Annotated in this window: 49 protein-coding genes, 2 tRNA genes and 1 pseudogene; 29 read left to right on the forward strand and 23 right to left on the reverse strand. The window is 60.7% G+C overall.

All coding sequences use genetic code 11. The annotated features are described in order from the left end of the window. From CBB63_RS11065 to CBB63_RS11085, 5 genes are all read left to right on the forward strand, one after another. Nucleotides 1-1,552: ABC transporter permease (locus tag CBB63_RS11065; protein WP_286699180.1), on the forward strand; the 1,552-nt coding region annotated here is incomplete at its 5' end. Beyond that, complete coding sequence (locus CBB63_RS11070; RefSeq protein WP_286699181.1) at nt 1,540-2,583, forward strand: ABC transporter ATP-binding protein; 1,044 nt, start codon at nt 1,540-1,542, stop codon at nt 2,581-2,583. The genes CBB63_RS11065 and CBB63_RS11070, both read left to right, overlap by 13 nt. 51 nt (nt 2,584-2,634) lie before the next feature. Next, nucleotides 2,635-3,651 carry an MBL fold metallo-hydrolase gene (locus CBB63_RS11075; RefSeq protein WP_009824630.1) on the forward strand — a complete coding sequence of 339 codons (1,017 nt, stop codon included), beginning with the start codon at nt 2,635-2,637 and terminating at the stop codon, nt 3,649-3,651. Continuing rightward, nucleotides 3,648-4,196 carry a histidine phosphatase family protein gene (locus CBB63_RS11080; protein ID WP_491382394.1) on the forward strand — a complete coding sequence of 183 codons (549 nt, stop codon included), beginning with the start codon at nt 3,648-3,650 and terminating at the stop codon, nt 4,194-4,196. Before CBB63_RS11075 ends, CBB63_RS11080 begins: the two co-directional genes overlap by 4 nt. Beyond that, nucleotides 4,193-4,699, forward strand: coding sequence for a phosphatase domain-containing protein (locus CBB63_RS11085; RefSeq protein ID WP_286699183.1), 507 nt, complete (start codon nt 4,193-4,195; stop codon nt 4,697-4,699). Before CBB63_RS11080 ends, CBB63_RS11085 begins: the two co-directional genes overlap by 4 nt. A gap of 81 nt (nt 4,700-4,780) precedes the next feature. Here CBB63_RS11085 and CBB63_RS11090 read toward each other — a convergent pair. Beyond that, a tRNA-Ser gene (locus CBB63_RS11090) sits at nt 4,781-4,870 on the reverse strand. 147 nt (nt 4,871-5,017) lie between these two features. Here CBB63_RS11090 and CBB63_RS11095 point away from each other — a divergent pair. The 9 genes and pseudogenes from CBB63_RS11095 to CBB63_RS11140 all read left to right on the forward strand — a co-directional run bounded on the left by CBB63_RS11095 (nt 5,018) and on the right by CBB63_RS11140 (nt 13,245). Then, nucleotides 5,018-5,860 carry a DUF2059 domain-containing protein gene (locus CBB63_RS11095; RefSeq protein ID WP_286699184.1) on the forward strand — a complete coding sequence of 281 codons (843 nt, stop codon included), beginning with the start codon at nt 5,018-5,020 and terminating at the stop codon, nt 5,858-5,860. A 1,035-nt stretch (nt 5,861-6,895) separates the two neighbouring features. Continuing rightward, entirely contained in the window at nt 6,896-7,609 is a 714-nt protein-coding gene (locus CBB63_RS11105) for a 50S ribosomal protein L21 (RefSeq protein ID WP_005853569.1), read from the forward strand. A 12-nt stretch (nt 7,610-7,621) separates the two neighbouring features. After that, a complete protein-coding gene (gene rpmA / locus CBB63_RS11110) occupies nt 7,622-7,891 on the forward strand; it encodes a 50S ribosomal protein L27 (protein WP_005853571.1) in 270 nt (89 codons plus the stop codon). A gap of 98 nt (nt 7,892-7,989) precedes the next feature. Continuing rightward, complete coding sequence (locus tag CBB63_RS11115; protein WP_184582059.1) at nt 7,990-8,586, forward strand: GNAT family N-acetyltransferase; 597 nt, start codon at nt 7,990-7,992, stop codon at nt 8,584-8,586. Further along, nucleotides 8,583-9,185 carry a LysE family translocator gene (locus CBB63_RS11120; protein WP_286699186.1) on the forward strand — a complete coding sequence of 201 codons (603 nt, stop codon included), beginning with the start codon at nt 8,583-8,585 and terminating at the stop codon, nt 9,183-9,185. Before CBB63_RS11115 ends, CBB63_RS11120 begins: the two co-directional genes overlap by 4 nt. A 2-nt stretch (nt 9,186-9,187) precedes the next feature. After that, complete coding sequence (locus CBB63_RS11125; RefSeq protein WP_286699187.1) at nt 9,188-9,724, forward strand: GNAT family N-acetyltransferase; 537 nt, start codon at nt 9,188-9,190, stop codon at nt 9,722-9,724. Nucleotides 9,725-9,751: 27 nt separating this feature from the next. Further along, nucleotides 9,752-10,789: a GTPase ObgE gene (gene obgE, locus CBB63_RS11130; RefSeq protein ID WP_286699188.1), complete on the forward strand. Its 1,038-nt coding sequence runs from the start codon at nt 9,752-9,754 to the stop codon at nt 10,787-10,789. Then, nucleotides 10,777-11,888, forward strand: a pseudogene (proB, locus tag CBB63_RS11135) (glutamate 5-kinase). The gene obgE and the pseudogene proB overlap by 13 nt, the downstream one beginning before the upstream one ends. A gap of 79 nt (nt 11,889-11,967) precedes the next feature. Beyond that, nucleotides 11,968-13,245, forward strand: coding sequence for a glutamate-5-semialdehyde dehydrogenase (locus CBB63_RS11140; RefSeq protein ID WP_286699189.1), 1,278 nt, complete (start codon nt 11,968-11,970; stop codon nt 13,243-13,245). Here the strand turns inward: CBB63_RS11140 and CBB63_RS11145 are convergent. After that, nucleotides 13,242-13,844: a histidine phosphotransferase family protein gene (locus CBB63_RS11145; RefSeq protein WP_009824640.1), complete on the reverse strand. Its 603-nt coding sequence runs from the start codon at nt 13,842-13,844 to the stop codon at nt 13,242-13,244. The genes CBB63_RS11140 and CBB63_RS11145 overlap by 4 nt on opposite strands. A 68-nt stretch (nt 13,845-13,912) precedes the next feature. On the opposite strand from CBB63_RS11145, the gene CBB63_RS11150 reads away from it, so the two are divergent. The 5 genes from CBB63_RS11150 to tsf all read left to right on the forward strand — a co-directional run bounded on the left by CBB63_RS11150 (nt 13,913) and on the right by tsf (nt 17,892). Beyond that, complete coding sequence (locus CBB63_RS11150) at nt 13,913-14,116, forward strand: DUF3553 domain-containing protein (RefSeq protein WP_005853586.1); 204 nt, start codon at nt 13,913-13,915, stop codon at nt 14,114-14,116. A 99-nt stretch (nt 14,117-14,215) separates the two neighbouring features. Continuing rightward, nucleotides 14,216-14,980, forward strand: a complete 765-nt coding sequence (gene olsB / locus CBB63_RS11155) for an L-ornithine N(alpha)-acyltransferase (RefSeq protein ID WP_286699190.1) — start codon at nt 14,216-14,218, stop codon at nt 14,978-14,980. Further along, the gene (gene olsA, locus CBB63_RS11160) at nt 14,977-15,822 is read left to right on the forward strand and encodes a lyso-ornithine lipid O-acyltransferase (RefSeq protein ID WP_286699191.1); all 846 of its coding nucleotides are present in this window, start codon (nt 14,977-14,979) and stop codon (nt 15,820-15,822) included. The genes olsB and olsA overlap by 4 nt, the downstream gene beginning before the upstream one ends. A gap of 198 nt (nt 15,823-16,020) precedes the next feature. After that, nucleotides 16,021-16,890 (forward strand): 30S ribosomal protein S2, encoded by an 870-nt coding sequence (gene rpsB, locus CBB63_RS11165; RefSeq protein WP_286699192.1) that lies wholly within the window; start codon nt 16,021-16,023, stop codon nt 16,888-16,890. Nucleotides 16,891-17,016: 126 nt separating this feature from the next. Further along, entirely contained in the window at nt 17,017-17,892 is an 876-nt protein-coding gene (tsf, locus tag CBB63_RS11170; protein ID WP_286699193.1) for a translation elongation factor Ts, read from the forward strand. A gap of 88 nt (nt 17,893-17,980) precedes the next feature. Here the strand turns inward: tsf and aroQ are convergent, their stop codons facing one another. Next, a complete protein-coding gene (gene aroQ / locus CBB63_RS11175; protein WP_286699194.1) occupies nt 17,981-18,418 on the reverse strand; it encodes a type II 3-dehydroquinate dehydratase in 438 nt (145 codons plus the stop codon). 60 nt (nt 18,419-18,478) lie between these two features. Further along, complete coding sequence (locus CBB63_RS11180) at nt 18,479-18,877, reverse strand: rhodanese-like domain-containing protein (protein WP_286699195.1); 399 nt, start codon at nt 18,875-18,877, stop codon at nt 18,479-18,481. 286 nt (nt 18,878-19,163) lie between these two features. On the opposite strand from CBB63_RS11180, the gene CBB63_RS11185 reads away from it, so the two are divergent. Then, complete coding sequence (locus tag CBB63_RS11185) at nt 19,164-20,003, forward strand: fumarylacetoacetate hydrolase family protein (RefSeq protein WP_286699196.1); 840 nt, start codon at nt 19,164-19,166, stop codon at nt 20,001-20,003. 5 nt (nt 20,004-20,008) lie between these two features. Here the strand turns inward: CBB63_RS11185 and phoB are convergent, their stop codons facing one another. The 10 genes from phoB to CBB63_RS11235 form a co-directional block, all read right to left on the reverse strand. After that, the gene (gene phoB / locus CBB63_RS11190; RefSeq protein WP_286699197.1) at nt 20,009-20,698 is read right to left on the reverse strand and encodes a phosphate regulon transcriptional regulator PhoB; all 690 of its coding nucleotides are present in this window, start codon (nt 20,696-20,698) and stop codon (nt 20,009-20,011) included. Nucleotides 20,699-20,702: 4 nt separating this feature from the next. Next, a complete protein-coding gene (gene phoU / locus CBB63_RS11195) occupies nt 20,703-21,410 on the reverse strand; it encodes a phosphate signaling complex protein PhoU (protein WP_009824650.1) in 708 nt (235 codons plus the stop codon). A 5-nt stretch (nt 21,411-21,415) separates the two neighbouring features. Then, a complete protein-coding gene (gene pstB / locus CBB63_RS11200) occupies nt 21,416-22,213 on the reverse strand; it encodes a phosphate ABC transporter ATP-binding protein PstB (protein ID WP_005853603.1) in 798 nt (265 codons plus the stop codon). A 17-nt stretch (nt 22,214-22,230) separates the two neighbouring features. Next, nucleotides 22,231-23,571 (reverse strand): phosphate ABC transporter permease PstA, encoded by a 1,341-nt coding sequence (gene pstA, locus CBB63_RS11205; RefSeq protein WP_286699198.1) that lies wholly within the window; start codon nt 23,569-23,571, stop codon nt 22,231-22,233. Then, complete coding sequence (gene pstC, locus CBB63_RS11210) at nt 23,568-25,067, reverse strand: phosphate ABC transporter permease subunit PstC (protein WP_286699199.1); 1,500 nt, start codon at nt 25,065-25,067, stop codon at nt 23,568-23,570. Before pstC ends, pstA begins: the two co-directional genes overlap by 4 nt. A 108-nt stretch (nt 25,068-25,175) precedes the next feature. Then, the gene (locus tag CBB63_RS11215) at nt 25,176-26,216 is read right to left on the reverse strand and encodes a substrate-binding domain-containing protein (RefSeq protein WP_286699200.1); all 1,041 of its coding nucleotides are present in this window, start codon (nt 26,214-26,216) and stop codon (nt 25,176-25,178) included. A 152-nt stretch (nt 26,217-26,368) separates the two neighbouring features. Beyond that, nucleotides 26,369-27,412 carry a sensor histidine kinase gene (locus CBB63_RS11220; protein WP_286699201.1) on the reverse strand — a complete coding sequence of 348 codons (1,044 nt, stop codon included), beginning with the start codon at nt 27,410-27,412 and terminating at the stop codon, nt 26,369-26,371. 2 nt (nt 27,413-27,414) lie between these two features. After that, on the reverse strand, nt 27,415-27,936 hold the full coding sequence (locus tag CBB63_RS11225; protein WP_009824655.1) for a gamma carbonic anhydrase family protein: 522 nt from the start codon (nt 27,934-27,936) through the stop codon (nt 27,415-27,417). Continuing rightward, nucleotides 27,933-28,574, reverse strand: coding sequence for a guanylate kinase (gmk, locus tag CBB63_RS11230; RefSeq protein WP_005853615.1), 642 nt, complete (start codon nt 28,572-28,574; stop codon nt 27,933-27,935). Before gmk ends, CBB63_RS11225 begins: the two co-directional genes overlap by 4 nt. Nucleotides 28,575-28,577: 3 nt before the next feature. Further along, nucleotides 28,578-29,468 (reverse strand): YicC/YloC family endoribonuclease, encoded by an 891-nt coding sequence (locus CBB63_RS11235; protein ID WP_286699202.1) that lies wholly within the window; start codon nt 29,466-29,468, stop codon nt 28,578-28,580. Between the two features lie 228 nt (nt 29,469-29,696). Between CBB63_RS11235 and CBB63_RS11240 the strand changes: the two genes are divergently transcribed. Beyond that, the gene (locus tag CBB63_RS11240) at nt 29,697-30,356 is read left to right on the forward strand and encodes a PAS domain-containing protein (RefSeq protein WP_286699203.1); all 660 of its coding nucleotides are present in this window, start codon (nt 29,697-29,699) and stop codon (nt 30,354-30,356) included. Between the two features lie 97 nt (nt 30,357-30,453). Here the strand turns inward: CBB63_RS11240 and CBB63_RS11245 are convergent, their stop codons facing one another. Continuing rightward, complete coding sequence (locus CBB63_RS11245; protein WP_286699204.1) at nt 30,454-31,824, reverse strand: class II 3-deoxy-7-phosphoheptulonate synthase; 1,371 nt, start codon at nt 31,822-31,824, stop codon at nt 30,454-30,456. 204 nt (nt 31,825-32,028) lie between these two features. Between CBB63_RS11245 and CBB63_RS11250 the strand changes: the two genes are divergently transcribed. Further along, nucleotides 32,029-33,033 carry a GlxA family transcriptional regulator gene (locus CBB63_RS11250; protein ID WP_286699205.1) on the forward strand — a complete coding sequence of 335 codons (1,005 nt, stop codon included), beginning with the start codon at nt 32,029-32,031 and terminating at the stop codon, nt 33,031-33,033. On the opposite strand, the gene CBB63_RS11255 is transcribed toward CBB63_RS11250, so the two are convergent. Next, entirely contained in the window at nt 33,030-34,139 is a 1,110-nt protein-coding gene (locus CBB63_RS11255; RefSeq protein ID WP_286699206.1) for a PQQ-dependent sugar dehydrogenase, read from the reverse strand. The two genes, CBB63_RS11250 and CBB63_RS11255, sit on opposite strands and share 4 nt — an antisense overlap. A gap of 159 nt (nt 34,140-34,298) precedes the next feature. Between CBB63_RS11255 and CBB63_RS11260 the strand changes: the two genes are divergently transcribed. The 5 genes from CBB63_RS11260 to CBB63_RS11290 all read left to right on the forward strand — a co-directional run bounded on the left by CBB63_RS11260 (nt 34,299) and on the right by CBB63_RS11290 (nt 40,516). Beyond that, nucleotides 34,299-35,489, forward strand: a complete 1,191-nt coding sequence (locus CBB63_RS11260; RefSeq protein WP_286699207.1) for an ABC transporter substrate-binding protein — start codon at nt 34,299-34,301, stop codon at nt 35,487-35,489. 90 nt (nt 35,490-35,579) lie between these two features. Then, nucleotides 35,580-36,359, forward strand: a complete 780-nt coding sequence (locus CBB63_RS11265; protein WP_286699208.1) for an ABC transporter ATP-binding protein — start codon at nt 35,580-35,582, stop codon at nt 36,357-36,359. A gap of 574 nt (nt 36,360-36,933) precedes the next feature. Further along, nucleotides 36,934-37,755, forward strand: a complete 822-nt coding sequence (locus CBB63_RS11275) for an ABC transporter ATP-binding protein (protein ID WP_286699210.1) — start codon at nt 36,934-36,936, stop codon at nt 37,753-37,755. A 449-nt stretch (nt 37,756-38,204) separates the two neighbouring features. Beyond that, a complete protein-coding gene (locus CBB63_RS11285) occupies nt 38,205-39,215 on the forward strand; it encodes a branched-chain amino acid ABC transporter permease (RefSeq protein ID WP_286699212.1) in 1,011 nt (336 codons plus the stop codon). Then, nucleotides 39,212-40,516, forward strand: coding sequence for a branched-chain amino acid ABC transporter permease (locus CBB63_RS11290; RefSeq protein WP_286699213.1), 1,305 nt, complete (start codon nt 39,212-39,214; stop codon nt 40,514-40,516). The genes CBB63_RS11285 and CBB63_RS11290 overlap by 4 nt, the downstream gene beginning before the upstream one ends. 71 nt (nt 40,517-40,587) lie before the next feature. On the opposite strand, the gene CBB63_RS11295 is transcribed toward CBB63_RS11290, so the two are convergent. Then, on the reverse strand, nt 40,588-42,138 hold the full coding sequence (locus tag CBB63_RS11295) for a helicase HerA-like domain-containing protein (protein ID WP_286699214.1): 1,551 nt from the start codon (nt 42,136-42,138) through the stop codon (nt 40,588-40,590). A gap of 748 nt (nt 42,139-42,886) precedes the next feature. On the opposite strand from CBB63_RS11295, the gene CBB63_RS16415 reads away from it, so the two are divergent. Then, entirely contained in the window at nt 42,887-43,300 is a 414-nt protein-coding gene (locus tag CBB63_RS16415) for an invasion associated locus B family protein (RefSeq protein WP_502695906.1), read from the forward strand. 87 nt (nt 43,301-43,387) lie between these two features. On the opposite strand, the gene CBB63_RS11305 is transcribed toward CBB63_RS16415, so the two are convergent. From CBB63_RS11305 to CBB63_RS11320, 4 genes are all read right to left on the reverse strand, one after another. Beyond that, complete coding sequence (locus tag CBB63_RS11305) at nt 43,388-44,596, reverse strand: beta-ketoacyl-[acyl-carrier-protein] synthase family protein (RefSeq protein ID WP_286699216.1); 1,209 nt, start codon at nt 44,594-44,596, stop codon at nt 43,388-43,390. 3 nt (nt 44,597-44,599) lie between these two features. Next, nucleotides 44,600-44,857 carry an acyl carrier protein gene (locus tag CBB63_RS11310; protein WP_286699217.1) on the reverse strand — a complete coding sequence of 86 codons (258 nt, stop codon included), beginning with the start codon at nt 44,855-44,857 and terminating at the stop codon, nt 44,600-44,602. Between the two features lie 35 nt (nt 44,858-44,892). After that, nucleotides 44,893-45,990, reverse strand: a complete 1,098-nt coding sequence (gene lpxD, locus CBB63_RS11315) for a UDP-3-O-(3-hydroxymyristoyl)glucosamine N-acyltransferase (RefSeq protein ID WP_286699218.1) — start codon at nt 45,988-45,990, stop codon at nt 44,893-44,895. Between the two features lie 27 nt (nt 45,991-46,017). Beyond that, entirely contained in the window at nt 46,018-47,646 is a 1,629-nt protein-coding gene (locus CBB63_RS11320; RefSeq protein WP_502695905.1) for a L,D-transpeptidase family protein, read from the reverse strand. Nucleotides 47,647-47,959: 313 nt separating this feature from the next. Between CBB63_RS11320 and mepK the strand changes: the two genes are divergently transcribed. After that, the gene (mepK, locus tag CBB63_RS11325; RefSeq protein WP_037944325.1) at nt 47,960-48,529 is read left to right on the forward strand and encodes a peptidoglycan L,D-endopeptidase MepK; all 570 of its coding nucleotides are present in this window, start codon (nt 47,960-47,962) and stop codon (nt 48,527-48,529) included. A gap of 82 nt (nt 48,530-48,611) precedes the next feature. On the opposite strand, the gene CBB63_RS11330 is transcribed toward mepK, so the two are convergent. Both CBB63_RS11330 and CBB63_RS11335 read right to left on the reverse strand, forming a co-directional pair. Further along, nucleotides 48,612-49,067, reverse strand: coding sequence for a YqaA family protein (locus CBB63_RS11330; protein WP_009824676.1), 456 nt, complete (start codon nt 49,065-49,067; stop codon nt 48,612-48,614). A gap of 65 nt (nt 49,068-49,132) precedes the next feature. Next, nucleotides 49,133-49,222, reverse strand: a tRNA-Ser gene (locus CBB63_RS11335). Between the last annotated feature and the right edge of the window lie 79 nt (nt 49,223-49,301).

Here is a 49,301-nt window from a genome sequence, read left to right on the forward strand (position 1 = left end):
GGGCGAGGTGCTGCACCAGCCATCGACGCTGAGCGCGCTGAAACATTCGCTGGTGACCGCAGGGTTTGGCACCTTGGTCTCGGTGGTTCTTGGGTCTGCCTTTGCGTTTCTGGTAGCGCTGACCGATCTGCGCGCCAAGGCGGCGCTGGTGTTCTGCCTGATGATCCCGATGATGATCCCGCCCCAGATTACCGCGCTGTCCTGGACCCAGATCATGGGGCCGTCGTCTGTGTTGCTCAAGACCTTGGGGCTGGCACCGCCACTGGGGTCGCCGCAGCCGCTTTATTCGGCGCAAGGTATCATTCTGTTGCTGGGCATCCAGCATATGTCGATCATTTTCCTGACCCTGCGTGCAGGTCTGCGCGCCATCCCGCAAGAGGTGGTAGAGGCGGCGCGCATCAGTGGCGCGCGGGGGCTGCGCACGTGGTGGCAGGTGGTCATGCCCCTGACCCTGCCCAGTTTGGCCGCGGGAACGGCGATCACCTTTGTCACCGCCCTTGGCAACTTTGGCATTCCCGCGATGCTGGGTATTCCGGCGGGCTATGCGACCCTGCCGACACTGGTTTACCAAAAGCTGGCGGGCATGGGCACCAGCGTGCTGGCCGAGGTGTCGATCCTCGCCATGCTGATCGGTGCGGTGGCTGTAACGGGCATTCTGACGCAACGGTTCTTCCAATCGCGCCAACGGGTCTATCTGGTGGGGGCCACCTCGCGCCCCTTGGCGATCCCGCTTGGGGCGGCGCGTCTCCCGGTCGAGGTGTTGCTATGGGCCGTGGTCTGCACGATCCTTGTGTTGCCCATGTTCGGCCTGCTGGCGACCTCACTGGTGCCTGCCTATGGCGTGCCATTGCGGCTTGATACTGTAACCCTTCAGGCGTGGACCGAGGTGCTGCTGCGCCAGCCGGTCACGACGCGGGCCTTTGCGAATTCCTTTGGTCTGGCGATCGGCGCGGCGGTTGTGCTCATCCTGCTCTGCCTGCCGCTGGCGTGGTTGATGGAGCGGAACCCGACGCGGCTGTCGCGGCTGTTCGACAGCCTGCTGGATCTGCCCTATGCCCTGCCCGGAGTGGTGCTGTCGATCGCGATGATCCTGCTGCTGATCAAGCTGCCGTTCACTGATGCGACGCTGTACGGCACGATCTGGATCATCTTCTTGGCCTATCTGGCGCGGTTCTTTGCGGTGATGTTCCGCCCCGTGCAAGCGAGCCTCAAGCAGTTGGACCCTGCCATGGGCGAAGCCGCGCAATCGGTGGGGGCATCGCTGTTCCAGCGGCTGCGCGATGTGATCGTGCCGCTCTCGGCACCGGCGGCGGCGGCAGGGGCGATCCTTGTGTTTCTCACCGCGTTTAACGAGCTCACGGTTTCCGCGCTGCTCTGGTCCTCGGGGACCGAGACTTTGGGCGTGGTCATTTTCAATCTGGACGACAGTGGCGAGACCGCAATGGCCAGCGCGCTGGCGATGACCATCGTGCTGGTGGTTATGGCGCTGATGGTGCTGGTGCAGCTGATGTCCCGACGTTTCCCCAAAGGAGTAGTCCCATGGCAGACATAAGCCTGTCCGCGCTTGGCAAATCATTCGCCGGCGCCCCCGCGCTGCATGACATCACCACCACCTTCAAGGATGGCGAATTCGTCGCCCTGCTGGGGCCGTCGGGCTGCGGCAAGACCACGCTGCTGCGCCTGCTTGCGGGGTTCGAGATGCCGACGACGGGGCAGATTTCCATCGGCCCGCGCGAGGTCGCGCATGTGGGCGGCAACCGCATGGTCCCGCCCGAGGATCGCAACATCGGTTTCGTGTTCCAGTCCTATGCGCTTTGGCCCCATATGAACGTGCGGCGCAATGTGTCCTATCCGCTGGAGATCCGGCGTTTTTCCAAGGCCGAGATCGCCGCGCAGACCGATCAGGCGTTACAGGCGACGGGGCTGACGGACTATGCCGACCGGATGCCCTCCGAACTGTCGGGCGGGCAGCGTCAGCGGGTCGCTTTGGCACGCTGTCTGGTGTCGCACCCCGATGCGGTGCTGCTGGACGAACCGCTGGCCAACCTTGATGTGGCGCTGCGGGCGTCGATGCAAACAGTGTTCACCGATTTCCACAAGCGCACCGGCGCGACGATGGTCTATGTCACCCACGACCAGTCAGAGGCGATGGCCATGGCCGACCGGATCGCCGTGATGGACAAGGGCCGCATCCAGCAGTTCGACACGCCCCAAACGCTGTATGAACGCCCCAGAAACCGCTTTGTCGCCGAATTCGTCGGGCGCGGCACGGTGGTGCCCATGCGCGGGGTCGAAAAGAGCGATAGCGCGCTGCACGGCCATGTTCTGGGCACGCGGATCGCGGTGCAAAGCGGGGATGACCTGCCAAGCCATGTCTGCCTGCGCCCCGAAAACCTGACCATCAGCGAAACCGGCGACCTGCGCGCCAAAGTGGCGCGGGTGACCTATCTGGGCGGCAAATACCTTCTGGAAACCGTTGCGGACTGCGGCACGCGTCTGCTTGCTGAAACACGGGCACGGTTTGATGTCGGCATGCAGCTTGGCCTGACGATCACCACCCCATGGGCATTCTCCGAGGAATAAATGCAAAGCGTAAGAGTACTTTCCGGCATCGGGGACAAGGGCCCCGCATGCATGCAATTGAACACGGGCAATCGGCGCTGGCTGCTGGACTGCGGCTTTGGCCCCGAGGCCCACGCCCATTTTGATCCGCGCTGGCTGAAGGGCGCGGATGCGGTCTTTATCACCCACGACCATATCGACCACATCGGCGGGGCGATCTATGCGGTAGAGGCGGGGCTCCCGATCTATGCCACCGCGCAAACCGCCAAGGCGCTGCCCCCAGCCGCCAAGGTCAACCTGCTGCCCGAACAGGGGGTATCCGTGATCGATGGCGTGCAGCTGACCACGGGGCGCAACGGGCACGCCATGGGCGGTGTCTGGATGCATTTCGCCTTGGGCGAGGGGTTGTTCTACTCGGGCGATTGGTCCGAGGAATCCGACTGGTTCCCGCTGGACCTTCCGCCCCCCGCGGCGACGGCGATCCTGGACTGTTCCTACCAGCTTGACGATGTGCCCCAGACCGAAAGATTTGCAGCACTTGACGCCTTGCTGGACAGGCTTGAGGGGCAGGTGCTTTTGCCAGTGCCGCCATCGGGCAGGGCGGGCGAAATGGCCTTGCACCTGATCCGGCGCTATGGTCACGCCAGCGTCATGCTGGACCCTGAATGTCAGGCGGTGCTGGCGACGGGTCTGCGCAGCGGCACGCTTGGCGTGGATGCGGCCAAGATCGCCCCGCTGCTGGCGCGCGGCCCGCTGGACGAGGCGCGGTTTCTGGTCTGCGACACCCCCAATGCCGATGGCGGTGCCGCCTGGGGCTATGTGCGCGCCTGGCATGAAAGCGGCCGTTTGGGGCGCGACGCACATGTGGTCTTTACCGGCCATATGACCGCCCATGCCCGCGGGATCTGCAGCGTGCCGGGGGGATATTTCCAACGCTGGAACGTACACCCGCCGCTGCGTGATCAGGTGCGTATGCTGGAACGGCTTGGCGCGAAACGCTTTGCGCCAGCCTTCTGCACCCAGCCCGAGGATTACCTGATCGAGGATCTGGGCGTCGAGGTTTTCATGCATGATCCGGTGCGCCTGTGAGGGTGGCCGCGCTTCCGCCCTCGGACTTTTGCCTGATCCGCCACGGGGAGACGACCGCCAATGCGCAAAGCATCATCGCAGGGGTGACCGATGTCGCGCTGACCGCCCGTGGCCGCGATCAGGCGCGCGCGCTGGCCCGTCGTCGCTGGCCGCAGCCGGTCACGCTTTTCGCCAGCCCCGCCGCACGGGCGCGAGACACCTGCAAGCTCGCCTTTCCGCAGCGCGGTTTTACCGTGATTTCCGCGTTGCGCGAACGCGACTGGGGGGCGTTCGAGGGGCAGCCGCTGTCGCAGCAACCCATACGCGAAGACACCCCCGACGGCGGCGAAAGCTGGCCCGCCATGCTTGATCGTGTCGCAGGCGCGATCCACGCGGCCTGTGCCGCCACACCCGCTGGCCACCTTCCGGTGCTGGTCTGCCATTCCGGTATCATCCGCGCCGCGCGCGTGCTGTGGACACCCCATGACGCGGGCACACGCCCGCCAAACGCCATCCCGATCCTGTTTCAGCGGTCGGGCACATTTTTTGAGGAGAAAGAGCTATGACATCCACCCCCCTGACACCTTGCGTTGTATTTGACGTCGACGGCACTCTGGCCGAGTTCGACGCGGCAAAGCTTGGTCATCTGGTGCATGGCGTCGAGAAACAATGGGATGCGTTCCACATGGCGATGGCCGACGCCCCGCTGATTGCCCCCATCGCCAAACTGATGCGCCGCCTGAAGCAAAGCGGCGAGACGATCGTCATCTGCTCGGGCCGCCCTGACGGTTGGGCAGAACACACGATCGCCTGGCTGCACAAACACGATCTGCCCTTCGACGGCGTCTACCTGCGNGCCAAGGATCAGGACGCCGNGAGCGATCCGGAGGTCAAACGCCAAGCGCTGGCGCAAATGCAAGCGGACGGGCTGGCCCCNTGGCTGGTCATCGATGATCGCAGTTCGGTCGTTGACGCATGGCGGGCCGAGGGGCTTGCCTGCCTGCAATGCGCGCCGGGGGATTTTTNACGCGGACGGGTGCAGCATCACGACCCTGATCGCGGATTTTGACAGTGCACCGCCNCACAGGGGCNNGCGACCAAGNCGANGGCTTGTCCCGCAAGGGGTGGACCTAAACTGTCAGGGGGATAATGGCGGAGAGACAGGGATTCGAACCCTGGGAACCCGTGAAGGCTCAACGGTTTTCGAGACCGCCCCGTTCGACCACTCCGGCACCTCTCCGCATCGGTGTGGTGCGTCCGTTTAGGATGGATTTTNCGGGGTGGCAAGGGGGGCTAGGCCAGTTTTCGCGGACACGGGGAATTTCATTGCTGACAGATGGATTTCGCCTAAGCTCTTGGGGTGGATCAACTTGAAAGGAATGCCCTGATGCGCCGACTGTCCCGTTTGCCGTTAACTTTATGTTTTGGATTGGCGGTCATGGTATCGCTGATTGCACCGATGGCGCGGGCCGCCGACAGGGAAAGGGTCGATGCATTTCTGGAAGTCACAGGGTTTGATGTCGCCCTTGAAAGCATCCGGCTGTCTGCTGATTCCGCGCCGCAAATGCTGGGGATTGATGCGGATGCCTTCGGCTCTGAATGGTCGCGTCTGGTGCGCGAGGTNTTCGAGACGGATTTGATGCTGGACATGGGNGCCGGTATTNTGGCGCAGGCGCTCAGCGATGATGCGCTGGAACATGCGTCGGATTTCTATGCCAGCGATCTGGGCCAACGCCTGGTGGCCGCCGAAAACGCGTCGCATATGGAGGAAGACGATGCCGCGAANGCAGAGGCGGGCGATGCNATNCTGAGCGGGCTGCGCGGGATCGATTCTCCGCGCGTGGATCTGTTGGCGCGCCTGAACGGGGCAAGCGATGTCGAGGAGAGCTCGATCAAGGCGCTGCAAGAGGTGCAGATCCGGTTCCTGATGGCAGCGGCNGGCGCGGGTGTGATCGAATTACAGATGGAAGAGCCCGACCTGCGCGAAGCGATGCGCGCGCAANANCCCGAGATGCGCGCCTCTATCAAAGAGAATGCGCTGGCGGGNGCGGCCTATACCTATCAGGCGTTNTCNGATGAAGANGTNCTGGTCTATGCCAAGGCGCTGGAAGATCCGCAGATGCAGGAGGTCTACGCACTGATGAACGCCGTGCAGTTCGAGATCATGGCGAACCGGTTTGAAGAGGTCGCACAGCGGCTTGGCACCATGCAACCCAGTCAGGACCTGTAACNATGCGCGCCTTTGTTCTTGCTGCTGGCCTGTGGATNCTGGCCCTGCCGCTTTGGGCCGACGCGCGGTCNACCGTGCTGGTGGATGTCCTGCGTCTTGGCGAGCTGGCCGAGATTTTGCAGCGCGAAGGATTAGAGAACGCGGAAACGCTTGATCGCGATATGCTNGGCGGGCAGGGCGGCGCGGGGTGGGCGCTGCAGGTGCGNGCCATCTACAACCCCGAACGGATCGTCGAAACCCTGCGCGGNGCATTGGATGCGGGNTTGCAAGGGCAGNCCCGCGAGGATGTCATTGCCTTTTTCGCGCAAGACACGGGCGCNAGGATCATCACGCTCGAGAACGAGGCNCGCGCCGCCATCACCGACCCCGAGGTNGAAGACGCCGCCCGTGCAGGNTTCCATGACCTNGAGGGCAGCGACGACCCACGTCTGGGNCAGATCACNACATTGATNGACAGTGGCGANATGATCGACCGCAATGTNACCGCCGCGATGAATTCNAACTTTCAATTCATGCGCGGGATGGCAGATGGCAANGCGCTGCAGATGACAGAGGCNGAGATGCTGGCCGACGTGGCGCAGCAGCAAGAAGAGATCGCGCAAGACACGCGCGGCTGGCTTTATGGCTATCTGCTGCTGGCGTATTCTCCGCTGGAGGATGCAGAGCTNGACCGCTATATCGCCTTTGCGCAAAGCGATGCGGGGCGCAGCCTGAACACAGCGCTGTTCGAGGGCTTTGGCACGGCGTACGAAGACGTGTCCTATGCCCTTGGTCGCGCAGTTGCGTTGAACATGGTGGCCGAGGANTTATAGCCAGCCGCACCGNCTTTGCGATAAGTCCCGCGAGGCCCGTGCTGGCCCTTGACATCAGGGGGGCGGTGCATCATACGGCAAGCCTCAACCTAAGGGTGCCCGTTTCGGGTGCCTTTGTTATTTCATGAACATCCCGAAACGGGATGCGCTGTCCGAGGTGGGCCAAGGCCCGACAAACTCCCGAACGGGGACCACAGGATGCGGAAACAGTAAAGGAAGACGCATGTTTGCGGTCATCAAGACAGGCGGCAAGCAGTACAAAGTTCAATCCGGCGATATGCTGCGGGTAGAACGTTTGGCTGCTGACGCGGGCGAAACAGTCCAATTCAACGAAGTTCTCATGCTGGGCGGCGATTCCCCCAAGCTGGGTGCTCCTTTGGTCGCGGGGGCCGGCGTTCAAGCCGAGGTCGTCGATCAGATCAAGGGCGAGAAAGTCATTCACTTCGTCAAGCGCCGCCGGAAGCACTCTTCCAAGCGTACCAAAGGCCACCGTCAAAAGCTGACNCTGGTCAAGATCGGCGAGATCCTGTCGTCCGGCGCGGATAAATCCGACGTCAAAGCGGCCATCGGCACCGGTTCCGTCAGCGCTGCTGCCGTGACAGCCATGGAAGAGCGTTATGCGCTGAACAAAACCGATCAGGCTGAAATGGCCAAGCGCGTGAAGAACAACCAGGCCGAAGAGAAATCGGCCAAGCCTGCCAAGGCGAAGAAGGCCAAAGCTGCACCCGCAGCCGAAGGCGCCGACGATCTGAGCAAGATCTCCGGTGTTGGCCCCGTCATCGTTGGCAAGCTGAACGGTGAAGGCATCACAACCTTCGCACAGATCGCTGCTTGGACAGACGCTGACGTCGAAGCTATCGAAGAGAAACTGTCGTTCAAAGGTCGCGTCGGTCGTGAAGACTGGATCGCACAGGCCAAAGAACTCGCAAAAGGCTAAGGAGAGACACCAATGGCACATAAAAAAGCAGGCGGCTCATCCCGTAACGGCCGCGACTCAGCAGGTCGTCGTCTTGGCGTGAAAAAATATGGCGGCGAAGCTGTCATTCCCGGCAACATTCTGGTGCGTCAGCGCGGTACAAAGTACTGGCCCGCTGAAGGCGTTGGCATGGGCAAGGATCACACGATCTTCGCAACCGTTGACGGTAAGGTCCAGTTCCACAAGGGGCTGAAGAACCGTACGTTTATCTCGGTCCTGCCAGCGGCAGAAGCCGCAGAATAAGCCGCACCCGAGAGGTTTGAAAATTTAGGGATCGGCGGAAACGCCGGTCCCTTTTCCATTTTATCGCCCAGTGTTCACCCAGGAAGGGAGGGGCCGTTATGTCACGATCAAACCGCCCCGAGCTGAGCGATGGCACCATCCGTCTGCGCGCGCCCGAACACCGTGACATCGACGCCCGGTTCAAGCTTGGAAACACGCCCGAGATCCACCACATGTTCGGGGCAGAGTTGAACGCCGTGCCGGTGATGACCAAGGCGCTGGCCGAACGTTGGTATGAAACGCAGCTGGTTGAACCGCTGGCCTGGGTCATCGAACATCGCGGCAAGATGATCGGTGCGCTGCGCCTGCATAGTCTGCGTCCGTGGGACGCCAGCGCCGATGTCGCGATCGGCATTCTGGCCCCCAAGAAACTGGGCAAGGGGTTGGGTACACGCGCGCTGCATCTGCTTGCGGCCCACGCCTTTGGCCCGCTGGCGCTGCACCGCCTCTCTGCCCGCGTGCTCGACATCAACGAACGCGCTGCGGCCTGTTTCACCAAAGTCGGCTTTGCCCCCGAAGGGCGCGCCCGGCAGTCGTCTTTTCTAGGGGGCGAATGGCACGACAACCTGTTGTTCGGGCTGATCAAACCCGATTACGTTCCGCCCGTCTATGACGCCAAGCCGCGGCAAAAGCGCAAGAAGAAGAGCCAGTCATGAGCGTCGCCCTGACATCCTTTATCGTCTTTGCGGCAAGCCAGATCGGCACACCCGGACCGGCGAATATGGCGTTGATGGCCACGGGCGCGCGCTTCGGCTTTCGCGCGGCAGTACCTTTTGTCGCGGGCGTGGCCCTTGGCAAACAGCTGGTGATCTGGCCAGTGGGTTTCGGGTTGATGCAACTGGCCGACCGCGCGCCGGGGGTTTTCGTCGCGCTGAAATTCGCCTCTGCCGCCTATATCATCTGGCTGGCGTGGAAGGTTGCGAACCTGCGGTTGGGGCAGGGCGCACGAACCGAGGCCGCGCCGGGCTTTCTGGCCGGGCTGATCGTCCACCCGCTGAACCCCAAGGCCTGGGCGATGATCGTGGGCAGCTTCACGGCCTTCATCGCGCCTGGCACGCCTGCGCTGGCGGCGACGGCCACGGTGGCCACCGTACTGCTGGGATGCCAGATCGTGCTGCACCCCTTGTGGACGCTGGCCGGTGCGGGGATCGCAAAGACGGTCGCAGGCACCGTTTGGGAGAAATATTTGATGTGGACCTTGGCCGCTTTGACGATGGCCTCTGTCTTGTTCGTGCTGTTCGGAGGAGGAACATAACGATGGAAGATTTAACAGTGTCGCAACAGCAAGTGATTGAAACAGAACGGTTTGACCTGCGCCCTGTGCGCATGTCGGATCGTGGGATGATCGAACATTATGCCAGCGATCCACGGGTTGCGATGCGCACCGCATCCATTCCGCACCCGCTGCCGCCCGGCGTGATCGAAAGCTTTATCACCCGCGCCAACAGCACCCCCCGGACGGAAGATGTCTGGGTCATGGACGGGCTGAAAACCGGCGGCTCCGAGGTGATGGGCGTGATTTCTCTGATCCGGATGGACCGCGATCAATCCGAAGTCGGCTATTGGGTCGCCCCTGCGTTCTGGAACACGCATCTGGCGTCCGAGGCCGTACAGGCGCTGGTGCAGGCCAATCCGCTGCGCAACAAAAATATGTTCGCCTCGGTGTTTCGCGACAACCCTGCCTCTGCCAAAGTGTTGACAAATGCGGGCTTCCGCTATCTTGGCAATGCGGAAACCTATTGTCTGGCGCGCGAGACCTGCGTACCAACCTGGACGTATAGCCATAAACTATGACCACACGTGCCCCGAAAGGCCCTTTTGATGAAGTTTCTTGACCTGTGCAAAGTCTATATCCGCTCTGGCGCAGGCGGGGGCGGTTGCGTGTCTTTCCGGCGCGAAAAATACATTGAATACGGTGGTCCCGATGGCGGAGACGGCGGGTCGGGCGGATCGGTCTGGGCCGAAGCCGTCGACGGGCTGAACACGCTGATCGACTTCCGCTACCAGCAGCACTTCTTTGCCAAGAACGGCCAGCCCGGCATGGGCAAGCAGCGCACCGGCAAGGATGGCGATGACATCATCCTGCGCGTCCCTGTGGGTACCGAGATCCTTGATGAGGATCAGGAAACCGTGCTGGCGGATATGACAGAGCTTGGCCAGCGGGTCGAACTGGCGCGTGGGGGCAACGGCGGCTGGGGGAACCTGCATTTTAAATCCGCGACGAACCAGGCACCGCGCCGTGCCAATCCCGGACAGGAAGGCGTGGACCGCACGCTGTGGCTGCGTCTCAAGCTGATCGCGGATGTGGGGCTGCTCGGCCTGCCGAACGCGGGTAAATCGACCTTCCTCGCCGCGACATCGAACGCGCGGCCGAAGATTGCCGATTATCCGTTTACCACACTGCACCCCAATCTGGGCGTTGTGGGGGTGGATAATACCGAATTCGTCGTCGCCGATATCCCCGGCCTGATCGAAGGCGCGTCCGAAGGGCGCGGTCTGGGCGATCTGTTTTTGGGCCATGTCGAACGCTGCGCCGTGCTGCTCCATCTGATTGATGGCACGTCGAACACCATTGCCGAAGATTACCAGACCATCATCAACGAACTCGAAGCCTATGGCGGCGAGCTGGCGGACAAACCGCGGATCACCGTGCTGAACAAAATTGATGCGCTGGATGAAGAGGATCGCATAACTGCCCGCGAAGAATTGGAAAAAGCCTGCGGCGCAGAGGTCATGCTGATGTCTGGCGTCGCCCGCGAAGGCGTCACCGAGGTGCTGCGGGCATTGCGCGGCCAGATTGACGACGACCGGCTGCGTTTCCGGTCCGAAGATGAAGAAGAGGCACCTTGGCAACCCTAAGCGACGGCACCCGTATCGTTGTAAAAATCGGCTCGGCGCTGCTCGTCGATCGGGCCACCGGCCAGCTGCGCCGCGATTGGCTGCAAAGTCTCGCGCAGGATGTGGCGTGGCTCAAGGAGCAGGGCAAGGATGTGGTGCTGGTGTCTTCGGGCTCCATCGCATTGGGNCGTGGNGTGCTTGGNCTNCCGCCAACCACGCTTGCGCTGGAACAATCNCAAGCCGCGGCNGCGGTGGGNCANATCCGTCTCGCCCGCGCCTATGAAGANGCGCTGGAACCCTANGGGATCACCGCCGCGCAGGTGCTTGTCACCCTNGAAGACAGCGCGGATCGTCGGCGGTATCTCAACAGCCGCGCCACGATGGAACAGCTGTTGTCCATGGGCGCGGTACCCATCGTCAACGAGAATGACACCGTCGCCACGGACGAGATTCGCTTTGGCGACAATGACCGGCTCGCGGCGCAGATCGCCGTGACCGTGGCAGCNGACCGGTTGATCCTGCTGTCGGATGTGGATGGTTTCTATTCTGCCAACCCCAATGACGACCCCGATGCCATCCGCTATGANGTNATCGACACGATCACCCNAGAGATNGAGGCGCAGGCGGGCGANGCGGGCTCTGGCCTGTCCAAGGGCGGCATGAAGACAAAGCTGATGGCCGCGAAAACCGCGACCGCCGCGGGCTGCGCCATGGCCATCTCCGAAGGATCACCNTTGCGGCCTTTGCTNACCCTCGAAAACGGNGCCAANGCCACNTGGTTCACCGCGCAATCCGACCCCCAAACCGCGCGCAAACAATGGATTACGGCANTCAAACCNCGCGGNAGCGTCACATTGGATGCCGGTGCGGTGNCTGCCATGTCCAAGGGCAAGTCGCTTTTGCCCGCCGGTGTCACCNCTGTTTNCGGCCCCTTCGGGCGCGGCGACTCTCGTCGCGCTGCTTGACCCCTGACGGGCGCCCCATCGGGCACGGGCTNACACGCTATACCTCGNCAGAGGCAGAGCTGATCAAAGGTCGNCAATCCTCGGAGATCGAGGCCATTTTGGGCGCGCCGGGGCGTGCTGCTTTGATCCATCGGGACGATCTTGCGCTTTCCTGACGTCCAAATGGTTTAAAATCCTCGCCGAAGGCTTTAGGTAGAGGGCAACCCGAAATGACAAAAAAGCAGTAATTAGGTTATGACCTTGGATATGACACAGACAGACGACATTCCCGCGTTGATGGCGGATATTGGCGCGCGCGCCAAAGCCGCCGCCGCGACATTGGGCTTTGCCAGTGCCGACCAAAAGCAGACCGCGCTTGAAAAAGCCGCCGACGCGCTGATGGCCAGCAGCGCCGATATTCTGGACGCGAACGCCAAAGATCTGGNGTTTGGCCGCGACAAGGGTCTCTCTGACGCGATGATGGACCGGCTNTTGCTGGATGATGCGCGCATCAGCGCCATCGCCGACAGCCTNCGCAGCATCGCCGCACAGGATGATCCCGTGGGGCAGGTGCTGACCGAATGGGATCAGCCGACGGGCCTGAACATCCAGCGCGTGCGCACGCCTTTGGGTGTCATCGGCGTGATCTATGAATCGCGCCCGAATGTGACCGCGGATGCCGGTGCGCTTTGCCTCAAGGCGGGTAATGCCGTGATCCTGCGGGGCGGCTCCGAAAGCTTCCATTCCTCGCGCGCGATCCATGCCGCCTTGCAACAGGGGCTCGAAGCCGCTGATCTGCCTGCGGATTCAATCCAGCTGGTCCCCACGCGCGACCGCGCCGCGGTGAGCGAGATGCTGACCATGACCGACACGATTGATGTGATCGTCCCGCGCGGCGGCAAGGGGCTGGTCGGGNTGGTGCAACGCGAAGCGCGGGTGCCGGTCTTTGCCCACCTCGAAGGCATCGTGCACATCTATATCGATGAAAACGCCGACCCCGAGAAGGTTTTGAANGTCGTNCTGAACGCCAAGACNCGCCGCACCGGCATNTGCGGNTCGGCTGAATGTCTGCTGATCCACGAGAAAGTGGCGCGGACGATTGGCAAGGGNGTGATCAAGGCNCTGCTGGACGCNGGCGTCGAAGTGCGCGCCGATGGCGCGCTGANCGAGATCGAAGGCACCGTGCCGGCCACGGCGGATGATTGGGGTCACGAATACCTTGATATGATCATCGCGGCNAAAACCGTGGGCAGCATCGACGATGCGATCACCCATATCCGCACCTACGGCTCGAACCACACCGATTGCATCATNACCGAAGACGATGCGGCGGCGACCAAATTCATGACGCGGCTGGATTCTGCNATNCTGATGCACAATGCTTCCACCCAATTCGCCGATGGTGGAGAGTTTGGNATGGGTGCCGAAATCGGGATCGCCACCGGCAAAATGCACGCGCGCGGGCCCGTCGGTGCCGAGCAGCTGACCAGCTTCAAGTATCTGGTGCGNGGCGATGGGGCCGTNCGCAGCTAAGCNGTGATCCCAAGGGTGATGGTCGTTTCTGTCACGATGGATGTTAACTGTTGCCCGCTGTCTTTCACGATGGCGGGCAACAGTCCGAACTGGACCTGCGAAGCTGTTAGACGCTCTGCCCGNGACTGCCCTGCCAGCACGCCCCAAAGCGCGGCGTGGATGCTCAGCCGGTCGGCCGTGCCGGTGATGTCCCATCCCGCATCGCGGTGATCTATGGTGATCTGCCCACCATAGGGCATCCCCGTTTCCAGACACAGNAGGCTCAGGAANACCATCCGCAGCGCGTTGCGCGGCGCGGCAACGCCGTCGGGCCANGATACCTGCCATTTGGACTGAGCATATAGATCACGCAGGATACCGCTGGTTTCTTGGGCAGGGACAGGCTGCGCGTCGCCCGCGCCGAAAGCCACGCGAAAGAACCGCAGCCGCGCACTGGCATTGCGCACGCTTTCATCGATCAGCGCGACTTCGGGGCTCATATTCATGCCCGACATCAAAAGCAGTTCAAGCCCATTGTTGATCGCGCCCACCGGCGATATCAAGTCATGACAGATGCGGCTGCCGATCAAGGCGGCAAGATCAGTGTCGGTTTCTACCATGGGACACCCCCTAATTAGCTGGCCCTAAATAGCTGCCCCCCACACCGCGCCGCAGAAAGGACGCACGCTTGGAAGACCTGAATGCGATACTGACACCCGGAATGCTTGTACGCCACCCCGCACATCCCGATTGGGGCGTGGGGCAGGTGCAAAGCAATATCAGCGGCAAGGTCACGGTAAACTTCCGCAGCGAGGGCAAGATCGTGGTCGATAGTCATCGGGTGATGCTCACCCCCGTCTTTGATGAAGGCTCTTCGTTAGCAAATCGTTAATTTTTCGCCGAAAACCACCGCGACGCGGGGCAAGCATTGCGCAACGGGCGGCAACTGCCTATTTATCCGCGTGATTGCGACCGGAGACGAAACCAGCCCATGATCATTGCAAAAGCGGCAGAGTTCGAAGTCCGTCTGGCGCGCACCCAAGCGGATCTTCATGCGGCGCAGCGGCTGCGGTATGACGTTTTTGTCACCGAGCTGGGGGCGGGCGGGCCTTTGGTGGATCACGAAAACCGGCGAGAGGTCGATCAATACGACGATTTCGTGGACCATCTGCTGCTTATTGATCGCAAGACCCAGCAAACCGTTGGCGTGTACCGGCTGATCCGCCGCGCTATGGCGGATCGGGCAGGCGGGTTCTATTCGGAAAACGAATATGATCTGACCGCGCTCAAATCCTCTGGCCGCGAGATACTCGAGCTGGGGCGGTCCTGTTTGCATCCGTCCTATCGCGGGGGCATCGCGATGCACCAGCTTTGGGCGGGGCTTGCCTCTTATGTGGCGGAACACGGGATAGAGATCCTTTTTGGCGTCGCGAGCTTTCATGGCACCCAGGCCGAGGCATTGGCGCAGCCCTTGTCGCTGCTGCATCACACCTACCTCGCGCCGCCCGATCTGCGCGTCACCGCCTTGCCAAAGGCGCGCCAGGAGATGAACCTGATCCCCGCCGACATCCTGAACCGGCGTCAGGCGATGGTGCAGATGCCCAGCCTGATCAAAGCCTATCTGCGGCTTGGCGGATGTGTGGGCGAGGGGGCCTTTATCGACCATGACTTCAACACGACAGATGTGCTTTTGATGCTCGACACCGCCCGGCTTAGCGAGCGGCAGGCCAAGATCTACAGCGGACAGCAAGGATGAGCGCGGCCTGGGACAGCGCCGACCACCCGACACCGGTATCCGTCGGGCCCCTTGGCTGGTTGCTGATGCTGCTGCGTGGGATGACGCTGGCGACGGTGGTTCTTGTGGGGCTGGTGATCCTGCTCGCGATCCGCTTGATAGAGCGCCCGCTGTATGGGCAGAGCCGCCCCGTGACCCCGTATATCACCCAGATCGTCTGCAAAACCGCATTCTGGATCATGGGGTTACGCCGCGCGGTTATCGGCACCCCGATGCGCCACAGGGGCGCTGTCGTCGCCAATCACACCAGCTGGCTTGATATCTTCAGCTTGAACGCGGCGCAGCGGATATACTTTGTGTCCAAGTCCGAAGTCGCCAGCTGGCCCGGCATTGGCTGGCTCGCCAAGGCGACGGGCACGTTGTTCATCGAACGCAATCCGAAACACGCGCGCAAACAGACCGAGGTGTTCCAACGTCGCTTGCTCGACAACCACCGGCTGTTGTTCTTCCCCGAAGGCACTAGCACCGATGGCCTGCAGGTCTTGCCGTTCAAAACCACGCTCTTCCAGTCCTTCTTCGTGCCCGAACTGCGCGACGTGATCTGGGTGCAGCCTGTGACTGTGCTCTATACCGCGCCCAATGGGACCGACCCACGGTTCTATGGCTGGTGGGGCGATATGAGCTTTGGCGGGCATCTGCTGCGCACCCTAGCGTCCCTGCGGCAGGGGCAGGTGACAACGATCTATCACACGCCNCTGGCCGTCGCNGATTTCGAGAACCGCAAAGCCNTGGCCCAAGCCTGNGAAGCGCAGGTGCGCGCGGCCCATCCCTCGNGCNGGGCTTGCANCNCCAAACCCCGCTGAATTGCGCTGATATAAGGCCCCAATGGCTAAAACATGCGCCTTGGACCTTGCGAAGCGTGAAAATCCGGACTATACGCGCGTCACTTAAACCCGCAGTCGGGGTTGGGCCTTTGAGGGAGAAATCCTTGAACGTCCGCCGGTTGGTCCCATTCCGGGATCGAGACCCCCGACGAGGCAAAACCGGAAAGGTATAAAGACATGGCTCTTCCTGAGTTCTCCATGCGCCAACTGCTTGAAGCAGGCGTACACTTTGGTCACCAAACACAGCGCTGGAACCCNCGNATGGGTCCGTTCATCTANGGCGCGCGTAACGGCATCCACATCATGGACCTGACACAGACTGTTCCAATGCTGGACCAGGCNCTGCAAGTCATCCGTGACACCGTCGCCAAAGGCGGCAGCATTCTTTTCGTTGGCACCAAGCGTCAGGCNGCACAGCCGATCGCNGAAGCCGCAGAGAAATGCGCACAGTANTACATGAACCACCGTTGGTTGGGCGGCACGCTGACAAACTGGCAGACCGTTTCCAAATCCATCCAGCGCCTGAAGTCCATCGACGAACAGTCCGAGCGTGGCTTCTCCGGTCTGACCAAGAAAGAGCGTCTTGGCATGGAACGTGACCAAGCGAAGCTGGAAGCATCGCTGGGTGGNATCCGTGAAATGGGCGGTCGCCCNGACCTGATCTTCGTCATCGACGTGAAAAAAGAAGCANTGGCCGTGGCCGAAGCGAACAAACTGGGCATCCCGGTNATCGCTGTTGTCGACACCAACTGCTCCCCCGACGGGATCGACTACATCATCCCNGGCAACGACGACGCCGCCCGCGCGATCCACATGTATTGCGATCTGGCCGCACGTGCCGCACTTGANGGTATGTCCGCGCAGCTGGGTGCCGCAGGTGTTGATATCGGTGCGATGGAAGAAGCGCCCGAAGAAGAAGCCCTGATCGACGGTGGTGTCGAAGTTGGCAACGCTTCGGAAGAAACCGTTTCGAACGACGCAATGGCAAAAGACGCACCTCTGGATATCGAATCCAAGAAGGAAACGCTGGCCGACGCCAAGTCGTAAGCGACGCGAAAGAGACGGGCAGGGGGCATGTTTCCCTCNGCCTGTCACAAAACCATTACATGATTGAGACAGTGGTGCAGNACGCTCNGCCCCTCAATTTATCCCAATTCAAGGAGAACCAAAGCGATGGCAATCACAGCATCCATGGTCAAAGAACTGCGCGACACAACCGGTGCCGGCATGATGGACGCGAAAAAAGCGTTGACTGAAACAGATGGCGACATGGAAGCAGCCGTTGACTGGCTGCGCACCAAGGGTCTGGCGAAAGCAGCCAAGAAATCCGGCCGCACCGCAGCCGANGGCCTTGTTGCCGTTAAAGTCGAAGGCGGCCACGGTGTTGCTGTCGAAGTGAACTCCGAAACCGACTTCGTTGGCAAAAACGCNGACTTCCAGAAAATGGTTTCCGGCATCGCTGACGTTGCAACCGGTGTGTCCGACGTTGACGCGCTGAACGCGGCAGACATGGGCGGCAAGCCCGTTTCCACCGTCATCACCGATGCCATTGCGAAAATCGGCGAGAACATGTCGGTGCGCCGCATGCAGTCCATCGATGGNGANCAGGTCGTNTCCTATGTGCACAACGCTGTAGCACCCGGCATGGGCAAAATCGGTGTTCTGGTCGCAATGACCGGTGGCAACGAAGAGCTGGGCAAACAGATCGCGATGCACATNGCCGCTGTGAACCCTGCGTCCTTGTCCGAAGCGGATCTGGACCCGGCTGTTGTTGAAAAAGAAAAGCAGGTTCAAATGGACATCGCACGCGAGTCCGGNAAGCCGGAAGCNGTGATCGAGAAAATGATCACNGGCCGNATGCAGAAATACATGTCCGAAGTGACACTGCTGAACCAGGCATTCGTTGTGAACCCTGACCTGACCGTCGGCAAAGCCGCGGAAGAAGCTGGNGCGACCATCACCGGTTTNGTCCGTCTTGAAGTTGGCGAAGGCATCGAAGTCGTCAAAGAAGACTTCGCAGCAGAAGTTGCAAAAGCCGCCAAAGGCTAAGCTGTCACACAGCAGATGAGAAAAAGGGCGAGGGCGCATCNGCACCTTCGCCCTTTTTTATTATAAATCAGTTACTAAGCGATGAAACCTAATGCTTTAGGTGAGCNTTCANNGCGTCCANGGCCATCAGATAACCCTGCGCGCCAAACCCGCAGATCTGACCCAGAGCCACAGGCGCGATGTAAGACCGGTGCCGGAATTCCTCGCGCGCGTGGATGTTGCTCAGGTGTACTTCGACAACCGGCAGCTCGACTGAAGCGATCGCATCCATCAGCGCAATCGACGTATGGGTATAGGCACCGGCATTCAGCACGATCCCGGCATGTTTGCCTTTGGCCGNGTGGATCAGATCGATCAGCNCNCCTTCGTGGTTTGACTGCTCAAACGCCACATCAAACCCNAGCGTCTTCGCTTTCTCGCGGCACAGCGCCTCGACATCGGCCAAAGTCGTCTTGCCATAGACCTCGGGNTGGCGNGTGCCCAGCAGGTTCAGGTTCGGACCGTTCAGGATCAGAATGGATGTCATAGCGATGGCCTTGTTGTTACGATGTGGTGGCGCAGACGTAGCATAGGCGCCNCGGCGTCGTTAGTCTTTCTTTTCAGGGTATTCGACTGGACCACCGTGCTTTTCCCATGTCGAAAAACCTTCGCGCAGATGCGCCGCGTCAAAGCCCATGTCTTGTAGCGTCGCCGTGGTGATCGCCGAGCGCCAGCCAGAGGCACAGTGAAAGACAAAGGTTTTGTCCTGACCGAAGATCTCTTTGAAGTACGGGCTGTCAGGGTCGACCCAGAATTCGATCATGCCGCGCGGTGCGTGAAAGCTGCCGGGGATATAGCCGCTGCGCTGGCGTTCACGGATATCGCGCAGGTCAACGACAACAACATCCGGATCCTTCAGCATGGCCATCAGATCAGGCGTTTCGATCTCGCGGATACGTGCACGGGCAGCGGCAACCATATCCGCCGAAGACATCTTGAACGTCATATTATTCCTTTCGTTCAGCAGCCGCCAAAGCGCCGATCGCTTACAGTTGCATCGGCTTGGCGCATGTGGATTATGGCACGCATAACAACGGGGTAAAGCAAGAAGCCACGCGGATGGGAGAATGAAGAAACTGGATGAAGAAGCGTCTTTTTACACGAATTTTCAATGCTTCATGGCGCACTTTAACAGCAAAACATCACCCAAAGCACCCCAATTATTTACATAATACTGATTATGAGATTCAGATCAGGCGTATGTTCACCCCTCACAAACATAGGATTAGCTAATGAAACTCTGCCGTATCGAAACCCCTGACGGGATAAAACCTGCGATGATTGACGCAGATGGTGCCGCGCGCGATCTGACGCAGCATCTGACGGATATCGAGCTTGCCACAATGGCACCCGCAGCGCTGGACCAGTTGCGCGATGTGGACGTTACGGCCTTGCCTGTCATCACCGGCCGGTTTGCGCCTGTGATCAATGACATACGTCGTATTCTGTGTATCGGGCTGAATTACTCAGACCACGCGGCAGAAGCTGGCATGGACGTGCCCGATCACCCGATCCTGTTTAGCAAACTCTGCGCGGCCACCGGTGCCAACGACCCGATCATCATCCCCAAGGGATCCGAGAAAACCGATTGGGAAGTTGAACTTGCGGTCGTTATCGGCACCAAGGCGCAGCATGTGTCCGAGGCCGACGCGCTGTCCCATGTGGCGGGTTATGCGAGCTTCAACGACGTGTCAGAGCGCGCTTTTCAGATCGAATTCGGCGGTCAGTGGGTCAAGGGCAAGTCCTGCGACAGCTTTGCCCCCATCGGCCCGTATCTGGTGACCGCAGACGAGGTGCCGGACCCGCAGAACCTTGATCTATGGCTTGATGTGAACGGCACCCGTCGCCAGACGGGCAATACCCGCACGATGGTCTTCTCGGTGGCCGAGATTATATCTTTTCTCAGCCGATTCATGACCTTACTGCCCGGAGACGTGATCGCCACCGGCACGCCGCCCGGCGTAGGCATGGGCTTTAAGCCGCCGGTGTACCTGCAACCGGGCGATGTCGTTGAACTGGGCATCGAAGGCTTGGGGGATCAACGCCAAGAAGTCATAAAATTCAACGGGTAAGCGCCCTACCCTAATGCATAACCTGCACCGCGCACCGTGCGGATCGGGTCATCGCCACCGTGAGATGTCAGCGCCTTGCGCAGCCGCGCGATATGCACATCCACGGTGCGCGTGTCGACATAGATATCGCGGCCCCAGACGTGATCCAGCAGCTGATCGCGGCTGAACACACGGCCCGGACGCTCTAACAGGGTGACCAGCAGCCGGTATTCTGTCGGGCCCAGTTTCAGTTCGTTCGCGGCGCGGTTCACGCGGTGGCGTTCGGTGTCCAGCGTGATATCGGCATAGCTGAGTGACGCGCCCGAGGATGCCGGGCGCACACGGCGCAATTGGGTGCGCACACGGGCCATGAGCTCGCGCATGGAATAGGGTTTAACGATGTAATCATCCGCCCCCGTCTCTAGCCCGCGCACGGTGTCCACCTCTTCTGACCGTGCCGAGAGCATGATCACGGGGATATTACGCGTATCTTCGCGGGTCTTAAGCTGCCGGCACACCTCGATCCCGCTGAGCAGCGGCATCATCCAATCCAGAATAATCAGATCCGGCAGCGCCTCTGCCACCAGCAGGATCGCTTCTTCGCCATTCTCGGCCCGCCTTACGTCAAACCCTTCGGATTCGAGGTTATACGCCAGAATTTCGCGCTGTGCGGGTTCGTCTTCCACCAACAGGATCTGGGGCTGCGCCGCCGACATGGTTCTACCCCTTCAGCTTGGTGGAGGTGTTATCCGCCTTTGGGCGGTCCTCGTCCGGATGGGTGCCGGTCACCAGATAGACGACCTGTTCCGCGATCGATGTGACCAGATCGCCCATGCGTTCCACGTTTTTCGCGATGAAATGCAGGTGCATACACGATGTGATGTTGCGCGGGTCTTCCATCATGAAGGTGAGGAATTCGCGGAACAGCGCGTTGTACATCTGATCGACGTCTTCATCGCGGGCAATCACGTCCATCGCCAGTTCTGCGTCGCGCTGCACATAGGAATCCAGCGCGTCCTTGAGCATGGATTCAACCGTTTTACACATGCGGCGGATGGCACCGGCGCTATCGGCAACTGCCGGAAGCTGCGCGAGCACTGAATTACGCTTGGCCATGTTTTTCGCATAGTCGCCAATACGTTCCAGGCTGGCGCTGATCTTGATCACGCTCAGGATCAGACGCAGGTCCACGGCTGTGGGTGCGCGCAGGGCGATGATGCGGGCGGCGCGTTCGTTGATCAGCTCTTCGAGCGCGTCAATCGCCTTGTCCCCGCCGCGGACCTGATCGGCCAGCTCTTCGTCGCGGGTTTCAAGCGATTGTGCGGCAAGGCGAATGGCATCTTCGACCATGCCACCCATTTTCATGATCTGTGCCTGAACGCTTTCGAGGTCACGGTCAAAGGCAGAGACAATGTGTTGATCTTGCATGATACTTATCCAATCCGGCCAGTGATGTAGCTTTCCGTCCGAGGGTCTTCGGGCGACGTGAAAATCTTGTCGGTCTCGCCGAACTCCACCAGATTGCCAAGGTGGAAGAACGCTGTTTTCTGGCTCACCCGTGCGGCCTGCTGCATGGAGTGTGTGACGATCACGACCGAATAGTCCTGACGCAGCTCGTCGATCAGCTCTTCGACCTGCGCGGTGGCGATCGGGTCAAGCGCGGAACAGGGCTCGTCCATCAGCAGCACTTCGGGTTCGGTCGCAACGGCACGGGCGATGCATAGACGCTGCTGTTGCCCGCCTGAAAGGCCGGTGCCGGGCGCATGCAGACGGTCCTTGACCTCGTTCCAGATGGCACCGCGTTTCAGGGCCCGTTCAACGATATCGTCAAGCTCGGACTTGTTGCGGGCCAGACCGTGGATGCGGGGGCCGTAGGCCACGTTGTCGTAGATCGATTTGGGGAACGGGTTCGGCTTCTGGAACACCATACCGACCTTGGCGCGCAGCTGCACCGGATCGACCGCGCTGTCATAGATGTCTTCGCCGTCGATCAGGATATCACCCTTGACGGTGCAGATATCAATCGTGTCGTTCATCCGGTTGATACACCGCAGGAAAGTCGATTTCCCACAGCCCGATGGTCCGATAAAAGCGGTGACGGTTTTGTCTTGGATATCGACAGAGACATCCTTGATCGCGTGGGTGTCCCCGTAGAAAACCTGCACGTTGCGGGCGGCGATTTTTGTTTGGTTCGTTGTCACGTCCGTCTCCGAAATTACATTGTCTTTCATAGCCTTGCCTTTCATTCTTACCAGCGCCGCTCGAACCGGCGCCGCAGCATTACGGCGATGGCGTTCATGGTGATCAAAAAGACCAGCAAGATGATGATACCGCCCCAGGCGCGTTCATAGAACGCGGGATCGGCGCGCTTGGCCCATTCGTAGATCTGCGCCGGCATGGCGGAGTTCGGGTCCATCAGCCCCGATGCGATGCCGTCGGGCGGGTTCGAGGCGATGAAGCCCACCATCCCGATCAGCAACAGCGGGGCCGTTTCACCAAGTGCCTGCGCCAGACCGATGATTGTGCCAGTGAGGATACCCGGAGCAGCCAAAGGCAGCACGTGGTGGAACACCGATTGCATCTTCGACGCCCCTACCCCCAGTGCCGCGTCACGGATGCTGGGCGGGACAGATTTCAGCGAGGCGCGGGTCGAGATGATGATCGTCGGCAGCGTCATCAGCGTCAGCACCAGCCCGCCCACCAGCGGGGCCGAGTTTGGCAGGTGCATATAATTGATGAAAACCGCCAGACCCAGAATACCAAAGACAATCGACGGCACCGCGGCGAGGTTAGAGATATTCACCTCGATGATATCGGTCAGCAGGTTCTTGGGGGCGAATTCTTCAAGGTAGATCGACGCGGCGACCCCGATCGGCAGCGCCAGCGCCAGCACCACCAGCATCATAAAGAGCGAGCCAAGCATCGAGACCCCCATGCCCGCCGCCTCGGGTCGTGCGTCAGACGCATCGGCACCGATGATGAAATCGATGTTAAAGCGTTTTTCCAGCGCCCCATCTGCGACAAGGGCGTCCACCAGATCAAGCTGCTCTGCGNTGATGCTTTTGTCGTTGGCGATGCTGTCGCGNGTGACGCGGCCCTTCATATAGCCATCGACGCGGCTGTTGGTCAGGAATTCGAATTCNACNGCNGTGCCGATAAGCTCGGGGTTNTCCAGCACAAAGTCACGCAGCTGTGCCGCCGCATCCTTGGACANGATNCCCGCCATCGCCTTGGGCTTTAGGTCCGTGGTAATCCCGGCCTCNGCCACCTTGGCCTCAAGCGCGGCGGCCATCAGCGGCGCGTAGCCGAAGGTCGATACCTTCTTGATCTCGTCCAGATTACGGTTGCCGTTCTTGTCCAGCTTTTNCTCAAGCAGTTGCACGTTCAGCGTCAGGAACGTCTGTTGAAAGGCCCCTGCGCCGCGACCAATGATTGTGGTCAGCAAGATTGCCAGCATCAGCAGGCCCACGGCGATGGCCGCGATACCGTAGGATTTGAAACGGGCCTCNGCGCGGTTGCGTTTGACGGTGCGCGCGTCGGGCTTCAGCAGCGAATGGCGCGGCGTTGCGGTGTTGGGCATGTCGGTCATTCGTACTGCTCCCGGTATTTGCGCACGATATAAAGCGCCAGAACGTTCAGCCCCANGGTCAGCACGAACAGCGTCAGACCAAGGGCAAAGGCGACCAGCGTTTCAGGGCTGGCAAAGTCGGTATCCCCGGTCAGCTGGCTGACGATACGGGTGGTGATGGTGGTCATCGCTTCCAGCGGGTTGCCCGAGATGCGNGCGATGGCCCCTGCCCCCAGAACAACGATCATCGTCTCGCCGATGGCCCGGCTCGCNGCGAGAAGCACAGCCCCCACGATCCCCGGCAACGCGGCAGGCAGCACGACCTGGCGGATGGTTTCGGAATGGGTCGCGCCCAGGCCAAATGACCCGTCGCGCATCGATTGCGGCACAGCGTTGATGATATCGTCGCTCAGCGACGAAACGAAGGGGATCAGCATGATGCCCATGACCAGCCCNGCNGTCAGGACCGATGTCGCCCCGCTCATCCAGTCGACGCCCAGCAGACCATTNTCGCCGCGGCCAAAGATGTTCACAAGGAACGGCCCCACTGTCAGCAAGGCAAACAGACCGTAAACAATNGTCGGNATACCGGCGAGGATCTCCAGCAAAGGCTTGGCGAAAGAGCGTACTTTGTTGTTGGCGTATTCCGACAGGTAGATCGCGGCAAAGAGGCCGATGGGCACGGCCACCAGCAGCGCGATGATCGAGATATAGAGCGTCCCCCANAGCAGCGGCAGGATCGACAGGTCACTGTCCCCGCGGAAGTTCGGGGCCCATGTGGTNCCCAGAAAGAAATCCTGCCANGGATGCAGACGGAAGAANTTCAGCGTCTCGAACAGCATCGACAGGACGATCCCCACGGTGGTCAGGATCGCCAGCGACGCGGCGAGCACCAGCAACCCCAGCAGAAAACGTTCNACCGTATTGCGCGCGCGAAAATCGGCNCGTGCGGTGCGCATCGCGATGAACAGACCGGCCAGCGCCAAAACAGAGATCACCNCGATCATCAGCCAGCGGCCGGTGTATTCCATTGACCGGTAGCGCTGCGCGGCGGCCAGCACCTCTGGCGTCACGTCAGACCCAAGCGCCACGCCCGTGCCCGCCAGCAGCGCGCGCACATCAGTGCCGGTCACGTCCAGATCACGGGCGCTTTGCGCATCCANCGCGCCNGANTGCACGGCCGCGTCCAGCCCGTTGGCCACGCGGCGCACGTCGCTCATCACCAGATTGACCGAAGAGCCTTCGTTCACGGCACTTTGCGGGATCATGTCGATGACCGCGTTCTGGATCAGCATCGGCTGGACCAGCATCCAGATCGCCAGCACAAACAGCGCCGGNATGGCGGTGAGCATNGCGGCATTATAGCCGTAGTANTTCGGAAGGGAGTGCAGCTTGCGCGCATCGCCCGAGACGGACGACATGGCCCGGCTGCGCACCAGACCATAGGCAAGGACTGTTAATATCAAAACAACGGCAACTAAGAGCGTGGTAGATCCCACATTGAAAATATCGCGCATGGTGGCCCCCGGTCGCAGCCTGTTTCAGGCTATCATTGTTTGGAAAGTATCAGTCGGCAGCAAAAATCCGGAGGCACCTCGCAGCGCCTCCGGATCGTCAGACAGGGTTTAGGAACCGCTGCCCATTACAGTTTCTTCAGCAACAACCGACTGTGTTTTCGCCAGTTCCGGGTCGGAGACCAGACCGTATTCAGCCAAAGGACCGTCGGGNCCAGCAATCTCGTCTGCCACGAAGAACTCGGCATATTCTTTCAGGCCGGGGATCACGCCGATGTGCGCTTTCTTGACGTAGAAGAACAGCGGGCGGGANACGGGGTAGTCGCCGCTCGAGATGGTTTCAACGGTGGGCTCAATGCCGCTCATGTTGGCGACGGTCAGCTTGTCGGTGTTGTTCTCGTAGAAGGCCAGACCGAAGACGCCGATGCCGTCTTTGTTGCTTTCGATGCGCGCCAGCGTTTCGGTGTAGTCACCGTCGATGTCCACGGACACACCATCGGTGCGCAGCGCGATACATGCTTTTTCAGCGGCTTTCTTGTCGTCGCCATTGGCGGCCTTGAACGCTTCGAAATCGCCGGTGGCTTCACAGCCTGCCAGGATCACTTTTTCTTCGAAAACTTCGCGTGTGCCGTGCTTGGTGCCGGGGATGTAGGCCTGGATCGGCTGNTCGGGGAAGCTGGCGTTCACATCGGACCACATTTTGTTGGGGTTCGCCACGATCTCGCCGTCGACAACGACTTCGGCGGACAGGGCTTTGTACCAGTCTTCGGGGGTGAATTCGAANGTGTTGCCATTGATGTCGGAGGCAAACACGATGCCGTCATAGCCGATCTGAACTTCGATGATGTCGGTTACACCGTTGGTGGCGCAGGCTTCGACTTCGGAGCTTTTGATCTTGCGCGAGGCGTTTGCCACGTCGATTGTGTTCTCGCCAACACCTTCACAAAAACGCTTCAGACCCGCCGAGGAGCCACCGGATTCNACAACAGGTGTCGGGAAATCGAAGTTTTCGCCAAAGGCTTCGGCAACGATGGACGCATAGGGCANAACAGTGGAGGAACCGGCAACCTGTACCTGATCACGCGCGGCAGCGGCGGTTGCGGATACGGCGGCAATGGCCAGCGCGGAAGTGGTGAGTTTAACGAGCGACATGATGTCTCCTGTCAGCTTAGATTTGTCTGACCACCCCCATGGTGATCTTGCCGCACCAATAGGCGGGCGACACTGAGCTTTTGTGACAGTCATGTTACAGTTTTATGACACGGACGGAAATTGTAATTTCTTTTTGACNAAAATGCGCCCGATCACGCCACATCCATAGGCAAGATCACCGTNAATCGCGCCCCATCTCCCAGATCAGAGGTGATTTTCAGCCGTCCGCGGTGNCTGTTCAGGATATGTTTTACAATCGCCAGCCCCAGCCCCGTCCCGCCAAGNGCNCGGCTGCGGTGGCTNTCGGCGCGGTAGAAGCGTTCGGTCAGGCGTGGCAGGTGCACAGGGTCGATCCCCGGCCCGTGGTCNCGNATGGTGACCCGCACCGCAGGCCCNCGCAAGGAAGGGTCACGCAAGGTCGTCTCGACCGAAATTTCNACGTCTTTGCCCACGCCNCCATATTTGATGCCGTTTTCAATAAGGTTCGTGAACACCTGCAACAGCTGGTCCGTATCCCCCATCAAGGGCAGCGGATCGTCCCCCATNGTCGCGACCAGCGTCACATTCGCCTCTACGGCCAAGGGGTTGAGGTTGCGCATGGTCGATTGCAGCACATANCGCAGATCGACCTTATCNGTCGGGCGCACCCGTTCGTCCGATTCGACGCGNGACAGCGACAGCAGATCGCCCACCAGCCGGTTCATGCGCTCGGCCTCTCCGGTCATGATCCCCAGAAACCGGTCCCGTGCGGGGGCGTCGTCNCGCGCAGGNCCGCGCAAGGTTTCGATGAACCCCATCATCGCCGTCANCGGGGTGCGCAANTCGTGGCTGACGTTGGCGACGAAATCGCGGCGCATCTGGCTGGCGTTGGTGACCTGTGTGATGTCTTGAAAGCTCAGCAAGACGTANTCCATGCNGGTCACCTTTCGGACGTGCACCCGAAAGGTCGTGTCATTGCCGTTGTCGCTGGCCAGATATTGCGNCTCGCGCGGGGTATCATCCTGTTGGCATTGCTCGACCGCATCGACCACCGCNGGCTGGCGCAACACGTTGATGTAATGGCGGTCCANNGCGCCNCGGCCCAGCAGNGCTTGGGCCGGCGCATTCATCGCGACGATACGTTCNNNCCGATCAACGGCAAGCGTAGGCAAAGGCAGCGCTGCNAGNAGATCCGGCAGATGCGGGCGCAGCACCATGCTCAGACGGGTTTAAGCTGGCTGGCAAAGCGCCGCGCGTTGTCTTGGTAGTGTTTCGCGCTGGCGGTCAGCCCCGCAATCGCCGCCGCGTCCAGCTCCCGCACAACCTTGCCCGGGGCGCCCATCACAAGCGACCCGTCGGGGATCACCTTGTTTTCTGTGATCAACGCCCCTGCCCCGATCAGACAATTCTTGCCGATCTTGGCCCCGTTCAGGATCGTCGCCCCCATCCCGACCAGCGAGTTATCCCCGATGGTGCAGCCGTGCAGCATGACCTTGTGACCGATCGTACAGTTCTCCCCCACGGTCAGCGGACAGCCCGGGTCCGTATGAAAGACGCAGTTTTCCTGCACGTTACTGCCCTTGCCTACGAGGATCAGTTCGTTATCGCCGCGCAGCGTGCAGCCGAACCAGACAGAGGCATCTGCCTCGAGCGTCACATTCCCGATGACATTGGCATCGGGGGCAACCCATGCATCCGCGTGAACCTGCGGGGTGATATCGGCCAGAGCGTAAAGCGTCATTTCGTGTCCTCGAATTCTGATTGCAGCGCGCGCACATGATCCACCAGTTTCGGCTGCTGCGAAAGGCGCAATCTTTCGGCGGTGATGATCGACTTCAGCTTGGCCTCTGTTTCGGTCAGGTCGTCATTGACCAGCACGTAGTCGTAGCCGTCCCAATGGCTGATCTCGTCCCAGCTTTTCTCCATTCGCAGCGCGATGGTATCGGGGGCGTCCTGACCACGGGTTTCCAGACGTCGCCGCAGCTCTTTGATCGAGGGCGGCAGGATGAAGATCGACAGCACGTGCTGCTTCAGCGTCGAGTTGCTGATCTGCTGCGCGCCCTGCCAATCCACGTCGAACAGCACATCGCGACCGCTGTCGATCGCCTTTTGCACCGGTCCCTTGGGCGAGCCGTAATAGTTGTTGAAGACGCGGGCGTGCTCCAGCATATCGCCATCGTTCACCATGGCGCGGAAATCATCCTCGGCGGTGAAAAAGTAGTCCTTGCCGTCTTCCTCGCCGACACGCGGTGCGCGGGTGGTGGCCGAGACAGAGAATTCAAGCGAGGTATCCCAATCGCGCAGCTTGCGGGCCAGCGTCGATTTTCCCGCCCCCGAGGGCGAGCTGAGGATGATCAATAGGCCGCGTCGGTCGCTCATGTCTTACTCCACATTTTGCACTTGTTCGCGCATCTGGTCTATCACCGCCTTCAAGGCCAGCCCGATCTGGGTCAGCGCGGTGTTTTGTGCCTTGGCGCACAGTGTATTGGCCTCGCGGTTGAACTCCTGCATCAGGAAATCCAGTTTGCGCCCCACGGCCCCGTCCTGCGCCAGCAAGGCGCGGGCGGCATCCACATGGGCGTGCAGGCGGTCGATCTCTTCGGTGATGTCGGATTTGACGGCGATCAGCGCCAGTTCCTGCGCCAGCCGGTCAGCGTCCACGCCTTCGGCATTGTCCAGCACCCGCGAAAGATTGCGTTGCAACGTCTGTGCCATTTCGTCCTTACGCGTCTCGGCCAGCGCGGCGGCCTGTGTCGTCAGCTCTGCCACCTGTGTCAGCTGCGCTTCGAGCACCTGCGCCAAGGCAGCCCCTTCGCGGGCGCGCATGTCGTTAAAATCGGCAAGCACCGTGGGAAATTCCGCCAACAATGTCGCGCAAAGGGCGGCCACATCATCCACCGTCGTCGCCTGCTCAAGCACGCCGCGCATAGTGACGATATCCGTCGCCTTGGATGGCGCAAGCGAGATCCCCGCATCCATCGCGCGCGCTTCGATCTGGTGCAGCGCGTCCAGCACGACCTCAAGCTGATCCGCGTTCACCGTCAATGCACCAGAGCCATCCTCGCGGGTGATCCTCAGGTTGCAGGTGACATTGCCGCGGGCGATGGCCGCGCCGAGCGTCTTGCGCAGGCCGGCTTCCAGCCCGTCGATCCAGTCGGGCACACGCAGGCGCAGGTCGAGCCCCTTGCCGTTGACCGATCGCAATTCCCACCCCCAACTGTGCGGGCCGGACGCACCACTGGCCGAGGCGAAACCCGTCATTGAACGTATCATGGCATGGTCCTTGTCGATTGCGATTGTTGCGCGCCTTAAAAGGGAAACTCGCAAATGGGGCAAGTAAAAAGCCATTCTGCCGCGCGAGGTCTCCCCTTAACGGTCTGTTAACCAAGTTTGCTGTTATATCTACAAATTACTGCTCATTTGACTAAACTCAGGCAATACATCGCGGCCCCACTGCCGCCCCCCGTCCTGCTCTTGTCCCGACCGCAATAAGGCTGCCCGATGAAACACCTCCCCCCTCTGGATGACATGCCCCAGACTGCCTCTCGTCGCGTGATGCCGCCGCCGACACCCGCGATGGTTGACGTGCGGGCCTATTGGCAGGGGCTGTGCCGGGGTCAACCGGTCCCGTTCCGGTCGCAGATCGACCCTGCACAGATCACCTCCGTGCTGGATCGCGCCTTTGTTCTGGAACGCAGGCGGTCTGAACTGGCGCGGTTTCGCGTCGCCGGATCGCAGCTGTGCACTGCCATGGGGATGGACCTGCGCGGGATGCCGATGATCTCTCTGTTCGACCCGTCCGAGCGTCGCCGCTGCAGTGATTGGCTGGATCACATTCTGTCACAGCCCGCCACCGGAGAGATGACGCTCACCGCGGGGGATGCGACCGTTCAGGCGCGTTTGCTGGTGCTGCCGCTGCGCAGTGACATGGGGCAGATCGACCGGATGCTTGGCTGTCTTGAGGTCACATCCAATGGCATCGAGCATCCGGGCTTGTATCGGATCGGCGATCTTGACACCACACCGATCCCGCGCCCGCCACGGGCCGATCTGGCAGAGGAAACGCGCGCGCCCTGCCCCGAAGGTTTCGCCGATCCCGCCGCGCGTTTTGCCGCGCGGCCCCGCCGCAACCGGCCGGCCTATCTACGGGTCGTGAAGTAAACGGGGTAACCCCGATGGGACGCCCCCCGATGCCGCAAAAGAAAAAGGCCGCGCATGATGATATGCGCGGCCTTCCTTATTGCATGAGCTGCGGCAGTTAGCCGACGGCTTTGACCTGTTGGTTCGCCCGGCGTGCCGACAGTTCCTCTGCCACGAGGAAGGCAAGCTCCAGCGACTGGCTGGCGTTCAAACGCGGGTCGCAGGCCGTGTGGTAGCGGTCCGACAGGTCTTCGTCCTGAACGGCGCGGACACCACCTGTACATTCGGTCACATCCTGACCGGTCATCTCAAAGTGGACACCACCGGGCACGGTGCCCTCGGCCCCATGTACCGCAAAGAATTCACGCACTTCGCGCAGTACGGAATCGAACGGCCGCGTTTTATAGCCGCTTGAGGATTTGATCGTGTTGCCGTGCATGGGGTCACAGGTCCAGACGACATTCGCGCCCTCTTCCTGCACGGTCTTGATCAGACGTGGCAGGTGTTCCCCCACATTGCCGGCCCCGAAACGCGCGATCAGGGTCAGGCGACCCTCTTCGTTTTCAGGGTTCAGCTTGTGCATCAACAGCTTGAGGTCATCGCTGGTCATCGTCGGGCCGCACTTCAGGCCGATGGGGTTCTGAACGCCGCGGGCAAATTCCACATGCGCGCCATCAGGCTGACGTGTCCGGTCNCCGATCCAGATCATGTGACCCGAGCCCGCCAGCCATTTGCCGGTCTGGCTGTCCTGACGGCACAGTGCCTCTTCGTATTCCAGCAGCAGCGATTCGTGGCTTGTATAATATTCCACCGATTGCAGGGTATGTGCCGTTTCGGACGTGACGCCAGCCGCCGCCATGAAATCAAGCGTGTCTGAAATGCGGTTCGCGATCTCGCGGTATTTTTCCGCCTTTTCGCTTTCGGTAAAGCCCANNGTCCAGCCGTGCACCTGATGCACATCGGCATAGCCGCCGGTCGAGAANGCNCGGATCAGGTTNAGGGTCGCGGCNGCCTGTGTGTAGGCGCGCAGCATCTTTTTAGGGTCGGGAATACGGGCGTCGGCGGTAAAGGCGAGNTCGTTGATGATGTCACCGCGGTAGCTTGGCAGTTCCACCCCATCCACCGTTTCAGTNGGCGCTGAACGCGGCTTGGCGAACTGACCCGCCATGCGGCCCAGCTTGATCACCGGCACTTTGGCACCGTGGGTCAGCACGATGGCCATCTGCAACATCACCTTGAAGGTGTCGCGGATCATATCGCTGCTGAATTGTTCGAAGCTTTCGGCGCAATCGCCGCCCTGAAGCAAGAACGCCTCGCCACGGCCNGCNGCCGCCAGATGCTTTTTCAGCCGCCGCGCTTCNCCCGCAAAGACCAACAATGGATAACGGGACAATTCAGCTTCGACCGCGCGCAGCGCGTCCTGATCAGGATAGTCGGGCATCTGGATCCGCGGTTTGTCGCGCCAGCTTGATTTTGTCCAATCGGTCATCATTTTTCTCCGAAGTCCGCAGCGCCCGAAGTGTCAGGCGNAAACATTGTGAAATTGTGGTATATAAAGGTCTGNCCCAAGTGACCAGAACCGAAATTCACCCTATTGACCTTCGCCCCCGCCCGTGGGCAAGGTTTTNGGCAGGTTTTTGAGGGCAGCGCCCACTTTGCCCCAACGTATAACGCAAACCTGAAAGGCGACGTGATGAGCGACACCCGTCTGGCCAACCGCATTCTTCCTGACGCTGAAAAGACACGCCGCTTTGTCTTTGTGCTGCTGGAAAACTTTACCATGCTCAGCTTTGCCTCGGCGGTGGAATGTCTGCGCATCGCNAACCGCATGGCGGGTCGTCCGGCCTATGACTGGCGTCTGATCGGCGAGGATGGCGGGCGCGTGCGCTGTTCGGCAGGGGCGGAATTCACGCTGGACGGCGATCTGGACGATCTGGGCCGCGACGACACGCTGGTGGTGTGCAGCGGCATCGACGTGCAGGCGGCGACGACCAAGAAGCTGCTGGGATGGCTGCGCCGGGAGGCCCGCAAGGGCATNATGGTCGGCGGTCTGTGCACNGCCGCCTTTACGCTGGCCAAGGCCGGATTGCTGGACGGGAANAAAGCCACGATCCACTGGGAAAATCAGGATAGTTTCAGCGAAGACTTCGAGGACGTCACCNTGACGAAATCGGTCTTTGTGGTGGACGGNAACCGGATGACNACAGCGGGCGGGACATCCTCGATCGATCTGATGCTCAAGCTGATTGCCGACGATCTGGGCGAGGATCTGGCAAATGCCGTTGCCGACCAGCTGATCTATAGCTCCATCCGCACGGATCAGGACACGCAGCGTCTGTCGGTGCCCACCCGTATCGGCGTGCGGCATCCCAAGCTGGGTCAGGTCATCCAGATGATGGAGGCCAATATCGAAGAGCCGATCAGCCCGTCCTCATTGGCNCGCGATGTCGGCATGTCCACGCGGCAGCTTGAACGGCTGTTCCGCCGCTACCTCAACCGCAGCCCCAAACGCTATTACATGGAACTGCGCCTGCAAAAGGCGCGTAACCTGCTGATGCAAACGGATATGAGCGTGATCAACGTGGCGCTGGCCTGTGGCTTTGCCTCGCCGTCGCATTTTTCCAAATGCTACCGNGCGCATTATAANACCACNCCTTACCGCGAACGCGGGTCGCATGCGGCCAAGCCTGTCGCCTAGTCGTTACTNATCCGGTACACCGCCCCGTTCCCGACNGAGATNAACCAGATCGCGCCGTCCGGNGCCTCTATGATGTCGCGCACCCGTGCCGTGGCGGGGGCAGAGATTTGCGCCACCTCGGCCAGCGGGTCNCCCTGTAGCCGCGCGATATAATTGAACTTGAGCGAGCCTATGAAGATATCGCCCCGCCAGTCGGGAAACATCTTGCCCGAATAGACCAGCAACCCCGAGGGCGCGATAGACGGGTCCCAGTAGAAGGCGGGCTGCTCCATCCCCTGTTTCGCGGTGCCTTCGCCGATCTTGGCACCGGAGTAGTGACGTCCGTAGGATATCACCGGCCATCCGTAATTNGCNCCCTTGNGGACCGCGTTAACCTCGTCTCCGCCGCGCGCCCCATGTTCTGACACCCACAGGTTGCCCTCCAGATCAAGCGCTGCCCCTTGCGGGTTGCGATGCCCGTAGGACCAGATTTCCGGCAGCACGTCGTCGCGCCCGACAAACGGGTTATCGGCGGGCACAGTACCGTCACGGTTNACCCGCACGACAGAGCCGTTGTGCTGCCNCAGATCCTGCGCCGCGGGGCGGTCGCCGCGCTCTCCGACGGTGACGAAAAGCGTGCCATCGCGCGCCTCGACCACGCGGCTGCCAAAGTGCTGACCGGCGGCAGACCCGCGTGACATGGTAAAGAGATCGCGTAGATTTTCGAGCCGCNCACCATCCTGCGACAGCTCTGCCGCGGCAAGCGCGGTACCGGCCCCGCCNTCAAGCGCCTTGGCATAGGTCAGNAATANNGTGCGCGATCTGTCNAAATCCCGTGCCAGCGTGATNTCCAGCAAGCCNCCCTGCCCTGCGTCAACGACCTGCGGTGCGCCCGCAACCTCGTGGCTNGNNCCCTCGCGGACCCGCAGCAAGCGGCCGTCGCGTTCGGTGACCAGCACGTCCCCATTTGGCAAAATCGCCAGCGCCCAAGGCGTCTCCAGCCCTGACACCTGCTGGGTAATCCGCAGCTCTTGCGCGCCAACGCCCGACGCGCCCATGACCGATCCGGCTATGACCAACGCCCCGATGGCCCGTGCGGCNTGANNNATCATCCCCCCGAGAAACATGGCTTTCCCCCNTCATACAACCTATCCCTGCAAACCTAGCGCAGACAAAGCGTCGATCCACATCATCTTGCGCCACTTTACCTAGGGATAACGCTTTTCTTTTCNAAAATCGCCGCATAGGCTCTGGCGCAGAACACCATGTTCAACAGGGAGAGAAACATGAAAAAGATGCTTATGGCCACAACGGCTGCAGCATTGCTGGCCACCAATGCCTATGCCGACGCGCATAGCAAGGACGTGAAGCTTGGCGTGATCTTTGGCTACACCGGCCCNATTGAATCGCTGACCGGCATCATGGCGGAAAGCGCNGAGCTCGCCATGNAAGAAGTCACCGACAGCGGCATGCTGATGGACGGGGCGACAGTCACCCCCTCGCGCGCGGACACGGGCTGCGTCGATAACGCGCTTGCGGTATCCAGTGCGGAACGCCTGATCGCCGAAGGGATCAACGGCATTGTGGGCGCGGCCTGCTCTGGCGTGAGCGGCGCGATCTTGCAGAACGCGGCACTGCCCAACGGCATGGTGATGATTTCGCCATCCTCCACATCCCCNGGCCTGAGCACGATGGAAGACGANGGNCTNTTCTTCCGCACNGCCCCCTCNGACGCCCGTCAGGGCGAGGTCATGGCAGAGGTGCTGATGGAAGAAGGTATCAAGGAAGTCGCGGTCACCTATACCAACAACGACTACGGCAAGGGTTTGGCGGACGCGTTCCAGCAGGCCTATGAAGCCGCGGGNGGGACAATCACCATCTCTGCCGCACATGAAGACGGCAAGGCCGATTACTCTGCCGAGGTTGGCGCGCTGGCCTCTGCCGGNGGCGACCGTCTGGTGGTTGCGGGCTACGTCGATCAGGGTGGATCGGGCGTTGTGCGTGCGGCGATTGATTCAGGCGCGTTCGACACGTTCCACTTCCCCGACGGGATGATCGCGGCGAACCTTGAAAACAACTTCGGCTCCGAGCTGGACGGCTCCACCGGCCAGCACCCCGGCACCGATAGCCCCGGCGCTGACAAATTCACCGCGCTGGTCGACGGTGCNTTCGANACCACATCGCCNTTCGCACCGGAAAGCTATGACGCAGCGGCGCTGCTGATGCTGGCGATGCAGGCCGCAGGGTCTTCCGATCCGCAGGTCTATAAGGATCAGGTCATGTCGGTTGCGAACGCCCCCGGCGAAAAGATCTATCCGGGTGAGCTGGCCAAAGCGCTGCAAATCCTCAAGGACGGCGGCGAAGTCGANTATGAAGGCGCAACCGCGGTTGAACTGATCGGCCCCGGTGAATCCGCTGGCAGCTACCGTCAGATCAAGATCGAAGACGGCAAGATCACGACGGTTCAATACCGCTAACATCACATNACGTGACAGAAAACAGCCCGGTGCATTGCGACCGGGCTGTTTTTGCAACGGGGCTTCGGCACCGCACGGGGAGACTACAAAATGATCGTCGTAGACGACATCCATAAACATTTCGGCGGGTTCCANGCCGTGGACGGGGCCAATNTGACCATTGGCAAAGGCACGATCACCGGTTTGATCGGCCCGAACGGTGCTGGCAAAACGACGCTNTTCAACGTGATCGCGGGGGTGCTGAAACCGACCTCGGGGCGNGTGACGATGGACGGCGAGGATATNACCGGCCTGCCCCCCCATACGCTGTTTCACAAAGGGCTGCTGCGGACCTTCCAGATCGCGCATGAATTCTCGTCGATGACCTGCCGCGAGAACCTGATGATGGTGCCCGGCGATCANGCGGGCGAGACGCTGTGGAACACGTGGTTCGGGCGCAAGCGCATCGCCGATCAGGAACGCGCCTTGCGCGCCAAAGCGGACGAAGTGCTTGAGTTTCTGACGGTGGAACATCTGGCCGAGCAGAAAGCGGGTCAGATCTCCGGCGGTCAGAAAAAGCTGCTGGAACTGGGGCGCACCATGATGGTCGACGCCAAGATCGTGTTCCTTGACGAGGTCGGGGCCGGTGTGAACCGCACGCTGCTCAATACCATCGGTGACGCGATCATCCGNCTGAACAAGGAACGCGGCTATACCTTTGTCGTGATCGAACACGACATGGATTTNATCGGCCGNCTGTGTGATCCGGTGATCTGTATGGCCGAGGGCAAGGTTCTCGCTCAAGGCACCCTGCCNGAGATCAAGGCCAACGAACAGGTGATCGAGGCNTATCTNGGCACCGGGCTCAAGAACAAGGCCGTGNCTGCATGANACGGATGNCCACCGCATTGACGCTCTGCGCGGGATTTGCCCTGCCGCAGGCCGCTGCGGCCTGTGCGCAGCTGTCGGCGCAGGTCTGGATGTGCGATCGGGGCACCCCGTGGGAAGAAGCAACCTGGGACACGGTCGGCGACGGCTCCACCCGCTATCTGGGCGAGGTGATCCTGAACTTCACCCAAGAATGGCCCGGGTACGACATNGCCGACGGCACCTCGACGCTGGAAGAGCAATACGAGACCTATAGCGCCTGGATCGCGGCGGATGGCGGCCCTGCCCCNGANGTGCTGAAGGTCGACCGGATCGACACCCCGATGGGCACGACCCTGCGCCACCTGCAATATGACGAGATCGAAGGCGACCGCACCATGAGNGCGGTCATGTTGTCGGATGTCGGATCAGCGCGGATTATGCTGTATCTCGATACCACCGACACAATGCCTTTGGATGAAATGGACAAGATGTCCTTTGAGGTGGCCATGATGCTGCGCGACACATGTGCGGATGAGATATCCTGCGCCGCGCCCATCCCTGCGGCNGCCCTGGACACCGAATGAAAGAGACTGACATGAGCAACCCATACGGCGACCGGGGCAATAAGGACCTGTCGATCGCGAACCCCAAAGGGCAAGGCACCGCGCAGCCGGTCAAACGGGGCGGCAAAAGCCACCCCGCGCCGGGGGGCCCCTTCCTGATCGGCGACACGATGACGGGCGGTTATGGCAAGGGCCCCGATATCCTGCACGGCTGCACCATCGCCGTCGAAAAGGGTGAGATCGCCGTCATCGTCGGCCCCAATGGCGCGGGCAAGTCCACGGCGATGAAGGCGGTCTTTGGCATGCTCGACGTGCGCCANGGCCATGTNCGGCTGGACGGCGAAGACATCACNTNGCTGTCGCCNCANGACCGTGTGGCCAAGGGCATGGGGTTCGTGCCGCAGACCTCGAACATCTTTACCTCGATGACGGTGGAAGAAAACCTCGAGATGGGGGCGTTCATCCGCCGCGATGATTTCCGTGATACGATGGCGCAGGTCTATGACCTTTTTCCGATCCTCAAGGAAAAGCGCTATCAGGCCGCGGGCGAGCTGTCGGGCGGGCAACGCCAGCAGGTCGCTGTGGGCCGCGCGCTGATGACCCAGCCGAAGGTGCTGATGCTGGACGAACCCACCGCTGGCGTGTCCCCCATTGTGATGGACGAACTGTTCGACCGCATCATCGAGGTCGCGCGGACCGGTATCCCGATCCTGATGGTGGAACAAAACGCCCGCCAAGCGCTGGAGATTGCGGATAAGGGCTATGTTCTGGTGCAAGGGGCCAATGCCTTTACCGGCACNGGCAAAGAGCTTTTGGAAGACCCCGAAGTTCGCAAATCCTTTCTGGGGGGTTAAGCGATGCGATGGACCCTTCCGATGGCCCTATTGGCAACCACGGCGCCAGCCTTGGCGCAGGACAGCGTTGCCACGACCGCTGCAACAGCCCCGNCNGCCGCAGCCGCNACGGCCCCCGCAGAGCCGTTCCAGCAGACGATTGCGATCGCCTGCCGCTTTACGTGGGAATGTGTGGANAACGANCCCTGCACCGANACAGAGTTCACCCCCGACATCACCGGCAACGCAGGCGGAGCCTCTGCCGATGCGCTGACGGTTCAATCACAAATGGTCAGCGACGCCGAAACCGTCGACATGACCGGCACGAAACAGGTCAAGGCGCTGTCCCTGACGGGGGGTGGGTTTGATGCCCGCCACCTGCTGAGCATCGCCACCGACGGGGCCTCCCGTTATACCGTGCATTACGCTGATGGGCCGATTGTCATCAGCTATCTAGGGACATGCAAATAATGGATTTACTCAACGCTTTCATCGCCTTGGCCAACTATGTACTGGTTCCGGGCATCGCCTACGGGTCGCAGCTGGCGCTTGGTGCGCTTGGGGTGACGCTGGTCTATGGCATCTTGCGGTTCTCGAACTTTGCCCATGGCGACACGATGGCGCTTGGCGCGATGTCCGCCGTGCTGATCACCTGGGGTTTCCAGTCGCTGGGGCTGAGCCTGGGGGTCCTGCCAACCGCACTGCTGGCGCTGCCCTTTGCGATCATCATCACCATCGGGCTGCTGCTTGGCACGGACAAGCTGGTCTATAGCTTCTACCGCGAAAAGAAAGCCAAGCCGGTGATCTTTGTCATCGTCTCGTTGGGGGTGACATTCGTCTATAACGGCATCACCCGCTTTATCATCGGCGCAGAGGATCAACGGTTTCTGGATGGTGAACGCTTCATCATCTCGGCCCGCGATTTCAAAGAGATGACGGGGCTTGAGGAAGGTCTGGCGATCAAAACTACCCAAGGGCTGACCGTGGTGACGGCTGTCATCGTGGTTGCCGCATTGTTCTGGTTCCTGAACAAGACACGCTCGGGCAAATCCATGCGCGCCTACTCTGACAACGAGGATCTGGCGCTGCTGTCGGGTATCAATCCTGAACGCGTGGTCATGATCACCTGGATCATTGTGGCCTGNCTGGCGACNACCGCAGGCGTGCTTTACGGGTTGGANAAGTCCTTTAAACCNTTCACCTATTTCCAACTGCTGCTNCCGATCTTTGCCGCCGCGATCGTGGGCGGTCTTGGCAGCCCGATCGGGGCCATCGCGGGGGGCTTTGTTATCGCATTCTCCGAGGTGACGATCACCTACGCGTGGAAAAAGGTCTTTGGCTACCTCGCACCCGAGGGGATGGCCCCCGACGGCTTGGTGCAGCTTTTGTCCACCGACTATAAATTCGCCGTCAGCTTCGTGATCTTGTTGATCGTGCTGCTGTTCAAACCCACAGGTCTGTTCAAGGGGCAATCGGTATGAACGAGACACTGAAAAACACCGCTCTTTTCGCCATTGTCGCGCTGCTGATCGTACTNACCGGACTGGCGCAAAGCTGGAACGCGGCGCTGCTGATCATNGCGATGGGGCTGATCTCCAGCATCATGGCNCTTGGCGTGAACCTGCAATGGGGCTTTGCGGGGCTGTTCAANGTGGGCATCATNGGGTTTGTCGCCCTTGGCGGTCTGGCCGCTGTGCTGATCGGCATGCCCCCCACGCAAGGCGCATGGTCCGCGGGGGGCTGGGGGATCCTCACCGCCCTGCTGATGGGGGCCGCGACGATCATTCTGGCGGTTCAGGTGATGAAACGCATGGCCAAGGGATGGCTGCGCACGCTGGTNGTTCTGGTGGTNCTGGTGGCNGGGTTCTTTATCTTCCGCGCCCTGCTCGACCCGTCNGTAAGCGCGGTCGAGGCCGTGAACCCCGCGACCACCGGCTATCTTGGCGGGCTTGGCCTGCCGGTGATCATNGCCTGGCCCGTNGGCGGGCTGTTTGCAGCCGGAGCGGCCTGGCTGATCGGGAAAACCGCGCTTGGGCTGCGGTCTGATTACCTNGCGATCGCGACCCTGGGCATCGCCGAGATCATCATCGCCGTGCTCAAGAACGAAGACTGGCTGTCGCGGGGCGTCAAGAATGTCATCGGTATCCCGCGCCCCGTCCCCTATGAGATCGACCTGCAAAATAACGCGGGCTTTGTCGAACAGGCGGCCGGCTTNGGGCTGAACCCGGTAGAGGCATCGACGCTTTGGGTGAAATTCCTGTATGTGTGTCTGTTCGCCGTGGTGCTCTTGGTGCTGATGTGGCTAAGCCAGCGGGCGCTGAATTCGCCCTGGGGCCGCATGCTGCGCGCNATCCGCGACAACGAGGTCGCGGCCGAAGCCATGGGCAAGGACGTGACCGCACGGCACTTGCAGGTGTTCATCCTCGGCTCTGCCATCTGCGGGATTGCCGGCGCGATGATGACCACGCTGGACAGCCAGTTGACGCCCGGATCCTACCAGCCGCTGCGCTTCACCTTCCTGATCTGGGTCATGGTGATCGTTGGCGGGTCCGGCAACAATCTGGGGGCCGTGCTGGGGGGCTTTNTGATGTGGTACCTTTGGGTGATGGTTGAACCCATGGGGCTGTGGCTGATGCAATTGNTCACCGCGGGCATGTCCGACGGCTATTGGCTGAAAGACCACCTGATNGAATCCGCNGCNCATATGCGGNTGATGACGATGGGGGCGGTCTTGCTGCTGGTATTGCGGTTCAGCCCGCGCGGGTTGATCCCNGAGAAGTAAAAGAAAAGGCCTTATCCCTTGCGGGATAAGGCCNGCCTTCGGCGAGGATTTANNNCCATTTGGAAGCGCGTTCAGCGTCCTTTGAANAACCCGCCCAAGATTCCGCGCACGATGCGCCGGCCGGTTGTGCCTTTCAACTCCTTGATCACGACACTCGCGATGGCACCGCCAAAGCTGTCGTCGNTTTTGGTCGTGCGTTTCGAGGTNGAGCGCGTGACCCGTTTGCCNGCATAGCGNCGCGCTGCGTTGAATTCGCGCAAGGCGGGGGATGTGTCTTCGGCCTCGGCTTGTTCCTCGGCCTGTGCTGCCTCTTTCGCGGCGTCTTCNGCGCGTTTGGCCAGCATNTCGAACGCGGAGGCGCGATCAAGGCGGGTNTCGTATTTCCCNGCCATCGGGCTTTGCGCCATCAGGGCGGCGCGGGTGGCCGGATCGATCGGACCAAGCTGCGAGGATGGTGGCCGGATCAGGGTGCGTTCCACAATGCCGGGGATCCCTTTTTTCTGCAGCATGGAGGTCACCGCCTCGCCCACGCCCACATCGCGGATCGCGTCTTCGGTTTCNAAACGCGGGTTCTCGCGGTAGGTTTCGGCGGCAAGGCGCAGCGCCTTGCGATCACGCGCGGTGAAGGCGCGCAAGGCGTGNTGGATGCGGTTGCCCAATTGGCCAAGGATATCTTCGGGCACGTCTGCGGGGTTCTGTGTGATGAAATACACGCCCACGCCCTTGGAGCGGATCAGCCGCGCCACCTGTTCAACCTTGTCGACCAGCGCTTTGGGGGCGTCGTCAAACAGCAGATGTGCCTCGTCGAAGAAGAACACCAGTTTGGGTTTATCGGGGTCGCCGACCTCGGGCAGTTCCTCGAAGAGTTCTGACAGCAACCACAGCAGGAAGGTCGCGTAGAGCTTGGGCGAGTGCATCAGCTGGTCGGCTGCGAGGATATTGATAAAGCCACGCCCGTCCGTGTCTGTGCGCATCAGGTCGGTGAGCGCCAGCGCAGGTTCTCCGAAGAGATCAGCCGCGCCTTGGTTTTCCAGCACCAGCAAGCGCCGCTGGATCGCNCCGACCGANGCCGACGACACATTGCCGTAGCGCAGCGCCAGGGNTGAAGCGTTTTCCCCGATCCAGACCAGCAGCGCCTGCAGATCCTTGAGNTCCAGCAGCGGAAGCCCGTCTTCGTCAGCAACGCGGAACGCGATGTTNAGGATACCTTCNTGGGCCTCNGTCAGATCGAGAAGCTGCGCCAGCAGCAAGGGCCCCATTTCCGAGATTGTCGTCCGCACCGGATGCCCCTGTTTGCCGAACATATCCCAGAAGGTGACCGGAAAGGCGCTGTAGTCGAAATCGTCAAAGCCGATGGTTTGGGCGCGCTCTGAAAAAGGGGTGTGCAGCTTGTGGCTGGCAGAGCCTGCCTGCGCCAGCCCTGACAGATCGCCTTTGACGTCGGACAGAAACACCGGAACCCCTGCGGCGGAAAACCCTTCGGCCAGGATTTGCAGCGTGACGGTTTTGCCTGTGCCTGTGGCCCCCGCGACCAATCCATGGCGGTTGGCATAGCCGATGTTAAGAAACTGTTTCGTCGCGTAGTCTTCGCCACCGCCGCCGATAAAGATATCATTTGTCACGTATTTAATTCCTTTTGGGCCAATAACCTGCAGCCAAAGTGCAGAGCGAGCNTACAAACTTAACCTTTTCACACCATAGTGATTTTGTCGCCGGTCGTGATGTCCTTTTCGTGCTGGCGGCACTTCCTCCCTGTCAGACTTGGCCGCGCCTTCGGGTGCGGCCCTTTTTACGTTTGAGGTCCGTTTTACGCGCTTGAAACCGCTGTGATATTTTATGTTGACGGTGCCCGAATGCTTTCGTAACGTGCTTTCAATAAGTCGGCCAAGTCCGATGGGGAGAACGAAGAACAGGGAAAAGGACGCATCGCGTCCTTTTTTCTATTTCAGCCCCCCGCGCCCGGCCTCTCCCCCGTGAAAACCTGATTAAATAGGCAATATTTTGCCTTAAATCACGATGGTTTCAGCGCTATCGTCCTGACATTGGCATTGGCGCATGGTAGATGGCGTCGAATTTAACTGATTTGGAACGAGCATGAAAAAGTATATCACACTTCTCCCACTCTGCGCGGCGATGGCTCTGACTATGCCCGTTTCCGGTTACGCACAGACTGCAGCCACGGAAACACCCGCAGCAACAGACGCCCCGGAAACGGCGCAGCCGACCGCTGAAGCGGCACCCGCGACGGAAGAAAACACCACCACAGGCAGCAGCACCGACGTNCAGTCGCAGCTGAGCCTTGGTGANGATGCCGACGGGGAGCCGACCCTGGGCAAGCCCTACACCAAAGAGGTGATCGGTGCCTGGGAGATGCGCTGCATCAAGACCGAAGAAGAGNTCGACCCNTGCCAGATGTACCAGCTGATGGATGATGGCCAAGGCGCGCCTGTCGCCGAATTCTCGCTGTTCCGCCTGCCAGCGGGCGGTAAGGCGACAGCCGGTGCCACTGTGGTTGTNCCNTTGGAAACGGCCCTGCCCTCGCAGCTGACGCTGACCGTCGATGGTGGCAAAGCGCGCCGCTATCCTTTCGCTTTCTGTAACCCCGTTGGTTGCTACGTCCGCATGGGCCTGACCGAAGCCGATGTCGCCGCGTTCAAACGCGGGAAAGAGGCCGTGATCACCATCGTGCCCGCGCTGGCNCCTGACCAGAAGGTCGAACTGTCGCTGTCGCTGGACGGGTTCACCGCAAGCTTCGACAAATCCTCGGTTGTTGAAGACCGGTAAGCAAATGNTTGGCCCTCGGGCCGTTGAGACNACAAAGCCGCCCCGTTTGACGTGGGCGGCTTTTTTNATGGGCGGTGACCGCAGCCGTCANATCGCGCGCAGCGCCAGTACCGCGTTCATGCCGCCAAAGGCAAAGGCGTTGGACAGCGCNACCGTGACCCGCGCATCGCGGGCCACATTGGGCACCACATCCAAGGCGCAGTCGGGGTCTGGTTCTTCGTAGCCGATGGTGGGGGCGATCACNCCNTCGCGCAGGGCCATGATGCAGGCCAAAAGCTCTACCGCGCCGGTGCCGCCGATCAGATGCCCATGCATCGATTTGGTCGAGCTGATCATCAGCCTGTCTGCATGGGTGCCGAACACATCCGCCACCGCCGCACATTCGGTTTTNTCATTGGCTGCCGTNCCCGTGCCATGGGCGTTGATATAGCCCACCTCNTCCGGNTTGATCCGGGCGTCGTCCAACGCGCCTTTNATCGCNCGNGCGGCNCCCGCCTTGGACGGCATCACAATGTCCGACGCGTCAGAGGACATGGCAAAGCCCGATACTTCGCACAGGATATCAGCCCCGCGGGCGCGGGCGTGGTCATANTCCTCGAACACGAAAATGCCTGCGCCTTCGCCCTGCACCATNCCATTGCGATTGGCCGAGAACGGGCGGCAGGCGTCGCGNGACATCACGCGCAGCCCTTCCCACGCCTTGACCCCGCCAAAGCACATCATCGATTCAGATCCGCCTGTGACCATCGCCGGNGCCATCCCGCTNCGGATCATCGAAAACGCCTGCGCCATCGCGTGGTTCGAGGACGCGCAGGCGGTGGAAACGGTGAAGGATGGCCCCTTGAGGTGATGCTCCATGCTCACATGGCTGGCGGCGGCGTTGTTCATCAGGCGCGGCACCACAAAGGGATGCACGCGGTTCTTCCCTTCGGCATAGACCGCACGGTAGTTATCGTCCCATGTGCTGACCCCGCCGCCCGCCGTGCCAAGCACCACGCCGGATTTNGCCGAGAGCTCTCCNTTGAACTCAAGCCCTGATTGGCGGATCGCNTCNGCCGCGGCGGCAAGNGTGAACTGGGTGAACCGGTCATANAGCGCGATCTTCTGGCGGTTATACTGGCTTTCGCCGTCAAACCCNTGGACCTGACCNCCNATCTTGATCGACAGCCGGTCCACGTCGCGGAAATCAAGCGGCCCGATTCCACACACNCCGTTGCGCATGGCCGCAAGCGTNTCGGGCACGTTCAANCCNAGCGGATTGACCGTGCCCGCNCCCGTAATCACGACACGTTTCACGCGTCAGGCCTGCTCGGCGCGCAGCCGTTCCACCCCTGCGACAATGCTGGCCACGCTNGANATATCGAACCCCGTGGCATCCGGCTGGTTCGCGTTGAACGGCACCGATACGTCGAATGTCTCTTCNATCGCGAAGATGCTTTCGACNATGCCCATGCTGTCGATGCCAAGGCTTTCGAGCGTGCTGTTCATGGTGACATCCGATGGCGTCAGAAACGCTTGATCGGCGATAATGCTGATGACCTGATCTTTGATGTTCATCCTAAGTCTCCGTCAGAACGGGCCATGNNTCGGCCCTAGCTTGTCTCACTGTCTTTGGAGGTGCCCATCTGGGATTTTAACGCCGCCACATCGCGAAGCAAGCGCGGCAAACGGCGCAGCGCTTTGTAGCCTTCGATCTGCTTGCCCATTTCCGTCGCGGGATACCCCAGCAANGACCGGCCCGCGGGCGCGTTGGACAAGATCTTGGTGCCGCCGCCCGCGATCACCCCGTCGCCGATNGTGATATTGTCGCTGACGCCCACCTGCCCCCCCAGCACGACGTTGTCGCCGATGGTCACGGAACCGGCGATACCGACCTGCCCGCACAGCAGACAGTTTTTGCCGACCACAACGTTATGCCCCAGATGCACGAGGTTATCGAGCTTGCTGCCGTCGCCAATCACGGTGTTGCGAATGGTGCCGCTGTCAACCGTGCAGTTCATACCGCATTCCACGTCGTTCCCGATNGTCACACTTCCAAGGGTGTGAATACGGGTCCATTGTTGCGCTTTTGTGTCGCCNCGATCACCAAGGGTCTTGCGNGTCTGTTCCACCGTGCTGGGNTCAGCCGTCACGAACGAAAACCCGTCGCCGCCGATCCGCGCGCCCGGTTGCGCGATGAAATCATCGCCGATGCGCACCCGCGCGCCGATGCTGACNTGATCGCGCAGATAGGCGTTCTTACCCAGAACCGCGTCTGTNCCAATGTAGCACTGCGGCCCGATGACAGAGCCAGCGCCGATTTTCGCGCCCGCCGCCACAATCGCCAATGGNCCGACANAGACGTCCTCGGCCAGTTCGGCNGTCTCATCAATAACGGCAGAGGGGTGGATGCCAGCCCCGAACCCCTGCCCCGGATCCATCATGCGGGTCAGTCCCGACATGGCAAAGCGCGGACGGTCCGGCAGGATGGCGGCCTTCAACCCCATCTCTTGCCAATCGGCATCGGGCCAGAGCATGGCCGCGCGGGCCGATCCGTCAGACAGCGATTGTGCGTATTTGGGGCTCATGGCGAGCGCGAGATCGTCGGGGCCTGCGTCTGCCGGCTCTGCCAGTTTGGCAATCGAAATGGAGGTATCGCCGACCGCTGGCAAGCCAAGCGCGTCGGCGATCTGTTGGATGGTGTAGGTCATGTGCGGTCTCCCCTTGTCAGGGACGAGTTAACCCTGAACCGCGCCCAANGCCACCCCCGCCTTGCTCAGCGCATCCCAGATACGGCNATCGCGACCATAGATNTCGGCGCGATACTGCGTATGGCCGCGCGGCGTGGTGAAGGCGGTGCGGTAGATGATGTGGACCGGCACTTCGGTATCCAGATGGACGAAAGTCTCGCGNCCTGTGGCCAGTTGCCGTTTGAAATAGGCGACAGGATCAGCNGCTTGCGGGGCCAGCAGCGTATAGGCGAAATCAAANGGATCGGCGAGCCGCACGCAGCCGTGGCTAAAGGCACGAACGTCGCGGTCAAACAGGCTCTTGGAGGGCGTGTCGTGCAGGTAGATGTTGTATTTGTTGGGGAAAATGAACTTCACCAGCCCAAGCGCATTGGTCTGTCCCGGCTTTTGGCGCATGCCATAGGGGAAGGTGCGCGCTGTATAACGGCTAAAGTTCACNGACCCACGGCTGATGATCCGGCCACGATTATCGATCAGATCAATATGACCCGCGGCATTGGGGTTGCGCTGCATTGACGGCAGATATTCCTTGGTCACGATCGACCGCGGCACCGTCCACGTCGGGTTGATGACGATATATTCCATCACATCCGAGAATTCAGGCGTCAGNCGGTCCGATTGGTTCGCCCCCACGACCGAGCGTGTCTCGAAGGTGACCTGCCCGTTGTCGACGACGGACGCGGTGAAGGCGGGGATATTGACCAGCACGTGACGTGCGCCGCGTTCCTTGTTCANCCAGCGTTCACGCTCCATCGCGACGATGACGGATTGCAGCCGCGTCTCGACGCTCTTGTTGATCTCGGCCATGGTGCCNGAGCCGGCAACGCCGTCCTCATTCAGNCCGTGATCTTTTTGAAAGCTGCGCACCGCCTCTTGCAAAGTGGCGTCATAGGTCATCACGTTGGACCGTTTCAGATACCCCATCGACATCAACCGGTTGCGCAGCGCGACCACTTGCGTGCCTTGCGCCCCGGGCTTGAGCGAGGATGCAGGCACCGCGGGGCCCCAACCGCCTTGGGTCAGCAAATGCTCCATCCGCAGCTTTTCACGCATCAGGGCGTTATACTCCATCGTCCGCGGGCGCAGATTGCGCANGAACGGNGTGGGATCGGAGGANATGAAATCGGTGATATAGGTCTGACGGTCGCGGTATGGCACCTCGCGCACGATGGACGGATCAATGCGCGACGGCACCAGCACACCGGTTTGCAGATCACGGGCGTATTGCAGGAAAACGCGCGTCATCTCGACCTCNGCCAGCCCGCGATCCCGCGGGGTCTGCGCGTTTTTGAGCTTTTCCATCAGCCCTTGNGGGTCATAGCGNGCGACGGGTAGCCCGTGCAAATCAGCCGCGCGGATCGCNGACATAAGNGCGGCACGTCGGGCGCGCTGTGTCTCTGTCGCTTCGGTCCAGATCGGTGCATAGCCGTGGGTCCGGTAGTAGGCGGCGATATCCTCATCCCGCGCGGCGGCTTCGGCAACGGCCTGTTTGAACGCGGTCACCTGCGCAAAAGCGGGNTGCGGCGCGGTAAAGAGTGTCAGAGCNGTGGCAGCNGCCCCCAGAAAACCGGCCATGCGGCGAAATTTCCGCGATTGAATGCTTAAAATACGAGTCATTGATTCCCCCGAAATCGGTGAGCTTTGGATTTCCTAGATAGGCAGGGAACCCNATGCTCTTGTCCAATAACAATGCCCGTGAACTGAAAACTAAGGATAAATTGATGCTTATCGGCATCGCCCCTGTGGCAAAAATGAACAACCAACTAAGGGTTGCGCAAAAATTCGCCTAAATTTGTTGATGGATGGAACCTTTTCGATTCAGCACTTGGTTCAAGAATCGCGCTATGCCATAAATTGTTGCATCTGGGGATCGATGGAAAACTCCGTGTAACATCATGGAACCAAAGGCAGAAGACGGGACATACAATCAATGACTGGTAAGAGCACTTCGGGCATGACCCGGCGCTCCGTATTGGGCGCATTCGCAGCGACGGCCGTAGCAGCGGCACCGACCTTCGCAAACGCAGCAGGATTTTTGCGTGGGGCCGGCGATATTCGTCGCATCAAGATGTATTCCGGCCGGACNGGCGAACGCATCGACATGATCTATTGGATCGAAGGCAACTACATCAAAGATGCCGTATCCGAGCTGAACTATTTCATGCGTGACTGGCGTACCGATGGCGTCAAATCGATGGACCTGCGCACCGTGGACATCATGGCCGCGTCGCATAACCTTCTGGATGTGTCCGAGCCCTATATGCTTCTATCCGGCTACCGCAGCCCGCAGACCAACGCGATGCTGCGTTCCAGATCGCGCGGTGTGGCCAAGAACTCCCTCCATATGCGTGGTCAGGCGGCTGACCTGCGTCTGGCATCGCGTTCGGTGAACCAGATGGCACGTGCGGCGATTGCCTGTAACGGTGGCGGTGTTGGTCGCTATTCCGGCTCGAACTTCGTGCATATGGATTGCGGTCAGGTGCGTAACTGGGGCGGCTAAGCACCTCAGGACGACCACGGAAACAAAGCGCCCTCGGGCGCTTTTTTCGTTTCTAGACAACGCGCTATCCGATCTCTTTCGCTCAGCCTATCCACACGAGCGTCACCCAGGCCAGCACCCCATAGCGCAGCGCCTTGCCGATACCGACGATTGCGACGAAGGACCACAGCGGCTCTCTTAGCACCCCTGCGGTAACGGTCAGCGCATCGCCGACAACCGGAAACCAGCTGACCAGCAGCGACCAGCGGCCATAGCGCGCATACCACCGCTCGGCCCGCGCCATTTGCGACGGGGACGCAGGAAACCATCGCTTGTGCTGGAACCGCAGCACCGCGTGCCCCAGCCCCCAATTCACCACCGACCCCAAGACATTGCCCACCGTGGCAACCGCCAGCAACCCCAGAACCCCGTGCTGGCCGTGGATCATCAGCCCGACCAGCAACGCTTCGGATTGCATCGGTAGAATCGTCGCTGCAAGAAAGGCGACCGCGAAAAGGCTCAGGTAACCGGTCATCGACGCGCCCGAACCAACGGGCATCTGACGACCCGTTCGGGGCGTCGAAACCGATCACCGTAGAGGCGGAATATATCGTAAGGGGGGTATGGCGGACAGACAGGGATTCGAACCCTGGAGACGGTCTCCCGCCTACACACTTTCCAGGCGTGCGCCTTCGACCACTCGGCCACCTGTCCATCAACGGGGTTTAGCCCGACCACTGGGTGATTTGCAAGAGGCTTGTGCCACCATTAAAAAGCGACAAAGCCCAAGTCT

The organism is Sulfitobacter sp. TMED3 (assembly GCF_002167505.1).
GTDB classification, from domain to species: Bacteria; Pseudomonadota; Alphaproteobacteria; order Rhodobacterales; family Rhodobacteraceae; genus Sulfitobacter; species Sulfitobacter pontiacus.

What these genes read in the sequence shown, in the direction of transcription:
- CBB63_RS11070 (WP_286699181.1), top strand. Translation starts at nt 1,540, where the DNA reads ATGGCAGACATAAGCCTGTCCGCGCTTGGCAAATCATTCGCCGGCGCC.
- CBB63_RS11075 (WP_009824630.1), top strand. Translation starts at nt 2,635, where the DNA reads ATGCAATTGAACACGGGCAATCGGCGCTGGCTGCTGGACTGCGGCTTT.
- rpmA (WP_005853571.1), top strand. Translation starts at nt 7,622, where the DNA reads ATGGCACATAAAAAAGCAGGCGGCTCATCCCGTAACGGCCGCGACTCA.
- CBB63_RS11115 (WP_184582059.1), top strand. Translation starts at nt 7,990, where the DNA reads ATGTCACGATCAAACCGCCCCGAGCTGAGCGATGGCACCATCCGTCTG.
- CBB63_RS11120 (WP_286699186.1), top strand. Translation starts at nt 8,583, where the DNA reads ATGAGCGTCGCCCTGACATCCTTTATCGTCTTTGCGGCAAGCCAGATC.
- CBB63_RS11125 (WP_286699187.1), top strand. Translation starts at nt 9,188, where the DNA reads ATGGAAGATTTAACAGTGTCGCAACAGCAAGTGATTGAAACAGAACGG.
- obgE (WP_286699188.1), top strand. Translation starts at nt 9,752, where the DNA reads ATGAAGTTTCTTGACCTGTGCAAAGTCTATATCCGCTCTGGCGCAGGC.
- olsB (WP_286699190.1), top strand. Translation starts at nt 14,216, where the DNA reads ATGATCATTGCAAAAGCGGCAGAGTTCGAAGTCCGTCTGGCGCGCACC.
- CBB63_RS11180 (WP_286699195.1), bottom strand. Translation starts at nt 18,877, where the DNA reads ATGACGTTCAAGATGTCTTCGGCGGATATGGTTGCCGCTGCCCGTGCA.
- CBB63_RS11185 (WP_286699196.1), top strand. Translation starts at nt 19,164, where the DNA reads ATGAAACTCTGCCGTATCGAAACCCCTGACGGGATAAAACCTGCGATG.
- phoB (WP_286699197.1), bottom strand. Translation starts at nt 20,698, where the DNA reads ATGTCGGCGGCGCAGCCCCAGATCCTGTTGGTGGAAGACGAACCCGCA.
- phoU (WP_009824650.1), bottom strand. Translation starts at nt 21,410, where the DNA reads ATGCAAGATCAACACATTGTCTCTGCCTTTGACCGTGACCTCGAAAGC.
- pstB (WP_005853603.1), bottom strand. Translation starts at nt 22,213, where the DNA reads ATGAAAGACAATGTAATTTCGGAGACGGACGTGACAACGAACCAAACA.
- CBB63_RS11225 (WP_009824655.1), bottom strand. Translation starts at nt 27,936, where the DNA reads ATGACGCTTTACGCTCTGGCCGATATCACCCCGCAGGTTCACGCGGAT.
- gmk (WP_005853615.1), bottom strand. Translation starts at nt 28,574, where the DNA reads ATGAGCGACCGACGCGGCCTATTGATCATCCTCAGCTCGCCCTCGGGG.
- CBB63_RS11235 (WP_286699202.1), bottom strand. Translation starts at nt 29,468, where the DNA reads ATGATACGTTCAATGACGGGTTTCGCCTCGGCCAGTGGTGCGTCCGGC.
- CBB63_RS11240 (WP_286699203.1), top strand. Translation starts at nt 29,697, where the DNA reads ATGAAACACCTCCCCCCTCTGGATGACATGCCCCAGACTGCCTCTCGT.
- CBB63_RS11330 (WP_009824676.1), bottom strand. Translation starts at nt 49,067, where the DNA reads ATGCCCGTTGGTTCGGGCGCGTCGATGACCGGTTACCTGAGCCTTTTC.